The organism is Microvirga yunnanensis (assembly GCF_025460875.1).
Window position 1 is genome coordinate 1 of sequence record NZ_JAMXFI010000039.1, and the last position, 56,365, is coordinate 56,365.

A 56,365-nucleotide genomic window follows, 5' to 3' on the forward strand; every position below is an offset into this window, starting at 1 on the left:
TTCTGCGGGTCGCGCAGGAACTCCACCACCTCCTGCAGGTCTTCCTTGGCCTCGTCGATGCCCGCCACGTCGTCGAAGGTGACGCGGCCATGCGCCTCGGTCAGGAGCTTCGCCTTGGACTTGCCGAAGCCCATGGCCCGGCCGGCGCCGCTCTGCATCTGGCGCGACAGGAACACCCAGGCGCCGATGAAGAGCGCGATCGGCAGGATGTTCATGAGGACCGCGATGAACCAGGGGGTCGAATCCGATTGCGGGCGGGCCGTGATCTGCACGCCCTTCTGCTGCAGCTTCGTGACCAGCATCGGGTCGCTCGGCGCATAGGTCGTGAAGGTGCGCCCGTCCGTGTAGGTGCCGCTGATCTCCGGCCCGGAGATGACGACGCTGGTGATGCGTCCGGCATCGGCCTCGCTGAGGAGCTGGCTATAGGCGATGTCGCTGCCGCCGCCTCTTTGGCCTGGGCTCTGGAAAAGGGTCACGAGCGCCAGCACCAGGAGGAAGATGACGACCCACAAGGCGAAGTTGCGGAAATTTGAATTCATCGGATCAGGTTCTGCCCCAGAGGGAGATGAAGCACAGGGAGGTCCCCCGTACGGTTAAACTCAATGTAGGCACACCGTCTCGCCTTGCCAAGGGAATGCGGCACCCATGGGGCGCGATCCGATAACGTTGGCTAAGAGTTTTGGCTAACGGCCCCGGCGCCGCGGCGGTTCCGGGCCGATCGATGCTCGCCCTGTCCGGTCCAGCCGCACGAGGGCGCCCGCGATGGTGAGACTCAGGCTCTCCCCTGCCCTGACGGCGTCCCGCAGGCGTTCCGTACAGGCCTCGAGCCGGTCGAGACGGCTGCTTTCGAGACCCGCCCCGACCAGGGCCTGCTCCAGCACCCGGACAGCAATGGCGAAAGGCTCCCTTGCAAGAATGCCGGCCTCGAACGAGAGGGAGCCGTCTTCGAGAACGGGGCCGGCCCGGTCCAGAGCCTCGCGCGCCTTGAGGCCGAGCGCCTCCTCGGCCTGGGCGGCCCGTCCGGCGAAGCGGGCCAGGCGCTCGGCGTCGAGCCCCTCGGCGGCCAGGCGCGGCATGAGCCTGCGCCAGCGCACGCGTGCGTAAATCTCGTCGGCATTGGACGGATCCTCGACGAAGCGCCAGCCATGCGCCCGGCAGAGATCGACGAGGCTCGTCTTCGGCCAGTCGAGCAGGGGCCGCACGTGCCGGATGCCGGGTCGATCCGTCTCGCGGCGCATGCCGGCAAGACCCGCAAGGCCGGACCCGCGCGCCAGGCGCATCAGCACCGTCTCGGCTTGATCGTCCCTGGTGTGGGCGGTGACCAGATGCGAGGCGCCGACCTGCCGGGCATGGTCGACGAGGAGCCGGTAGCGCGCCTCGCGCGCGGCCTCCTGGATGCCCGCTCGCGGCTTGTCTCCGGTCCAGGCGAGAATCCGGTGCGGCAGGCCCAGGGCGGCGGCCTCCCGCCCGACGGAAGCGGCCTCCGCGGCGGCTTCGGGCCGCAAGCCGTGATCGATCGTGGCGACGTGGACAGGAGGCCGGGCACCGGCGGCGGTCCAGCGGGCGAGCAGGTGCATCAGGGCGGTGGAATCCGGCCCGCCGGACACGGCGGCGACGATGGCCGAAGCTTGGTTCAGAGAGGCAAAGAGCCGCTCGAGCCCATCATCCGAGAGCGCATCGTCGGGGGGCGGAGGAGAGGCCATCGCTCGGCCTTCTGCGAAACCTGTCAGCGGCTCAGCTGCACTTGATGCGCTTCTGCTCGCGGTCGGAGGCCTGGCGCACGGGGGCCGAGGCCTGGGGGTACTTGCGGTCGAGCTCGGCGAAGACCGCACAGGCGCGATCCTTGGCCCCGAGCCCGTTCAGGGAGATGCCGAGCCGCAGCAGGGCATCGGGCGCCTTGGCGGCGTCGGGGTGCTCGGCCGTGACGTTCAGGAACTGCTCCGCGGCCTCGCGATAGCGGTTGCGCTGGAGGTAGGTCTCGCCCAGCCAGAAGGTCGCCTCGGGCACGAGCTTGTCCCGGGGGTTTGACTGCAGGAAGCGGCGGAAGCCCATCTCGGCTTGGTCGTACTGCTTCTGCGCGAAGGAGGCATAGGCGGCGTCGAAGTCGGAGCGCGGATTGCCGACGCTCGTCGCCGCGACGCTCGGGCCCGGTCGCTCGCTGATGGCCCCCTGCGGGAGACCGGCGACGCGCTCGTGTGCGCCGCCGCCATCCATCGGAACTCCGTCGGGGCCGCCCTCCTCGTCCTGCTCGATCAGGTCGCCGATCCCGGCGAGCCGCCCGCCCGGCAGCGGCACCGGACGGCCCGAATCCGCCGTCAGAGGGGTGGACGGAGCCGTGGTGCCAAGGGGCCGGGGTGCTCCGGGGGCATCCGGCGCCTCGGAGGGGTCGAACACGTCGCTGCGGCGCTGCGGCTGGGCCGGGGCCGGCTGGGCCTGAGGCTGCGCCGGACGCGCCGGGGTCGTGGCGGGTGCCGAAGGCCGGGAGCCGCCGCGGCTTTCCTGGAAGCGGAACTCCATGTCCTCCTGGAACTTGCGGAGCTGCTCCTTGAGCTGGCGGTTCTCGTACTGGAGCTGTTCCATCTGGCCGGAGAGCTGGCGGAACTGGCTCTCGAGCCGGTTCAGGCGCACGATCGCATCGGCGGCGTCCTGCGCGGCGGCAGGGGAAACCGAAGTGGCGGCCAGAGCCAGGGCAAAGGCGAAAAAGACAAACAGACGTCGAAACATGCTGGGATACCGTGAGGGTCCTCGGACGAGGAGGCCGATAACACAAAAGCGCCGCCACGGCGAGACTGTGGCGGCGCTTCGCGATGTCACGAGGGCTTGAACGCGAGCATGGGACCGGGCCTGCTTTCGGGACCGGATCCGGCGCTCGGCCCCTTGAGCGGCGCACCGCTCGGGTGGAAAACCGGGTCCATGTTGCCGCGCGCTGCCGCGCGATGCGCCGGGTGAGGCTTTATGCCCCGGCGCCGGCGCCGAGCACGGTCACCGCGCGGCGGTTCTGCGACCAGCAGGAGATGTCGTTGCAGACCGCGACCGGACGCTCCTTGCCGTACGACACGGTGCGGAAACGGTTGCCCGGGATGCCGCGGGAGATCAGGTAGTCGCGCACGACCTGGGCGCGGCGGGCGGAGAGCGAGTAGTTGTACTCGCGGGTTCCGCGCTCGTCCGCATGGCCTTCGAGGATGAAGGTGTAGGTCGGATAGCGCTGCAGCCACTGCGCCTGCTTGTCGAGGGTGGCGACGGCCGTGGGGGTCAGGTCGGTGGAATCGGTCTCGAAGAACACGCGGTCGCCCACGTTGACGACGAAATCCTGGGCGCTGCCCGGGGTGGCGGCGCCGCCGGCCCCGAAGCCCCCGGCTCCAGCCCCATCGGCCATGCCATCTTTGTTGGACGAACACGCCGCCGCCCCGAGGGCGAGGACGATAGCGGCGGCGAACTTGACGGCGCGCAGCGTCATCATTGGCAATACTCCTTACACATACGTTTGCCGAACGTTGTGTCTTTCATATCGGGAGGATGGTTAAAGGAGGGTTCCGTCAACCGTGAGGAGGCATGCGGGATTAAGGTGAATTATGGCCAAGTTGTGGAAGTTCGGGTTAGGGTTAATTGACCGTAAAAGCCTTCACGTGGCGTTCTTCATTCCTATCGTAAGGTCATCCTGCATGGCGGCTCACGCGAAGCTCGGCTGCTGCCGATTGCGCGTTTCGAGCGTTGAGAGGTGATGAATATCGTGACGACCCAGTCCGGAAGCCTCGGACATCCCTATCGCCAAGCCCTGGACGATCTCCGCCTGGAGAGGGCGTTCTCACGCATCGCCGACAGCGACCTGCGTCACGGCAACGCCGTCGCGCTGCTGCGGGACTCGCGGGAGAACTACCCGGCTTGGCTGGAGGCGATCCGGTCGGCGCAGTCCGTCATCCATTTCGAGAACTTCATCATCGCGGACGACGAGACCGGCCGGGCCTTCGCGGAAGCCCTCATGGAGCGGGCCCGCGCCGGCGTGCGGGTGCGGGTGCTCTACGACTGGCTCGGATCTTCCTTCCGCGCCCTGCCCGGTTACTGGCGACGCCTGCGCGAGGCCGGGGTCGAGGCCCGGGTCTTCAACCCTCCCCGGCTCACCGATCCGTTCTGGGTCCGCCGCGACCATCGCAAGCTGATCACCGTCGACGGGCGCATCGCCTTCGTGTCCGGTCTGTGCATCTCGGACAATTGGGTGGGCAAGAACGGCCACGAGCCCTGGCGCGACACCGGATTGTCCCTGGAAGGGCCCGTGGTGGCCGACCTCGATGCGACCTTCGCCGAGAGCTGGGTTCTCGCCGGCATGAAGCCGATCCCGCGATCCGACCTGCCCCACGCCGACCTGATCCCTCATGCGGGCTCCGTGGCGGCGCGGGTCATCAGCGGCGAGCCCGGCATGTTCCGCACCTACCGGGTCGACCAGTTCATCGCGGCGACCGCCCAGCGCAACCTCTGGCTCACCGACGCCTATTTCGTCGCCACCACGTCCTATGTGCAGGCCCTCGGCGAAGCGGCCCGCGACGGCGTGGACGTGCGTCTCCTCGTCCCCGGCTCGAGCGACGTGCCGGCCCTGCAGCCCGTGGTGCGGGCCGGCTACCGGTCGCTCATCGAGGCCGGCATCCGGGTCTATGAATGGAACGGCTCGATGCTGCACGCCAAGACGGCGGTGGCGGACGGGCGCTGGGCTCGGGTCGGGTCCACGAACCTCAACATCGCCAGCTGGGCGACGAACTGGGAACTCGACGTGGTGGTCGAGGATCCGGGTTTCGCCGAGGCCATGGAGGCGATGTACCTGGAGGATCTCGCCAACGCGACGGAGATCGTCCCCGGCTGGCAGTCCCGGCGGCGCCAGGCGAAGAACATGCGCTCGCGGCGCGGCCACCGCTTCAAGAGAGGCGGCGTGCGCAGGCTGGCGGCCGGCGCCCTGGCGCTGTCGAGCACGGTCGGCAAGGCGGTGGGCTCCCGCTCCCTGACGGCCACGGAGGCGAGCAGCGTCGCGATCATCGGCTTCGCGCTTCTGGCCCTGGCCGCCCTGGTCACGTTCTTCCCGGTCGTGATCGTCTCGCCGATCGTCATCGCTCTGGCCTGGCTCGGGATCGCGCTCCTGATCCGCGCCTTCCGGCTCAAGCGGCGGGTGCGCCTGAGGCATCGGAAGCTTGCCCTGCGGCGCAAACTGAGCAAGATCAAGGAGAACGAGGCGTCGCCGGGAGAGCAGGCCTAGAAGAACAAAAGGAAACCAACGGTCAAGCTTGGCGTTGATCTCGGGCAAGGCAGTACATTCCTTTTCGAGGAGGACTCCTATGGCTACAGGCACCGCCGGCTCTTTCGACACCCCTGATCGCACCCACGCCATGAGCCAGCTGCTGGCGCAGAACTGGTGGGCTCTGGCGCTCCGCGGCGTCTTCGCGATCATCTTCGCCCTCATCGCGTTCTTCTCGCCGGGAGCCACGCTCCTGTCCCTGGTCTGGGTCTTCGCCGCCTACATGCTGGTCGACGGCGTGTTCGGCATCGTGGCGGCGGTCAGGGCGGCGTCCAACAACCAGCGCTGGGGCCTTCTGATCCTCGAGGGCATCCTCAACATCCTGGTCGGAATCGTCGCGTTCATCATGCCCGGGCTCACGGTCCTGTTCTTCGTCACCCTGATGGCCGTGTGGTCGCTCATCACCGGCGTCCTGATGATCGTGGCCGCGTTCAAGCTCAATCCGACCTACGGCCGCGGCTGGCTGATCTTCAGCGGCATCGTATCGGTGCTGTTCGGCGTCGCGCTGCTGCTCGCCCCGCTCGTCGGCGCCGTGGTGCTGACCTGGTGGCTGGGCGCCTATGCGCTCGTCTTCGGCATCTCCCTCCTGGTCCTCGCCTTCAAGCTCAAGGGTCACAAGGACGAGACCGGCAGCGCGGCCTCGTTGGCCGCCTAAACAAGAAAAGGGCGCCTGAGGCGCCCTTTCGATGTCGATCTAGTTGCTCTGCCGGCTCTCGCTCAGAAGCGGCGACCAGGTCGGGTCGGACGCGAAGGACGGGGTCGGCACCGGCTGTTCCACGCGCCCGGTGATGTCCACCATGTAGAGCTTGCCGCCGGCCTGTCCGCCCGGATCGCGGAAGAACAGGATGTACTGGCCGTTGGGCGCCCAGGTCGGGCTCTCGTTGTGGAAACCTTCCGTCAGGATGCGCTCGCCCGAGCCATCCGGCTTCATGATACCGATGGCGAAGCCGCCCGCGCGCTGCTTCGTGAAGGCGATGTAGTCGCCCCTCGGCGACCAGGCCGGCTGCGAATAGGCGCCGTCGCCGAAGGAGATGCGGCGCTGGTTCGAGCCGTCCGCGTTCATGGCGTAGATCTGCTGCTTGCCGCCGCGGTCGCTCTCGAACACGATCTGGCTGCCGTCGGGAGAAAAGGACGGCGAGGTGTCGATCGCGGCCGTCGAGGTCAGGCGCGTGGTGTTGCGCGAGCCCAGGTCCATCATGAAGATGTTGGCGTTGCCGCCCTGCTGCAGGCTCATGACGATGCGCTGCCCGTCCGGCGCGAAGCGCGGCGAGGAGGCCATGTCGGGGAAGTTGCCGAGCACCTGGCGGGTGCCGGTCTCCAGGTTGATCACCTGGACGCGCGGCTGCTGGCCTTCGACCTGGGCCGAATAGGTGATGTCCTGGGTGGCCGGCGAGTAGCGCGGGGTCACCACCGAGGTGTCTCCTTGCGTCAGGTAGCGCACGTTGGCCCCGTCCTGATCCATGATCGCGAGACGCTTGCGGCGGTTCTCCTTCGGGCCCGATTCATCGACGAACACGATGCGCGTGTCGAAGAAGCCGCCGAAGCCCGTCACCTTGGAATAGACCGCGTCGGAGATGATGTGGCCGACGCGGCGCCAGAAATTGGCGTCCGTCACGTATTGCTGGCCGGTGAGCTGCTGGCCCGACTCGATGTCCCACAGGCGGAACTCGGCGCGCAGACGACCCGAGGGATCGCGCGAGACCCGGCCCGTCACCAGCGCCTGGGCGCCCGCCATCTTCCAGGCGTCGAAGCGCGGCGCGGCGTCGAAGGAGGGACGCTCGGGGAAGCGAGACTTGTCGAGCGGCGCGAAATAGCCCGAGCGCTGCAGGTTGCTGGTGATGATGCCGGAGACCCGCTGGCCGAGATCGCCCTCGCCGGAGAAATCGGCGACGGCGATCGGCATGGGCTGGAACTGCCCGCCCGGTCCGACGCGGAAGGAGAGCTGCGCCTGGGCGGCGGGCGCGAGCGCCGCCATCGGCACGACGACGGCCAGCGCGACGAGAAGACGGGAAAGGAAGCGAGTGATCATGGGGTGCTGTCTCAAGCGTGATGGGCTTTAAGAGAGAGGAGGATCGAACTGGACGTTCAGGACCTTCCAGTCCGCGTAATACGGAACGAACTTCGCCGGGATCTCGAACTGGCGGCACTTGCGAATGGCGCGGACGGCCGCGTCGGCGACCGCGCGATCGGTCGAGCTGCTCCCGGCCTGGAGAATGCGGGGCTCGGTGCTGAGCGATCCGTCCTGGTTCAGGCGGATGTCGAGAATGGGAGCCGTGACCTGGCCGCCCGAGGCGGCGATCGGCGCGCTGTAGCAGCGCTCGATCTGCGAGACCAGCAGCCCGATCAGCGCGTCGCGCAGGCTCGGCGACAGCTTGGCGGAGGATCCCGTCGCGGTGCCGAGGGAAGCCGTCTTCTGGACCTCCGCGCCGGTCGCGCCGGTGGACTGGTTCTTTTCCTTGCTGTCGAGGAACTGCTTCAGGTCGCCCATGTCGAGCTTCTTGGCGAGCTGGGCTTCCTTGCGCGCCTTGGCCTCGGCCTCTTCCTTGGCCTTGGCCTCCGCGAGCTTCTTCTCGGCTTCTGCCTTCGCCTTGGCGTCCGCCTCGGCCTTTGCCTTGGCTTTCGCCTCCGCGACGCGCTTCGCCTCGGCCTCGGCGTCCGCCTTGGCCTTGGCTTCGGCCTTCGCCTTGGCTTCCGCCTCGACCTTGGCCTGCTCGGCCGCCTTGGCCTTCTCGATGGCTTCGGCCTCCGCCTTTTCCTGCAGCTTCTTCTCTTCCGCGGCCTTGGCCTCGGCGGCCTTCTCTTCCTGCGACCTCGTCGGAGGCGCGGGCGGCGGAGGCGGAGCCGCGACAGGCTCCTCCTTGTCGGCGACCTTCATCTCGGCCGGTCGCTTGGGCGGTGCCGGGGCGTCGCGCTTGTCCTCGCCGGGATCCTTCAACTCGGTCTTGTCGGCCACGCGCTCGGCGCGCGGCTTCGGCTGCGGGGCCTTGGCGTTCGTCTCGCCCTTGGTGATCTGGGAGAGCTGGTTGTCGGTGATGATCTCGACCGGGATGCCCTCCTCGGCCTGGGGAAACTCGGTGCCGACCGACAGGCCGATCAGGGCGGCAGCCAACAGCGACGCATGCGCGACGCCCGAGACCCACAGGCCCGGCTCGGAGGTGTTGAATTTTGGCTTCAACGCCACGTGTGTCTGCCCCCTGCTCTCATTCCGCTCAGCGCTGGTCGACCTCGGTCACGAGGGCGACACGCTTGTAGCCCGCCGTGGTGACGATCGACATCACCTGGGCGACGCGTCCGTAATCCACCTTCTTGTCCCCGCGCACGAAGATACGCTCGTCGAAGCCGGACTTCGACACCTCCGCGAGCTTGCCCACGATGGCCTCGTCGACGAGTTCGGCCTCGCCCAGGTACACTTGGCCGGTCGCCTTGATCGAGAGCGTCACCGGGGTCGCGTCCGAATTCAGCGGCGCGGCCTTGGTCTGCGGCAGATCGAGCGGCACGCCGGCGGTCATCATGGGGGCCGCCACCATGAAGATGATGAGCAGCACCAGCATGACGTCGATGAACGGCGTCATGTTGATCTCGTTGATCGCGCCCGGCGTGCGGCCTCGCCTGCGCCGCCGTCCGCCGCCCCCCGCCGCTCCTGCCGTCATGGCCATGCCGGATCCCCCCTTAGGCCGCGTTGGCGGGGTGGTGACCCGCATGGCCGATGCGCTCGTCGATCTGGCGCGACAGGATGGCCGAGAACTCGTCGGCAAAACCTTCGAGCCGGGTCTGGAGCTTGCCGACCTCCGATTGCAGCTTGTTGTAGGCGAGCACCGCCGGGATGGCCGCGAAGAGGCCGATGGCGGTGGCGAACAGGGCCTCCGCGATGCCCGGCGCCACGACCGCCAGGCTGGTGTTCTTGGAGGCGGCGATCGACGTGAAGGAATTCATGATGCCCACCACCGTGCCGAAGAGGCCGATATACGGGCCGGCCGAGCCGATGGAGGCGAGCACGGTCAGGCGGGAATTGAGCCGCTCCACCTCGCGCTGGATGGTCACGTCGAGCACCTTGTCGATGCGCTGGGGCAGGCTCTGGAACGAGCGGCCCGAGCCCTCGAAGGAACGCTTCCACTCGCGCATGGCGGCGACGAACACGGCCGCGAGACCCGTGGCCGGGCGGCTCTGGAGGGAGCGGTAGAGCTCCTCGAGCGACTGGCCGGACCAGAACACGTCCTCGAAACGGTCCATGGCGCGCTTGGAGCGGGCGTAGAGGAGGGTCTTGTCGATGATGATGGCCCAGCACCAGACGGAGGCTGCCAGCAGGCCCAGCATGACGAGCTTGACGATGAAGTGGGCCTGCCAGAACAGGCCGAAGAAGGACAGTTCGTGGGCCACAGGGACGGCCTGGGCCACATCAGCCGGGTTCATGATCTCTCGTCCTCGCTCTTGGAGCAGTCCTGGAAGACGACCCAGGGCTTCCCGCAACAGGTTCTAGGAAAATCTGTTCTTGTATTACCGTTCGTTCGCCCCTGAATCTGTCGAAAATAAGGGCACAGGGTAACAAGGCCCGAGATCCTCCGAGACCGTTACCTGTTAGGCACAGGGTAAGGTTAAGGTCTGGTTTAAGAGCCCCCGGATCGGGGCGGAAAATGCTGAAATTGATGCAAAATCCAGCCCGACATGCGCAGAAGGCAGGGCTCCTGCGCGCCCTGACCATGGGGCATGGCCACGGCCTAGACGCCCGCCGTCAGAGCGGCCCGCAATTCGTCCGGGATCCGCACGGCCCGCCCTCCCCTCACGGCCGCCACCATGACGTCGGCCCTGACCAGCACCTCGTCGCCGCGCCGGACCTCCTGGGCGAGCGTCATCGACGCCCCGCGCATCTCCTTCGGGCGGGTCACCACGGTGAGCACGTCATCCATGACGGCGCCGCCGAGGAAGTCGATCGTCATCTTGCGGACCACGAAGGCGAGCCCGCCCATCTCGGCGTGCAGGTCCGACTGCGCCACCTCGACGGCCCGCAGCAGCTCCGTGCGCCCGCGCTCCATGAAGCGCAGGTAGCTCGCGTGATAGACGCGGGCCGAGAAATCCGTGTCTTCGTAATAGACGCGCAGAGGGAGGACGTGAGCGCCGTCCCTCATGGAGCCGGAGAGGCCGGCGCCGGGGCTTGCCTCACTCATCCCCGTCCCCGTTGAACAGCCCGAACTGCGCGGCGGTCTCGCGGGTCGGCTCCGGGATGCCGAGATGCTTGAAGGCGTGGGGCGTGAGGATGCGCCCGCGCGGGGTGCGCTGCACGAAACCCTTCTGGATCAGATACGGCTCGATGATGTCCTCGATGGCGTCGCGGGGCTCGGACAGGGCCGCCGCGATGGTCTCGATGCCGACCGGGCCGCCGCCGAAGGAACCGGCGATCATGGTCAGGTACTTGCGGTCCATCAGGTCGAGTCCGATCGGGTCCACGTCGAGGAGGCGCAACGACCGGTCGGCGAGGTCGCGGGACACGGTCTGGACGCCCTCCACGATGGCGAAGTCACGCACGCGGCGCAGGAGACGACCGGCGATGCGGGGCGTCCCGCGGGAGCGGCGGGCGATCTCGTTCGCCCCCTCCTCGCTCATGCCGAGGCCGAGCACCCGGGCGCCGCGACGCACGATCAGCTCCAGCTCGTCGACGGTGTAGAATTCGAGCCGGATCGGGATGCCGAAGCGGTCGCGCAGGGGCGTGGTGAGCAGGCCCGCCCGGGTGGTGGCGCCGACAAGCGTGAATTTCGGCAGCTCGATCTTCACCGAGCGGGCGGCCGGTCCCTCGCCGATGATGAGGTCGAGCTGGTAGTCCTCCATGGCCGGATAGAGGATTTCCTCGACGGCCGGATTCAGGCGGTGGATCTCGTCGATGAAGAGCACGTCGCGCTCTTCCAGGTTGGTGAGCTGGGCCGCCAGGTCGCCCGCCTTCGCGATCACCGGACCGGAGGTCGAGCGGAAATTGACCCCGAGCTCGCGGGCGACGATCTGCGCCAGCGTGGTCTTGCCGAGGCCCGGCGGGCCGACGAAGAGCACGTGGTCGAGGGCATCGCCCCGCGCCTTCGCGGCATCGATGAAGACCTGGAGATTGGCGCGCGCGGCCTTCTGGCCCGTGAAATCGTCGAGCGAGAGCGGCCGGATCGACGCATCCACATCGTCCTCGCGCTTTTCGGGGCTGATCAGGCGGCGGGAATCGGTCAAAGAGGCTTACCTTCCAGAGGCTTCATATAGGCGCTGAGGGTCTCATACGCCATTCTTGAAAAGATCAAAACAAGAACATGTCCTTATGATGAACCGGCTACCGCGCCAGCTCGCGAAGGCCCAGCCGGATCAGGGTCTTGGCCTCGGCCTCGTCGCCGGCCTGCTTCATGGCGGCGGCCACGGCCGCCGAGGCCTGGACCTGGGGGTAGCCGAGATTGACGAGGGCGGAAATCGCGTCCGCCACGGGGGCCGGCGCGCTCTTGTCCTCGACGGCCCCGGTCAGGCGGATGAGGGCCGGGTCGACGGCGGCAAAGGCCGGCGCCTTGTCCTTGAGCTCGGACACGATGCGCTGGGCGAGCTTGGGCCCCACGCCGGGGCCGCGGGCCACGGACGCCTTGTCGCCGGTCGCGATGGCGGTCGCGAGAGCCCCGGGGTCGAGCACCGACAGGATGCCGAGCGCCACCTTGGAGCCCACGCCCTGGACCGACTGGAGCAGCCGGAACCATTCCCGCTCCGAATCCGACCGGAAGCCGAACAGGCGGATCATGTCCTCGCGGACATGAGTCTCGATGGACAGGACCGCCGCCTCCCCGGTGGTCGGCAGGTTCTGGAGGGTGCGGGAGGAGCAATGGACCACGTAGCCGACCCCGTGCACGTCGAGGATCACGAAATCCTCTCCGTAGGAATCCACCACGCCCTTGAGTTTGCCGATCACGTTCGTCTCTGCTCCACGGTGTCACCCCGAGACCGCGAAGCGGAGCCGGTGACGGTTGTCAGGTGAAAGTCCATTCCTCTCCCGAGGAAGGTTTGGTCGCGCTTTGTTCTTACCGCGATCCCGGTCGCCAACTCAAGCTTCGTCCGAAACAGGGTTGAGCGTTCGGGATGCCTCAGTAGCTCGCCGCCAAAGCGCGGGCCTTGCGGTGATGGGCGTGGGCGATGGCGATCGCGAGCGCGTCCGCCGCATCGGCCTTCTTGAAGTCCGCCTTGGGCAGCAGGATCCTCACCATGGCCTGGACCTGATCCTTGTCCGCGTGTCCCACGCCGACCACGGTCTTCTTGACCTGGTTGGCGCCGTACTCCGCCACCGGCAGGCCATGGAGGGCCGGGACGAGCAGGGACATGGCGCGGGCCTGGCCGAGCTTGAGGGTCGCCTGGGCGTCCTTGTTGACGAAGGTCTCCTCGACGGAGACCTCGTCGGGGGTCCAGGTCCGGATCACCTCCGTCAGCCGATCGTGAAGCTGCTTGAGGCGCAGGGCGAGGTCGAGGTCGCCGTCGGAGGTCACGACCCCGCAGGCCACGAAGGCGAGCTTCGTCCCCTCGACGGTGATGACGCCCCAGCCGGTATTGCGCAGGCCGGGATCGAGACCGAGGATGCGGACGCGTTCGCTCACTTTTCGTTCTCCACCGTCGGGGTCGGATTTGCTCAGGCCATCCACGCCATCAACGGTTAAGAAGGCGTGGATGCCCAGGACGATCCGGGGTCCCACGCACAGCCAAAATCACTCGGCCATCTTCTGCATCAGGGCTTCGGAGAGCTCGAAGTTGCCATAGACGTTCTGGACGTCGTCGTGCTCCTCGAGGGATTCCATGAGCTTCATGAGCTTCTCGCCGGTCTCGTCGTCGACGGCCACCGGGGTCTGCGGCTTCCACACCAGCTTCGATGCCTTGGGCTCCCCGAACTTGTCCTCGAGCGCCTTGGTGACCTCGTTGAGGGAGCCCTGGTCGCAATAGATCTCGTGGCCGTTCTCGGACGAGACCACGTCGTCAGCGCCGGCCTCGATGGCCGCCTCCAGCATGGCGTCGGCATCCGCCACGTCGGGGCCGAACTCGATGTAGCCGACCCGGTCGAACATGAAGGAGACCGCGCCGGTCTCGGCCAGGTTGCCGCCGCTCTTGGTGAAGTAGGAGCGGATGTCGGAAGCCGTGCGGTTGCGGTTGTCCGTCATCGCCTCGACGATGATGGCGGCGCCGCCGGGACCGTAGCCCTCGTAGCGGATCTCGTCGTAGTTCTCCGCATCGCCGCCGGACGCCTTGTTGATGGCCCGCTGGATGTTGTCCTTGGGCATGTTCTCGGCGCGGGCGGCCAGGATCGCGGCCCGCAGGCGCGGGTTCATGTTGGGATCGGGCAGGCCCATCTTGGCCGCCACGGTGATTTCGCGGGCAAGCTTGGAAAACACCTTGGACCGCACCGCGTCGACCTTGCCCTTGCGGTGCATGATATTCTTGAACTGTGAATGCCCGGCCATGGGGGCCTCCGAAAAGTGCGGCCGAGGGCGGCCTGTCCCGCAGGCGCCCGTCAGGCCGTGAAAGTTGACGATGGACGGCTTATAAGGCGGCGAAGGGCTTCAGGCAAAGCCCCCTTCTGCCACTTGCGTCGAAAGAGGCCGGCCCGGTCAGGCCGGGCTGGTCCCGAGCCGCTCGAGGCCCCGGCGGAGAGCCTCCAGACAGTCCGGATCGAAGGCCGTTCCGACATCCGCCGTCATGATCCCCATGGCCTTCGAGACCGGCATGGCGGGCCGGTACGGCCGGTCGGCCGTCAAGGCGTCGAACACGTCCGCCACGGAGATGATCCGGGTCTCGCGGCCGATCGCGTCACCCTTCAGTCCTCTCGGATAGCCCTTGCCGTCGAGCCGCTCGTGGTGGGCCCCGCCGATGCGGGCCACGTCCTGGAAAGCGCCGATCCGGGACAGGATGGTCTCGCTGTAGAGGGCATGGCGACGCACCGCGGCGAATTCCGCGTCATCCAGCTTGCCCGCCTTGTCGAGGATCTCGTTGCTGACCCCGAGCTTCCCGATGTCGTGGAGCAGGGCCGCTCTGCGGAGGCGACGCCTGTCCGCCTCGGCGAGGCCCATCTCCTCCGCGATCAGGTCAGCGAAGAAGGCCACCCGGTCGCTGTGTCCGCTCGTATAGGGGCTCTTGGAATCGACAACCCGCGCGAAGGCGGCCGCGATGTCGTCGAGATAATCCTCGTCCGCGAGTTCGATCCGCTGAGCGGGTTCGAGGGCGAAGACCGCGCTTTCGACCGCGTCCGATCCCAGGGTCTCCCAGAACGTCCGGCGTTCGGCCACGCGCTCGAATGCCTCGACGATCCAGGGGTCGAACCACGTGCCGGACCGCTCCCGCGCCTCCCGCCGGGCCGCCGCCTCCCCGGCCCCGGTATGGAACACGTCCACCACCTGGGCCAGAAGGGCGATACGTGAATAGACCGGGATTTCGGCTCCCGCCGTGCCCATCGGCTTGCCGCCCCCGTTCCAATGTTCGTCGAGCGCCTGGATGCCCAGCGCGACGCCTTCGGGGAAGCGCAGCTGCCGGGCGATCTCGGCGCCGCGCTGGCAACGGGTTTCGATCAGTTCCCGAGCGATCTCGCCCCCGTTCCGGACGATGTTGATCACCGTGCGGAATCTCTGCGCCAGCCCGGCCTTCAGGCCGGTATGGGACAGGACGAAGCCCAGAATCTGCGGGAGCCGGTCGCCCGCGGTCTTGAAGTCTCTTTTGAAGGCGAGGTCATCCGTCAGGTAGAGCTGGCAGATCCGGGCAGCATTGCTGCTGCATCCAAGATCCTTCAGGAGGAGCGTGTAATAGAGCTCCCAGAGAGCCGTGTCGTCCAGCCCGAGTTCGCGCCCCACATGCACGCCGATCCAGCAGACCCTTACGCAATGGCCCACCGGCTGGCCTTCGGTCATATCGAGAGCATGGCTGAGCGCTCCCAGGACCTCCGACAGCCGGACCGCCTGCGGAGCGTCGGACAGATCGCTCCGCCATTCGCTTGATTGTACGCCCACCTGCTGCCCCCGGGATCGAACCGGGATAGGTTTACCGGCCGCCGCTTAAGAGATCGTGCCCAACCCCTTGTCGGCCCGCCCTAGAAGCCGAGCCAGGACGGCAGGGTGTGGATGGTCGCGAGAATGAGGTGGTAGGAGGCGCCCAGCACCGTCGCCGTATAGGCGAGCCCCGCCAGGCCGATGAGATAGCCGAGGATCAGCAGGTAGCCGTCCTCCTCCATGATGGCGATGGAGGCGATCACGAGCGCGATCGAGGGCGGAAAATTGGTGCCTGGGAACGGGATCAGCACCGAAACGGCGACCAGGAAGGCGAAGAACCCGACCACCCGGTCCCCGAAGGGCCCGAAGAGCGCAAGCAGCCGCGGCCTGCAATAGCTCTCGAGCTTCTTGAGCCTGGGCTCGGCGATGTCGATGAGGCGCTTGAACTTCGAAACCGAGACGGTGCGCCGCAGGATGAAGCCGGGCAGCCAGGGCCGGGTATGGCCCAGCATCATCTGGATGCCGAAGATCAGGACAGGCGTGCCGACGATGCCGGCGATTCCCGGGGGGGCCGGCACGCAGTTCGGAAGAGAGAACAGGATCAGCACGAACCCGAAGGCGCGCTCGCCGAAGGCCTCGATGATCTCGCCGATCGAGATCGTCTCGCCCTTGGCCTCGTCGATGACGGCCCGCAGAACCGCGGAGGCGCTCTGGTGCTCATGGGCGCGATGGAACTCGCTTTCCTCGTGGTAGAGGCCCTTTTTCGGCCGTGCCGTCTCCGTATCCGCGTCCAAGGGTGTCCTCCGTGACGGAAGAGATGGGAATGGCGACGCTCCCCGCCAAGAGACCCGCCAAGAGAGCGGCGCTGTCGAGCGCTTCCCTTGCGGGCGTATCCACGGCGTCACCCGGCTCCTGACGCCGGACGCCGCCGCTCAATCCCAGAACCGGGGCCAGGTCTCCTCCAGGTTCGGCCCGAGGCGCACCGCCGCCACCCGCCGGGCGAGGCCCGTTCGGTCGTCGGTCTCGACCGCGACGCCCGAGAGCGTGCCCTCGCCCAGGCCCGGCTCGAGGCGCGTGCCAGGCGTCTTCTGAAGGAACCGGCGGATCGCCTCCTCCTTCTGCATGCCGAGAACGGAATCGTAATCGCCGCACATGCCCGCATCCGACATGTAGGCGGTGCCGCCCGGCAGAACCCGATGGTCGGCGGTGGGCACATGAGTGTGGGTCCCGACGACCAGGCTCGCCCGGCCGTCGAGATGGTGGCCCATGGCCTCCTTCTCGCTCGTCGCCTCCGCGTGCACGTCGACGATGACCGCATCGGCCACCTGTCCCAGCGGACAGGTTTCGAGCTCCCGGTCCACGGCCGCGAACGGGTCGTCGAGCGCGTCCATGTACAGGCGGCCCATCACGTTGACGACGAGGACCCGGGCGCCCGAGCGGGTGTCGATGAGATTGGCACCGCGCCCGGGCGTGCCCGGCGGGTAGTTCACCGGCCGCAGCAGCCGGGGCTGGCGCTCGATGAACACCAGCGTCTCGCGCTGGTCCCAGGAATGGTTGCCGAGGGTGATCGCATCGGCGCCGGCGGCCAGGATCTCGTCGCAGATCGCCTCGGTGATGCCGAAGCCGCCGGCGGAGTTCTCGCCGTTGATCACCACGCAGTCGAGCTGCCATCGGTCCCTGAGCCCGGGCAGGCGCTCGATCACCGCGTTGCGGCCGGGCCGCCCGACGATGTCGCCGAGGAAGAGAAGACGCATGATGGGTCCTTGACTAGGATGCCGTCCGGATGAGTTCGACTTCGGTGACGATAACGTCGAGGAGCCGGTCATGGGGCTCGACCGGAACCTCGTCGATCTCCTGAACCGCATAGGCCAGCCCGATCGTCAAGACCGGATGCTGCGCTTCCAGCGCCGCGATGGCCCGGTCGAAATGGCCCTTGCCGTAGCCGATGCGCCCTCCTCGGCGGTCGAACGCCACGAGGGGCACGAGGAGAGCCTTGGGGAATACCTCCGGGGCATCCGGGCCGGGCTCGCGCACGCCGAAGCCGCCTTTGACCAGCACGTCGCCGGGCTGCCACAGGCGCCAGCTCAGATGGGGGTGGAGGATCTGGGACAGGGCGACGTCGTGGCCCCGCGCGAGCAGCGCTTCCATGAGCGGACGCGGATCGACCTCGCTGCGGATCGGCCAATAGCCTCCGACCGGGGTGACGTCCTTCAGCGCCGGGAAGGCGAGAGCGCGGTCGGCGATGCCCTGCGCAGCCGCGTGGCGGAAGTGTTTGTCGAGGCCATCGCGCCGCGCGAAGACCTCGCTGCGGACGCGTTCTTTCAGTTCGGAGGGGGGAAGGGATTGCATAAGGTGCGGAGCCACGAAAAGCCGTCGGAGAAGCGATCCCGGGAACCTACAAAGTAGGTGGGCGCCGTATGTCCCGGTCCAGGGACCGGGTCAGGGACAGCTCCCTTCAGGATCGATAAGGCCCCGGGGAATATGAACTCCTAACGCGCCCCGCAGCCCCGCCTTCCCTATGTAGGGATCGGGGCGGTCCGGGGGAAGGGGAAAAGTGGGGCGGCCCGCAATCTTTCTCGTCGGGCCGCGAGACAAAAGGATTTCTCTCAGCCCTGCCCCGCCCCGTTGAGGCTGCGCGCCAGCTCCTCGATCCGCTCGGCCGCCATCTGCACGCCCTCGGCGAGCCTCGCCTCGATCCGCTCGAGGCGCTCGTCCCGCGAGGCATTGATGCTGTTGAGCGTCGCCACCTCGGCCTCCAGGGCGTCGACCCGCCGCTTGGTCTCGTGCAGCTCGTCCGCCTGGGCGATGGCCGCCATCACATGGAGGCGCAGGTCGCCGATCTCGCCGAAGGCAAGGCGCATGTCCTCGATCCGGGCATCGTAGGCGGCCGCCAGGCCCTCGAGATGCCCCTCCTCGCCCTCGCCGCAGGCCATGCGGTAGGTCTGTCCGGCAATCGTCACCGTCACCTGGGGCATGGCCTACCCCTCCTCCGGCTCGAGTTGGCCGGCCTGGTCCAGAACGGTCTGGACGGCCCCGATGGCTCGGCGGACCCGCCGGCCGACATCGTCCGTCGCCGCCTCGAAACGGTGGAGCCGGGTGAGCGCGCCATCGAGCTCCACGGCCAGGCGGGCCCGGTCGTCCTGCATGATCTGGAGCTCGGTTTCCAGGCCGCCGCGGCGCCTGTCGGCCTCCAGACGACGGGACACGGATGCCTCAAGAAGTCCCAAGGCCATGTCCAGCCGCTTCATCGCTTCCTCGAGTGTCGGCGCCATCATGCCTCCTGAATCGGGCACGACACTAGCGCATCGTGCGGAAAAGTGGACTCGGTTTTCCGCGCCGAACGATGCGCCGCTCAAGGAATTGAGCATCGGATCGATCCCAAAAGTGGGTCCACTTTTGGGTCCGATGCTCGAGCGCATCGTGCGTCAAAAGTGGACCCGGTTTTCGGCCCGATGCGCGTCGTGAGGAGGCAGGGCACCCGATTTCGCAGGCGGCGGGGCCGGGGGGACTCGAGGGGATTACGCCGTTCCAGCCTTTGACTCGCCCTGGCCGCGTGTTAAGGAGCCCGGACCTTTTCCGGACAGACCGCCCCGTTGCGGGGCCCTCAAGACTTGTGGATCTCGCCGTGCAAGATACCGTCTCCGTCGATCGCGTCACCCATTCCGATCTGGCGAACGCCGTGCGCGTCCTCGCCATGGACGCCGTCGAACAAGCCAAATCCGGCCATCCGGGCCTGCCCATGGGCGCCGCCGACATGGCCACGGTGCTGTTCACCAAGTTCCTGAAATACGACGCCGCCGACCCGACCTGGCCCGACCGCGACCGGTTCATCCTCTCCGCGGGCCACGGCTCGATGCTGCTCTATTCGCTCCTGCACCTGACGGGCGTGAAGGGCATGACGATCGAGGAGCTGAGGAACTTCCGCAAGCTCGACTCGAAGACCCCCGGGCACCCCGAGAACTTCATGACCCCGGGCGTCGAGACGACCACGGGTCCCCTCGGCCAGGGCATCGCCACGGCCGTGGGCTTCGCGCTCGCCGAGCGCATGCTGAACGCCGAATACGGCGACGATCTGGTCGACCACCACACCTACGTGCTCGCCTCGGACGGCGATCTCATGGAGGGCATCAGCCAAGAGGCGATCGCGCTCGCCGGCCACCTGAAGCTGAACCGCATGATCGTCCTGTGGGACGACAACCAGATCTCCATCGACGGACCGCTGTCGCTCTCGGATTCCGTCGACCAGGTGAAGCGCTTCCAGGCCTGCAACTGGAACGCGGTGCGCGTCGACGGCCACGACCCGAAGGCTCTCCAGCGCGCCATCGCCCGGGCCCAGAAGTCGGACAAGCCCACCCTGATCGCCTGCCGGACCACCATCGGCTACGGCGCCCCGAAGAAGGCCGGCACCTCCAAGGCCCACGGCGAGCCCCTCGGCGCCGAGGAGCTGGCCGGCGCCAAGGCCGCCTACGGCTGGAGCCACGCGCCCTTCGAGATCCCGGACAACATCCGCGACGCCTGGGCCAAGGCCGGCAGGAAGGGCCGCCGGCAGCGCAAGGCCTGGACCGACCGCCTGAAGGCCCTGCCCGCCGAGAAGTGGGCGGAGTTCGAGCGCCGCGTGAAGGGCGTGCGCCCCGAAGGCCTGGCCGACGCCGTCGCCCGGCTGAAGGAACGGCTCGTCGCCGAGCCGCAGGCCGTGGCCACCCGCAAGGCGAGCGAGCTTGCCCTCGAGGTGATCACCGAGGCGGTGCCGGAGCTGGTCCTGGGCTCGGCCGACCTGACGCCCTCGAACAACACCAAGACCAAGAACCTCACGGCCATCTCGCCCGGCCATTACGCGGGCCGCTACATCCACTACGGCATCCGCGAGCACGGGATGGCGGCGGCCATGAACGGTCTTGCGCTCCATGGCGGCTACGTGCCGGCCGGCGCGACCTTCCTGGTCTTCACCGATTATGCCCGTCCCGCCATGCGCATCGCGGCGCTCGCCGGCATCCCGGTGGTCTACGTGATGACCCACGACTCGATCGGGCTGGGCGAGGACGGCCCGACCCACCAGCCCGTGGAGCATCTGGCGGCTTTGCGCTCCATGCCGAAGATGCGCGTGTTCCGCCCGGCGGACGCCATCGAGACGGCGGAAGCCTGGCAGCTCGCCCTCGAGCGCACGGACGGGCCGAGCACCCTGGCCCTCACCCGCCAGAACCTGCCGCAGGTCCGGAAGGAGGGCGGCGCCGCCAATCTCTCGGCCACCGGCGCCTACGAGCTATCGCCGGCGAACGGCAAGGCCCGCGCGACCATCTTCGCGTCCGGCTCCGAGGTCGAGATCGCCCTGGCGGCCCAGAAGCTTCTCGACGAGCAGAGCTTCGCCGTCCGCGTGGTGTCGGTGCCCTCGCTCGACCTCTTCCTGGCCCAGCCCGAGAAGGTCCGCGCCCGCATCATCGGCGATGCGCCGATCAAGGTCGCGGTGGAGGCGGCCGTGCGCTTCGGCTGGGATTCGGTCATCGGCCCGGACGGAATTTTCGTCGGCATGCATGGGTTTGGCGCCAGCGCGCCCTACAAGGACCTTTACAAGCACTTCGGCATCACGGCCGAAGCCGTGGCCGAGAAGGTCCTCCGGACACACAATCTCTGAGGCTCGAGAAGACCTGAGGCCTCGCTACACAAGGGAGCTAAGACTATGACGGTGAAGGTCGCGATCAACGGATTCGGTCGCATCGGACGCAACATCCTCCGCGGCATCGTGGAGAGCGGCCGCAAGGACATCGAGGTGGTTGCCATCAACGATCTCGGGCCGGTCGAGACGAACGCTCACCTGCTCCGCTTCGACTCCGTCCATGGCCGCTTCCCGGCCGACGTGCAGGTCGACGGCGAGTTCCTCGTCATCAACGGCCAGAAGATCCGCGTGACCGCCATCAAAGATCCGGCGACCCTGCCGCACCGGGAGCTCGGCGTCGACATCGCCATGGAATGCACCGGCATCTTCACCTCGAAGGAGAAGGCCTCGGCGCACCTGACCGCCGGCGCCAAGCGGGTCATCGTGTCGGCTCCGGCCGACGGGGCCGACCTCACGGTCGTCTACGGGGTCAACCACGACAAGCTGACGAAGGACCACATGGTCATCTCGAACGCCTCCTGCACCACGAACTGCCTCGCCCCGGTGGCGAAGGTGCTTCATGAGGCGGTGGGCATCGAGAAGGGCTTCATGACCACGATCCACTCCTACACCAACGACCAGCCGACGCTGGATCAGATGCACAAGGACCTCTACCGCGCCCGCGCGGCGGCCCTGAACATGATCCCGACCTCGACGGGCGCCGCCAAGGCGGTGGGCCTCGTGCTGCCCGACCTGAACGGCAAGCTCGACGGCTCGTCGATCCGCGTGCCGACCCCGAACGTGTCCGTGGTCGACTTCAAGTTCGTGGCCAAGAAGAACACCACGAAGGAAGAGATCAACGCGGCGATCAAGGCCGCCGCCGCCGGGCCGCTGAAGGGCATCCTCGGCACCACGGACCAGCCGAACGTCTCGTCGGACTTCAACCACGATCCGCACTCCTCCGTGTTCCACCTCGACCAGACCAAGGTGATGGAGGGCAACTTCGTGCGCGTGCTGTCCTGGTACGACAACGAGTGGGGCTTCTCGAACCGCATGGCGGACACCGCCGTCGCCATGGCGAAGCTCATCTAAGGGAGGCCGCTTCATGACCGCCTTCCGCACGCTCGACCAGGCCGAGGTCAAGGGAAAACGCGTTCTCGTCCGGGTCGATCTCAACGTCCCGATGGAGAACGGCCGGGTGACGGACGCGACGCGCATCGAGCGCGTCCTGCCCACCATCCGGGAAATCGCCGAAAAGGGAGGAAAGGTGATCCTTCTCGCCCATTTCGGCCGCCCGAAGGGACGCGATCCCAAGGAATCCCTGAAGCCGGTCGCGGAAGCGGTCTCGACGCATCTCAAGAAGCCCGTGGCCTTCGCCGACGACTGCATCGGCGAGGCCGCGGCCAAGGCCGTCGCCGCCCTCAAGGACGGCGACGTGCTGCTCCTCGAAAACACCCGCTTCCACGCGGGCGAGGAGAAGAACGATCCGGCCTTCGTGCAGGATCTGGCGAAGCTCGGCGACCTCTACGTGAACGACGCGTTCTCGGCCGCGCATCGCGCCCATGCCTCCACCGAGGGCCTCGCCCGCGTCCTGCCGGCCTATGCGGGCCGCACCATGCAGGCGGAGCTCGACGCCCTGACCAAGGGCCTGGAGGCGCCTAAGCGCCCGGTCGTGGCCATCGTGGGCGGCGCCAAGGTGTCGACCAAGATCGACCTGCTCGAGAATCTCGTCACCAAGGTCGACGCCCTGGTCATCGGCGGCGGCATGGCCAACACCTTCGTGCACGCCACGGGCCTCGGCGTCGGCAAGTCGCTCGCCGAGAAGGATCTGGCGGCCACCGCCCTGCGCATCATCGACAAGGCCCGCACGTCCAACTGCGCCATCATCCTGCCCGTCGACGGCGTCTGCGCCTACGAGTTCAAGGCGGGCGCGCCCAACCACACCTACGGCATCGATGCGATCCCCGAGGACCAGATGATCCTCGACGTGGGCTCGCAATCGGTTGAGCGCGTCTCGGCGGCGATCAACGACGCGGCCACGCTGGTGTGGAACGGTCCCTTCGACCAGGGCACGGTGGCGGCCGCCCGCCACGCGGCCCAGCGCACCAAGGAAGGCAAGCTCGTCTCCGTGGCGGGCGGCGGCGACACGGTGGCGGCCCTCAACCATGCTGGCGTTGCGGACGACTTCACCTATGTATCGACGGCAGGCGGCGCCTTTCTCGAATGGCTCGAGGGCAAGTCGCTGCCCGGCGTGGAAGCGCTGAGAGCCTGAAGGACCGTTCTCCGGCGGGGACATCCCTTCCCGCGCGGGGAACGTGCTTCACAATTCGCTTAAGCTAAGGTTCAGTTTCGGCGCGCTTAGAAGAACGCGCCCCATAAGGAGGACGAGATGGCACGCATCACCATGAGGCAGCTTCTGGATCACGCCGCCGAGCAAGGCTATGGCGTGCCTGCCTTCAACATCAACAACATGGAGCAGGCGCTCGCGATCATGGCGGCAGCCGGCGAAGTCGATGCGCCGGTGATCATCCAGGCGAGCCGCGGTGCGCGCTCCTACGCCAACGACGTCATGCTCAAGCACATGATGGATGCGGTCACCGAGATCTATCCGCACATTCCGGTCTGCGTGCATCTCGACCACGGCAACGAGCCCGCCACCTGCATGACCGCCATCCAGGCCGGCTTCACCTCGGTGATGATGGACGGCTCCCTCAAGGCCGACGGCAAGACCCCGGCCGATTGGGACTACAATGTGGGCGTGACCCGGAAGGTGGTCGAGATGGCCCATCTCGGCGGCATCTCGGTGGAAGGCGAGCTCGGCGTGCTCGGCTCGCTCGAGAGCGGCGAAGGCGAGGCCGAGGACGGCCACGGCGCCGAGGGCAAGCTCTCGCACGACCAGCTTCTGACGAATCCCGACGAGGCCGTGAAGTTCGTGGCCGAGACCAAGGTCGACGCGCTTGCCATCGCCATGGGCACCTCGCACGGCGCCTACAAGTTCACCCGCAAGCCGGACGGCGCGATCCTCGCCATGCACGTGATCGAGGAGATCCACAAGAAGCTCCCCAACACCCACCTGGTGATGCACGGCTCGTCCTCGGTGCCGCAGGATCTCCAGGACATCATCAACCAGTACGGCGGCCAGATGAAGCCGACCTGGGGCGTGCCCGTGGAGGAGATCCAGCGCGGCATCAAGCACGGCGTGCGCAAGATCAACATCGACACGGACAACCGCATGGCGATGACCGGCCAGATCCGCAAGGTCCTGAGCGAGAACCCGGGCGAGTTCGACCCGCGCAAGTATCTGAAGCCCGCCATGGAGGCCATGACGAAGCTCTGCAAGCAGCGCCTGCAGGAGTTCAACACCGCCGGCCAGGCCTCCAAGATCAAGCGCGTGTTCACCCTGGCCGAGATGGCCAAGCGCTACGCCTCCGGCGAGCTCGACCCGACCTTCGGCACGAGCCGGCAGGCGGCCGAGTAAGCGGGATCGGAAGCCTCGATCGACCCTCCCGGTCGTCACCGGCCTTGTGCCGATGATCCCGACCGGTCGAGGCGCAGCGCCTTTGCGTATCGGGATGGCCGGGGCAAGCCCGGCCATGACGCAGGTGGAGACGCCATTCATCGATCAGGCTTTCGCCGCAATCATGATCGACAAGCGGGGCCTCGCAAGACGGCCCCGTTTTCGTTATGGAATCCCGTCTGTCCTCTTTCGTGACCTCGAACATCCATGGCCGATACCGCCGCCCGCCTCTACCTCATCACCCCTGTCCTGACGGACGCCTCCTTCGCGCCGCGCCTCGCCGAGGCCTGCGCCACCGGAGCCGTGGCGGCCGTCCTGCTGCGGCTGGCTTCAGCCGACGAGCGGAGCCTGATCAATCAGGTCAAGGCCCTTGCCCCGGCCGCGCAGGAGCATGGCGCGGCCGTGCTCGTCTCGGCCGAGGGCGAGGCGGATCTCGCGACCGTCGCGGCTCGGGGCGGCGCCGACGGTGTGCATGTTCCGGGCGATCCGGCCCGCCTTCGCGAGCTGCGGGACCGCCTGAAATCCGACCGCGCCGTCGGGGCCGGGGCGATCCGCACCAAGGATGACGCCATGACCCTGGGCGAGGCCGGGGCCGATTACCTTCTCTTCGGCGAGCCGCGTCCGGACGGGTCCCTGCCCTCCCTGGAGAGCGTGATCGACAGGGCGTCCTGGTGGGCCGAGATCTTCGAGACGCCCTGCGTGGCCTATGCGCCGAGCCTCGACGCGGTCGGGCCCCTGGCGGCCACGCAGGCGGAATTCATCGCCTTGGGCGAGGCCGTCTGGTCGCATCCCGACGGTCCGGCGGCGGCCGTGATGGCAGCCCTGGAGATCCTGGACCGGCAGGAGGCCTCGCGCTGATGCGGCTGTCCTGGATCATCGGCGGCGTCCTGCTGGCGGCTTCCGCAACCGCAAGCCCGGCCAAGGAGCTCGATCTCGCCTACGGGGCCTATCAGCGCGGCCTCTACGAGACGGCCTTCCGCGAGGCGACCCTGCGGCTGGAGAAGAACAACAACGATGCCGCGGCCATGACCCTTCTGGGCGAGCTCTACAATCAGGGCCTCGGGATCGCCATGGATCCCAAGAAGGCATCCGAATGGTACCGCCTGGCGGCGCAGCGAGGCGACGCCAATGCGCTCGCGTCCCTGGGGCTGATGGCCCTCGACGGCCGCGGCATGGCCAAGAATGCCGCGCAGGGCCGCGCCTGGCTCGAAGAGGCCGCCGCCAAGGGCAATCCGCTGGCCTCCCACAATCTCGCCCTGCTCCTGCTCACCAGCGGCAACGACGCGGACCTGCAGAAGGCCGTCGAACTCTTGAAGAAGGCCGCGGCCGCGGAGATCCCGGACGCGCAGCATGCCCTCGGCGTGCTCTACCTCAAGGGCCGGGGCGTCGCGCGGGATCCCTCGGAAGCGGCCCGGCTGTTCGAGCGTGCCGCCCGCAACGGCAGCTCGGTCGGCGAAGTGGAATATGCGATCCTGCTCTTCAACGGCGACGGAGTTCCGGCCAGCGAATCCCAGGCCGCGCGCTATTTCCGCCGCGCCGCCGCCAAGGGCAACGCCATCGCGCAGAACCGTCTGGCCCGCCTCCTGGTCGCCGGTCGCGGCGTGCCCGCCAACAAGGTCGATGCGGCGGCCTGGCATATCCTGGCGGCCGCCCAGGGCCTCGCCGACCCCTGGCTCGACGACGCGCTCAAGGACATGGGCGCCGAGGACCGCAAGCGCGCCGAGAAGCTGGCCGCGGAGCGCCTCGGCATGCGCTGAGCGCATGAAATGCCGCAGACGCGGGATCATTTGCGTCCCGGCCCGGTTGACCACCGCTTGACGCCACTCGCCCCGTGGTCCATCGACCACATCTTCTTTTGATGTTCGCTCTTTGCCAGGACCTGCCCGATGATCCGTTCGCCCCTCATGACCGTCATGACCGATGCCGTGATGAAGGCTTCGCGCTCGCTCAAGCGCGATTTCGGCGAGGTCGAGAACCTGCAGGTCTCCCGCAAGGGCCCGGGCGACTTCGTCTCGGCGGCCGACCGCAAGGCGGAGAAGATTTTGCGCGAGGCGCTCGAGAAGGCGCGCCCCGGCTACGGTTTCGTCATGGAGGAGGAAGGCGTGGTCGAGGGCACCGACCCGAGCCATCGCTGGCACATCGACCCGCTCGACGGCACCACGAACTTCCTGCACGGCCTGCCGCAATTCGCCATCTCGGTCGGACTGGAGCGGGACGGCCAGATCGTCGCCGGCGTGATCTACGACCCGGCCAAGGACGAACTCTTCATCGCGGAGCGCGGCAAGGGCGCCTATCTCAACAACCGCCGCATCTCGCCGATGCCGTCGTGGCCTGCGGCCTGCCCCATATCGGCCGGGGCGATCACGGCCTCTTCCTGCGCGAGACCGCCGCCGTGATGGGCTATGTGGGCGGCATGCGCCGCTGGGGCGCCGCCGCCCTCGACCTGGCCTACGTGGCCTGCGGGCGCTTTGACGCCTATTGGGAACGCGGCCTGAACACCTGGGACATGGCGGCCGGCATCCTGATGGTCCGCGAGGCGGGCGGCTTCGTGTCGGACGCGGACGGGGGCAGCGACCCGATGGCCAAGGGCTCGATCGCCTGCGGCAACGAGGTCATGCACCGCGACCTGCTCAAGCTCCTGAAAAAAGCCAAAGGCTAGAGCATCGCACCCAAAAGTGGGCCCACTTTTGGGATCGGATCCGATGCTCCACTCTTTGAAGAGCGCATCGTTCGGGGCGGACCCAGCGGGCCGCGCAAGCGACCCGAAGGGCCACGCCAGTGACCCGAAGGGCCGCGCCAGCGAATACCCAGTCTCCTTTTCACGAGCGTGGCCCTCTGGGTCCGCACGATGCGCTAGAGCCTTTTTCGGCGAAGTGGATCCGGTTCGCCGTCAAGAATGCGGCACGGCTAGGAAGAGAGGTGATTCCACACCAGTGGAAACAGCTCTCGTCTTTCCGCCGGCGATATTTCTGTTCGTGCCGGCCGAGGGGGACCATGGTCGCGCTTGATCCTTCGGACGGTCACGGTCACATTGGGGCATCGTGCGGAAAAGTGGCCCCGGTTTTCCGCAGGGAACGATGCGCCGCTTCAGGGAAGGAGCATCGGATCGATCCCAAAAGTGGATTCCACTTTTCACGTCCGAGGCTCGAGAGCAGGCCCGAAGCACGAACGCACAGGATAGCGATGGCGGACCAACCCCTTACCCCACCGCGGATTTATCTGATCCGCATGGCGGTCTTCCTGGTTCTGGCAGGGTTCGTCGCCTTCATTCTGTACCGGCAGATCTGGGAGGCGTTCCAGGCCAATCCCGGCCTCAACGCGCTGATCCTGGGCGTCATGTTCATCGGCATCGTGCTGGCGATCCGGCAGGTCTGGCGGCTCTTTCCCGAAGTGCGGTGGGTCAACACCCTGCGGCAATCCGAGGATGGGCTCGTCGCCCCCTCCCCGCCGGTCCTGCTCGCGCCGCTGGCGGCTCTCCTCGGCAACCGGCCCGGTCAGGCGGGCTTTTCCGTCGCCGCGACCCGCTCGGTGCTCGATTCCATCGGGGCCCGCCTCGACGAGAGCCGCGAGATCGTGCGCTATCTCGCCGGCCTGCTGGTGTTTCTCGGCCTGCTCGGCACCTTCTGGGGCCTGATCGATACGGTGGGCTCCGTCGGGCGCATCATCTCGTCGCTGCGCACCGGCCAGGACACGGCGGTCCTGTTCGACGAGCTGAAGAATTCGCTCGCCGGCCCCCTGCAGGGCATGGGCCTGTCCTTCCGGCGTCGCTCTTCGGCCTCGCCGGCTCCCTGGTCCTCGGCTTCCTCGATCTTCAGGCCGGCCAGGCCCAGAGCCGCTTCTACACGGAGCTGGAGGACTGGCTCGCCACCTCCACCATGGACACGCCCGCCGATACGTCCCTGCGCGCCGGCGCCACTTCGCACGACCTGACGGTGGCGCTGAACCGGCTCACCGCCGCCGTGAACGACGGCGCCGGCGGCCGGGCCGCGACCCAGGCCATGGCCAACCTGGCCGAGGGCGTGCAGGGCCTCGTGCAGCACATGCGCGCCGAGCAGCAGATGATCCGCGACTGGGTCGAGGCTCAGGCGGCCCGCGAGAAGGAGCTCAAGCAGGTGCTCGACCGTCTGTCCCGTGAGAGGCTGCCCTGATGCCGGCCTCGAGCGCAGGAGGCCGCCGGCGCGGGCGCTCAGGCCAGATCAATTACTGGCCGGGCTTCGTCGACGCCCTGTCGACGCTGCTGCTCGCCATCATCTTCCTGATTTCGGTCTTCACCGTGGGCCAGTTCTTCCTGTCCCGCGAATTGTCGGGCCGCGACACGGTGCTCGACCGCCTGAACCGCCAGATCTCGGAACTGACCGACCTTCTCTCCCTCGAGCGCTCGAACCGGCGCACCATCGAGGACACGGTCACGTCCCTGCAGACCACCCTGCGGGCCAACGAGGCCGAGCGGGCGCGCCTGCAGAGCCTTCTGGACAGCGGCGGCGCCGCGCAGGCCCAGGCGCAGGAGCTGGGCACCCAGCTCGAGACCGAGCGCCAGGCCACCGGCCGGGCGCTGAGCCAGGTCGAGATCCTCAACCAGCAGATCGCCGCCATGCGCCGCCAGCTGGCCGCCCTGGAGGACGCCCTGTCCGCGTCCGAAAACCGCGACAAGGAAAGCCAGGCCCGGATCGCCGACCTCGGCAGCCGCCTCAACGTGGCCCTGGCCCAGAGGGTCCAGGAGCTCGCCCGCTACCGGTCCGACTTCTTCGGCCGCCTGCGGCAGATCCTCGGCAGCCGGCCCGACGTGCGCATCGTCGGCGACCGGTTCGTGTTCCAGTCCGAGGTGCTTTTCCCGGCCGGCCAAGCCTTCCTGCGGCCCGAGGCCTCCGGCGAGATCGACCGCATCGCCAGCGCCCTCATCGAGCTGGAGCGCCAGGTTCCGCCCGATATCCCCTGGGTGATCCGCGTCGACGGCCACACGGATCAGCGGCCCATCGCCACCTCGCAGTTCCCGTCGAACTGGGCCCTGTCCTCGGCCCGCGCCATCGCGGTGGTGCAGGCGCTGGTCGCGCGCGGCGTCCAGCCCCAGCATCTCGTGGCGGCCGGCTTCGGCGAGTTCCAGCCCCTCGACAACGGCACCACGGAAGAGGCCTATGCCCGCAACCGCCGCATCGAGCTGAAGCTCACGGAGCGGTGAGCCGCGCAAACCGATCCGTCGCGGCCACGATGGTCTCGGTCATGCCCGGATCGCGCGCGTCGTGCCCGGCCTGGGCGACGACGATCAGTTCGCTGCCAGGCCAGTGCCGTTGAAGGCTCCAGGGCGTCACGAGGGGCCCGCCGATATCGAGCCGGCCATGGATCAGGACGCCGGGGATGCCCGCGAGGCAGCCGGCATCGCGCAGCAGAGCCCCCTCCTCGAGCCAGGCGCGATGGCGCCAGAAATGGGTGACGAGTCGCGCGAATCCTAGACGGAAGGCCGAATCCTCATACCGGGGATGGGGCTTGTGGCCCGGATGCACCGCCACGACGGCGATTTCCCAGTCGCACCAGTCCCGTGCGGCCTTTTCGTGGACGACAGGATCCGGATCCATGAGCAGGCGGTGATAGGCCTCGACGAGGCTTCCCTCCCGATCCGCCTCCGGGACGCCTGCCCTGAACCGGCTCCACGCATCGGGAAAGAAGGCCCCAACGCCCCGGGTGATCCAGTCGATCTCGGCCTCCGTGGTGGTGGCGATGCTGAACAGCACCATGGCCGAGACCCGCTCCGGATGCCGCTCGGCATAGGCGAGAGCCAGGGTCGAACCCCAGGACCCGCCCAGCAGCAGCCAGCGCCCGATCCCGAGATGCTCCCGCAGCCGCTCGATATCGTCGACCAGATGGGCGGTGGTGTTGGTGGACAGGTCGATGCCGGGTTCGCTCGCATGGGGTGTGCTCCGCCCGCTGCCACGCTGATCGAACAGCACGATCCGGTAGACGCCCGGGTCGAAGCTGCGTCGCGCATTCGCGGTGCAGCCTGAGCCGGGACCTCCATGGAGAACGAGAGCCGGCCGTCCGGCCGGGTTGCCGCAGGTTTCCCAATAGACGAGATGCCCGTCGCCAACCTCGAGCTTGCCGGCATCATAAGGATCTATGGGTGGGTAAAGATCGGGCATGAGCCATGTAGTAGCATGCCCGGGCGGTCACACCAGACCGGCAGACCTTTGCGCTTACCTCTTCCCCAAGGCCAGCGCGACGTCGTGGACCTGATCGCCGACCCGGCGGATGGTCTCGACGACCTGCTGGCGCGGGACGTTCCAGCGGTCGGACCAGTACTGGAGATCCCACGGCTCGAGGACGTTGATGCGGGGGGAATCCTGAGGGTGCCTCCTGCTGACCACCATGCCGTCCTCCCGGCCGGACGAATCGCCTGTGTGGGTCCTGTCTCCCATGAAAGCATGGCAAACATGGGTCGGATGGAGATTTTATTCGGCCGCCTCGTGATGCTCGTCGGCGCTCGTGAACTGGAGCCGGGCCAGACGCGCATAGAGACCGCCCAGAGCGAGGAGCGTCTCGTGAGTGCCCTCTTCCACGATCACGCCCTTGTCCATGACCAGGATGCGGTCGGCGGAGCGCACGGTGGCCAGGCGGTGGGCGATGACCAGGGTGGTGCGGCCTTCCATCAGCCGGTCGAGGGCGGTCTGGACCTTGCGTTCGCTCTCCGCGTCGAGCGCGGAGGTCGCCTCGTCGAGGAGCAGGATCGGGGCGTCCTTGAGGATCGCGCGGGCGATGGCCAGACGCTGGCGCTGGCCGCCCGACAGGGTGACGCCGCGCTCCCCGATCATGGATCGGTAGCCCTCCGGCAGGGCCTGGATGAATCCGTCCGCGGAGGCGAGCTCGGCGGCGCGGCGCACCTCCTCCTCCGTGGCGTCCGGGCGGCCGTAGCGGATGTTGTCGAGGACGGAGGCAGCGAAGATCGTCGGCTCCTGGGGCACGAGGGCCATGCGGGCGCGCAGGGCGAAGGGATCCGTCTCGTGGACCGCCACCCCGTCGACCCGGATCGTGCCGCTCTGCGGATCGTAAAAGCGCAGCAGCAGCTGCAGGACCGTGCTCTTGCCGGCCCCCGAGGGCCCGACGATGGCGACCCGCTCGCCGGATCCCACGGCGAAGCTCAGCCCGTGGATGGCGCGCTGGTCGGCCCGGGTCGGGTAGGCGAAGTGAACATGGTCGAAGGCCACGGTGCCGAGTGGCGGCTCCGGCAGAGGCTTCGGGTGAAGCGGACGCTCCACGGCGGGCTTGGCGGCGAGGATCTCGCCGAGGCGCTCCGCGGCGCCGGCCGCCTGGGCGAGTTCGCCATAGACCTCCGAAAGCTGGCCGAGCGAGCTTGCGGCAAAGACCGCATAGAGCACGAACTGCGACAGGCGCCCGCCGGTCATCTGCCCCGCCAGCACGTCCTGGGCGCCGTACCAGAGCACGCCGACCACGCTCGCAGAAACCAGGAAGATGCCGGCCCCGGTCAGGAAGGCCCGCATGGTGGTCGACAGCCTGGCCGCGTCGAAGGCGTCCTCGGCGGCCGCGGCGAAGCGGGCGGCGGTGAGGTTCTCCATGCCGAAGGCCTGCATGGTCCTGACCGCGCCGATCGCCTCCGCGGCATAAGCGGAAGCATCCGCGAGGCGGTCCTGGGCGGCCCGGGAGCGTCGCCGCACGGCCCGGCCCGAGAAGACCAGAGGCAGGACGATGACCGGGATGGCCAAAAGCACGAGCGCCGAGAGCTTCGGGCTCGTGATGATCATGAGGACGGTCGCCCCGAGAAAGAGGAAGAGATTGCGCAGGGCGATCGAGATGCTGACCCCGAAGGCCGCCTTGAAGCCGGGAGACGATCTCGCCGCTCTTGGTCTGGTCGAAGAAGGCCGGGTCGAGGGAGGTCAGGTGCCGGAACACGGCGGAGCGCAGGTCCGCCACGACCCGTTCGCCGAGGGTGATGACGCAGTAGTACCGAAGGGCGCTCGCCACGGCGAGCACGCCCACCACCACGACCAGCAGGGCGAAATAGGCGTTGATGTAGGCCCGGCCCTGCTCGGAGAAGCCGAAATCGATGACCCGCCTGACCGCGATCGGCACCACCAGGGTCGCCGCCGACGCCATGGCGAGGGCAACCAGCGCCGCCGCGATCCGCCCCTTGTAAGCCAAGCCGTAGGGAATGAGCGGCTTCAGGGCGCTCAGCGCAGCCTTGGGGCGGTTCTGCCCTTGGGAATGGTCGGCCATGACACCTTACGTCTTCGGGAATTGTGACACCGGGCGGTTTAGCACCTTTAGCGCACCGTGCGAAAAAGTAGACCCGGTTTTTCGCGGTCAACGGTGCGCCAGCCAAGAGGGGAGCATCGGACAATCGGGATCACCGGGACGAGCCCGGTGATGACGTGGAGAAGATGGTCAGGGCCGGTGCGAACAGTGCCGGCCATCCCGATTGTCTTGAGCACGGCGCCTCTCGGAATCGGGATCACCGGGACAGGCCCGGTGATGACGTGGAGAAGGTGGTCAGGTCCCGGACGATGCGCCCCTTGAGGCGGGGAGCATCGGATCCGATCCCAAAAGTGGGTCCACTTTTGGGTCCGATGCTCTAGCCCGGCTTGTTTCAAGGTCTTAAGTGAGGTATAGGCGCGCATTCATCAATTCAGGCTCGATCTCAACATTGCGGGCTGACCAGATCTGGCTGGCCGCAACAAGGACTATGGCAATGGCGCGCAAAGAAACCGATCATCCCGACTACCACTTCATCAAAGTGGTCATGACCAACGGCACCGAGTACACGACCCGCTCGACCTACGGCAAAGAGGGCGACACCCTCAACCTCGACATCGACCCGAACACCCACCCGGCCTGGACCGGCGGCCAGCAGCAGCTGCTCGACCGCGGCGGCCGCGTGTCGCGCTTCAACTCGAAGTTCGGCGGCCTGGGCCTCGGCGCCAAGAAGTAAGCCGGCGCCCTGCGCTGGTGACGTCACCGGAACGCGAAAGCCCCGCTTCGGCGGGGCTTTTTCTTTGCTCGTCCGCTTGCTCTCGCAGCGAGGGCCGCATGGCCGGGTTCGTCATGGCCGGCCTTGTCCCGGCGATGACGGATCCGGGCCGAAGCCGCTACTCCGTCAGGCCGAAAGCCCGCTGGAGCATGCCGAGCTGGGTCGCGACCGGGTTGGGAACCGGAGCTTGCGAGGGGGCTCCCGCCTCGGCGATGAGGCGCTCGAGATGGAGGATCCGGGCGTGGAGCCGGGTTGCCAGGCCCATCAGCTCCCGCAGGCGCGCGGGAAGCGCCTCGTATTCGGAGACCGTGGTGGCGGTGTCCTGGGAGCTCAGGCGGACCCGGTTCTTCTCCAGCTGCGCCTGATCGGGAGAGATCTCCCCTTCCGCCACCGCGCGCTGCAGCAGCAGCCATGAGGCGATCTGCATCAGGCGGGTGGTGAGGCGCATGCTCTCGCTGGCATAGACGAGGCTTTCCTGGCGCGGCAGGTTCCGGGACTCCTCGCGGCCGGGGCCGTCGAGATAAGCGGCGGTTTCCTCGATGAGCTCCATGCCCTCCTGGAAGAGGGCCTTGAAGGCCTCGGACCCCACGAAACTCTGCCCGAACCGGACAGGATCGACATCGAGCTGGATCACGTCGGGCTCGTTCACGCACATCTCCCAAAAACCTGCCCTCCGCGCCGAGGGACGGAGGTTGCGACCTGTTGAGATGAGTATAGGACGGTCCCGCGGGTCTTGCCTCGGTAACCCGCCGACCACAAAAATCGAGCCGCTCGGGGCGGCTCTTCAAGTCTCACAGGGAAGCGTCGAACAGAGTGGGCTTCAAAGCCACTCGGCATCCAGGACGAGGCCCGGATGCCTGATTCCTAAACCGGCAATGGTTAACGCGCCGTTAAGGACGTTCCTTCGTTGCATGGACCTCGATTCCGGCCCTACCCCTGGCCGAGCTTGAAGAAGGCGCTCGCAGCCGCACGGGAATTCTCCTTCCGGTCCCTCGCCTCCTTGAGGCGGGCGATCTCCTGCTCCAGCATCTCGACGCGTTCGTCGAGCTCGTCGATGGACAGCATCGAGAGATCCTGGCCGATCTCGTGCCCGCTCATGATCTGGCGAGGCTCATCGGCGAAGGGGTCGAGGGCCATGGCATTCTCCTTCTGTTCGTCGTCAACGTTAATCCGGCATGTATTCCTTGCCAACGGGGCCTATATCCCGGGAGCTTGTTGACCAAAGGAGGGAAAAATGCGGCAGATCCCGCAGATGATGCGCGCCGTCGTCGCCGAAGGGAGCGGCGGGCCGGAGGTTCTCAGGATCGTCCAGCGTCCGGTTCCCGTGCCGAAGGAAGGCGAGATCCTGGTCCAGGTGAAGGCCGCCGGCGTGAACCGCCCCGACGTGATCCAGCGCCAGGGCGGCTACCCGCCGCCCCCCGGCGCTCCGGACATCCTCGGGCTCGAGATTGCCGGCGAGGTCGCGGCCGCGGGCCCCGACGCCGCACGATTTGCCGTCGGCGCCCCGGTCATGGCCCTGGTCCCCGGCGGGGGCTATGCGGACTATGCGGTGGTCCATGAGAGCAATGCCCTGCCGATTCCCCCAGGTCTCTCCTTCGAGGAGGCCGGCGCTATCCCGGAGACCTATTTCACCGTCTGGACCAATGTGTTCGACCGGGGGCGACTGCGATCGGGCGAGACGCTGCTCGTCCATGGCGGAACCTCCGGAATCGGCACCACGGCGATCCAGCTCGCCAAGGCCTTCGGCGCCACGGTGATCGCGACCGCCGGATCGGCGGACAAATGCGACGCCTGTCTGCGCCTCGGAGCCGATGTGGCGGTCAACTACCGGAACCAGGATTTCGTGGCGGCCGCCAAGGACGCCACAGGGGGCCGGGGCGTGGACGTGATCCTCGACATGGTCGGCGGCGACTACATCCCCCGCAACTACGAGGCTGCCGCCCAGGACGGCCGGATCGTGCAGATCGCCTTCCTCCGGAGCCCGAAAGCCGAAGTCGACTTCCGCCGCCTGATGGTCAAGCGGCTCACCCATACGGGTTCGACCCTGCGCCCGCGGTCCCCGGCGGAAAAGGCCGAGATCGCCGAGGCGCTCGAGGAGAGGGTCTGGCCGCTCCTGGCACAGGGCCGGTGCCGGCCGGTCATGGACTCGCGCTTCGCCTTCGAGGACGTGGCCGAGGCCCATGCCCGGATGGACGGGGGCGAGCACATCGGCAAGATCGTGCTGACCCTTTAAAATTTGCAACATCCCGGCACGATCCCTATAATCATCTCGTTTCCCTCACATCGTGAGACGAGATGCTCCGGCCGGGCCGGTTCGGAGCGCGAGAGAGTTTTGCCGTGCGGCGCCGACATCCGGCGCCCGGCCTGAAGGAGGTTCACATTCATGTCCCAGGGACCGTTGATGCCGAAGGCGACAGCCGTCTGGCTCGTCGAGAATACATCGCTGTCGTTCGACCAGATCGCCGATTTCTGCAAGCTTCACCCGCTCGAGGTGAAGGGCATCGCCGACGGCGAGGTCGCGGCAGGCATCAAGGGCCTCGACCCGGTGACCACGGGCCAGTTGACCCGTGAGGAGATCGAGAAGGCTCAGGACAACCCGAACCACCGCCTGCGCCTCGCCGAGACGCGGGTGAAGCTGCCTGAGCAGAAGCGGGTCAAGAAGGGGCCGCGCTACACCCCGGTGTCCCGCCGCCACGATCGCCCGAACGCGATCCTCTGGCTCGTGCGCAACCATCCCGAGCTGAAGGACGCGCAGATCATGCGCCTCGTGGGCACCACCAAGACCACGATCCAGCAGGTCCGCGACCGCACGCACTGGAACTCGGCGAGCCTCTCGCCCATGGACCCGGTGACGCTCGGCCTCTGCTCGCAGATCGACCTCGACTTCGAGGTCCAGCGCGCCGCCAAGGACCGGCCGCAGGTCGAGACCCAGGAGCATGGCGGCACCCTGATGCCGGCGGAGATCTCCACGGCACCCGAGCGGGTCGACCCGTTCGCCGACATGAGCCGCCCGAAGCCCGCGCAGGAAGAGAACATCGACGTCAACTCGGTCTTCGCCAAGCTGAAGCAGCTCAGGCGCGACGACGAGGACGAGGAGTAGGAGTAGGATTTCGAGACGGAAGGCCCGGAGCGATCCGGGCCTTTTCCTTGAGGGGGCGTCTACTCACTCCTGACCGCCTCCCGGCGGCGCGGCCTCCCGGCGGCGCAGCCGCCGGCGCGGCTTCGCGGGCCTGTCGCGCTGACGCTCGAAGCTCGCTTTCGCCCCGACGGCATCGTGCCGCGCCTCGCCGCGCAGATCCTTGGCCGCACGGTGGGCCAGGGCCTTGTCGTCCTCTCCCAGGGCCTGCGCCAGCAGGGCTTCGAAACGCGCCTGCTCGTCCTCGGCTGAATTCGGCATCCTCGGGTTCCTTTCAGACGGAAAGCCCCCTCGCCCGCAGCGCGTCCCCGATCTCGGCCAGGATCATCGGGTCGTCGATGGTCGCGGGCGTCGACCACGAATCGCCGTCGGCGATCTTCTTCATGGTGCCGCGCAGGATCTTGCCCGAACGGGTCTTGGGCAGGCGAGCCACGGTGATCGCGAGCTTGAAGGCGGCCACGGGCCCGATCCTGTCGCGCACCAGCGCCACCAGCTCGGCCTCGATCTCCTCCGGCGGCCGGTCGATGCCGGATTTGAGCACCACGAAGCCGCACGGCACCTCGCCCTTGAGGGCGTCCTTCATGCCGATCACCGCGCATTCCGCCACCGCCGGATGGGAGGCCAGCACCTCCTCCATGCCGCCCGTCGACAGGCGGTGGCCCGCCACGTTGATGATGTCGTCGGTGCGGCCCATGACCCAGATGTAGCCGTCCTCGTCGAGATAGCCCGCATCCGAGGTGTTGTAGTAGCCGGGATAGACCGACAGGTACGAGTCCCGGAAGCGCCCGTCCGCCTGCCACAGGGTCGGCAGGGCGCCTGGGGGCAGCGGCAGCTTGATCACGATGGCCCCCATGGTGTTGGGCCCCACCGGCTTGCCGCCCTCGTCCAGCACCTCGAGGGTGTAGCCCGGCATCGGCACCGTGGGCGATCCATGCTTGACGGGAAGCGCGCCGAGCCCGAGGGGATTGCCGGCCACGGGCCAGCCGGTCTCCGTCTGCCACCAATGGTCGATCACCGGAACCTGCAGGATGTCCTCGGCCCATTTGACCGTATCCGGATCCGCCCGTTCGCCGGCCAGGAACAGGGCCCGGAAGGACGAGAGATCATAGTTTCTCAGGAGCTCCGCCTTCGGATCCTCCTTCTTGATCGCCCGGAAGGCGGTCGGCGCGGTGAAGAGGGTCACGACCTCATGATCCGAGATCACCCGCCAATAGGCGCCCGCGTCGGGCGTGCCCACCGGCTTGCCCTCGTAGAGGATGGCCGTGCAGCCGTGAAGCAGCGGCCCGTACACGATGTAGGAATGGCCGACCACCCAGCCCACGTCGGAAGCCGCCCAGAACACCTCGCCCGGCTGCACGCCGAAGAAATGGCCCATGGACCATTTCAGCGCGACCATATGGCCGCCGTTGTCGCGCACCACCCCCTTCGGAATGCCGGTGGTGCCCGACGTATAGAGCACGTAGAGCGGGTCGGTCGCGGCCAGGGGAACACAGTCGGCCTTCCGGCCCTGGGCCCTGGTTGCCGCGACGGCGCCGGCCCAGTCCCGGTCGCGGCCCTCGGCGAGGGCGCAGGCGAGCTGCGGCCGCTGGAAGACGAGGCAGGCCTCCGGCTTGGACGAGGACAGGGCGATCGCCTCGTCCAGGAGCGGCTTGTAGGGAATGATGCGCCCGCCCTCGATGCCGCAGGACGCGGACAGGATGATCTTCGGCCGGGCGTCGTCGATGCGGGTCGCGAGCTCCTTGGCGGCGAAACCGCCGAAGACCACGGAGTGAATGGCCCCGATGCGCGCGCAGGCCAGCATGGCGAAGCTCGTTTCCGGGATCATCGGCATATAGATGACGACCCGATCGCCCTTCGTGACGCCCATGTCCTGCAGGACGGCCGCGAGAGTCGCGACCTCGTCCTGCAGCTCGGCATAGGTGCTGCTGCGCTTGGTGCCGGTGACGGGGCTGTCGTAGATGATCGCCGCCTGGTCGCCGCGCGTGGCTACGTGCCGGTCGACGGCGTTGTAGCAGGTGTTGCACTCGGCGCCGACGAACCATCGGCCGTAAACGCCCGCCTGCGGGTCGAACACCGCCTCGGCGGGCTTGATCCAGTCGATCTCCCGGGACGCCTCTTCCCAAAAACCCACCGGATCGGCCTTCCAGCCGGCATAGACCTCATGATAGCGGCTCTGGGCGGATGGCATGGCGTTCCCCGTTGCGTTCAGTGCATGAGACTTCAAGCGCCTGCTGTGGTAGCAGGCCCCCAAGCCGTGGTCAGGGGCGACTTTCGGTGAGTCGACTTTCGGCGAGTGCTGTCGTGATTACCGATCCTCTCTTCTATGCCGCCGCCATTCCCGCGGTGATCCTGCTCGGCCTCGCCAAGGGCGGCTTCTCGGGGCTCGGCGCCCTCTCGCTCCCCCTGATGGCCCTCGTGGTCTCGCCCGTCCAGGCGGCCGCCATCACCCTGCCGATCCTGATCGTCCAGGACGTGGTGTCCGTCTGGGCCTACCGGCACGCCTGGGACCGGCGCAACGTGGTGATCCTGCTCCTGGGGGCCATTTCGGGCATCGTCACGGGCTATCTCCTGGCCGCCCAGGTCTCGGATGCGGCGGTCAAGCTGGCGGTCGGGGTGATCTCGGTGGCCTTCGCTGTCCGCCGCATGGTGGTGGAACGCCGGGCCACCCCGCCGAAGCCCGCGCCGGCCGACGTGCCGCGCGGCATCTTCTGGGGCTGGGTGACCGGCTTCACCAGCATGGTCGCCCATGCGGGCGGCCCGCCCTTCCAGATCTATGTCATGCCCCAGCGCCTGCCGCGAGACATCTTCGTCGGAACGGGGGCCGTGCTCTTCGCGCTCGTCAACTGGATCAAGGTGCCGCCCTATCTGGCGCTCGGACAGTTCACCACGGAGAACATGGCGACGGCGGGCGCCCTGTTTCCGGTCGCCATCGCGTCGACCTGGGCCGGCGTCCTCCTGGTGCGCCGCGTCTCCGGCCAGGCGTTCTATACGGCCGTCTATGTCCTGCTGATCCTGGTGGGCGCCAAGCTGATCTATGACGGCGTCGCCGCGTATCTGTGAGGCGCCCATGAAAAAGCCGCCGCTCGTTGGGTGAAGCGACGGCTTCTTCAGGTGGGAAATTGCAGGGAATTCTACGGCTAGTGCAACGCCGATTCGGAGCTTCTCAGTCGCATGATCTCGTCCTTGAGCTGAAGCTTCCTGCGCTTGAGTTCTGCCAGCCTCATGTCATCCGCCGACGGTCTGTTGAGGGTGTCCTGGATCTCGCGCTCGAGGGCGCGGTGCTTCCGTTCCAGTTCCGTCAGGTGATTCTGCAGCGGCATGTCAGTTCCTCCTATTCGATCTACTGACAGGCCGATTGTGGCAGACAGAGTGTGGCGAGTCGAAGGCGAAATTCGAAGAATCGAGAGTAGAAGATGCTTGGGCGATCTTGCTCTCCACAGGGCCCGAGAGCATACTTCCGCCCCTCTTGGCCCAAAGGCAAGTCGGCCGGGCATCTAGCGCATCGGACGGAAAAGTGGACCCGGTTTTCGCTTGCGCGGCCCGCTGGGTCCGCGCCCAACGATGCGCCGCTGGAGGGATTGAGCATCGGATCGATCCCGCCGGTGGAATCCATTTTGGGTCCGTGGCTCTAGGTAATTTCAATGACCGAATTGGCTGAACTTGAAGCGGAATTGGCCCGTCTGAAGCAGGAACACCGCGACCTCGACATGGCCATCGACGCCCTGGAGAGCATGGTCGCCGGCGATCAGCTTCAGGTCCAGCGCCTCAAGAAGCGCAAGCTTTCCCTCAAGGATCAGATCATCCGGCTCGAGGATCAGCTCACCCCCGACATTATCGCGTGAGAATCCAGCGCCTTCGCGGGAACGGCCTTGCCTGCCCGGGGCGGCTTCGCTATTCCGGCTGAAGACTTGAAGGCCTCGAAGCCGGAGCCACGCCATGGCGCATCCTCCCATTGCCATCATCATGGGCAGCCAGTCCGACTGGGCCACCATGCGCCACGCGGCCGAGACGCTCGATGCGCTCGGAATCGCCTACGATGCCCGCATCGTGTCCGCCCACCGCACGCCGGACCGGCTCTTCTCCTTCGCCAAGGGCGCCAGGGCGGAAGGCTTCCAGGTCATCATAGCGGGCGCCGGAGGGGCCGCCCACCTGCCCGGCATGGCGGCCGCCATGACCCCCCTGCCCGTCTTCGGCGTCCCGGTCGAATCCAAGGCCCTGTCCGGCCAGGACAGCCTGCTCTCCATCGTCCAGATGCCGGCCGGCATTCCGGTGGGCACGCTCGCCATCGGCCGCGCCGGCGCGGTGAACGCGGCGCTGCTGGCCGCGGCCGTGCTGGTTCCGCTCTCGCCGAGCGCCTCGACGCCTGGCGGGCACGCCAGAGCGAAAGCGTGGCCGAGCGCCCCTCCAACGAAGGCTGATGAACCGATGATTCGTCCCGGTTGCACCCTCGGCATCCTCGGCGGCGGCCAGCTTGGCCGCATGATCGCCATGGCGGCGGCGCAGCTGGGCCTGCGGACGCATGTCTACGCGCCGGAGGAGAACAGCCCGGCCTTCGAGGTCGCGGCCGAGTACACCATCGCGGCCTATGAGGACGAGGCGAACCTGGTGCGCTTCGCCAAGGCGGTCGACGTGGTGACCTATGAATTCGAGAACGTGCCGAGCGAAACGGCCGCCACCTTGAGCGCCCATGCCCTGCTGGCCCCCAACGCCCAGGCCCTGGCCGTGTCGCAGGACCGCTTCCTCGAGAAAAGCTTCATCGCCGGCCTCGGCATCGCGGTCGCGCCCTTCGCGCCGGTGTCCAGCGAGGCGGAATTGGCCGAAGCCGTCGAGCGCATCGGCCGGCCCGCCGTGCTCAAGACCCGCCGCTTCGGCTATGACGGGAAGGGCCAGGTGAAGATCGGCCCCGAGACCGACCCGGTCGCGGCCTGGGACGAGATCGGGCGCGCCGCCTCGATCCTGGAAGGTTTCGTGCCCTTCGAGCGGGAGGTTTCGGTGGTCGCCGCGCGAACGGCGTCCGGCGCGTTCGCGGCCTATGATCTCTGCGCCAACGAGCACCGCAACCATATCCTCGACACCACGGCGGTTCCGGCCGGCGTTTCGCCCGACACGGAGGAGCAGGCGGTCCGGATCGCCCGGTCGATCGCCGAGGCCCTGGATTACGTGGGCGTTCTCGCCGTCGAACTGTTCCTCGTCACCGGGGACGGATCCGAGCGCCTGGTGGTGAACGAGATCGCCCCCCGGGTGCACAATTCCGGCCACTGGACCCTGGGGGGCGTCGAACAGCATGTGCGGGCGGTCTGCGGCTGGCCTCTGGGGGAAACCGCCCGCCTCGGACGGGTCGAGATGAGGAACCTGATCGGGCACGACGCCGATGCCTGGGAGGAGATCCTGGCCGAGCCCGGGGCTCATCTGCACCTCTACGGCAAGACGGAGGCCCGCGCGGGCCGCAAGATGGGACATGTCACCCGGGTTTTCCCGGACAGGGGCTGAACCATTCGGGACCGGGGCCGTTGTCCCCCTGGACCGGCGCTTTTCTTGAGAAGCAACCCTGGACAGGCAAGGCTTCTTCTGGTATCGACGCCGACCAGATAGAGGTGCGCATGACGCGCCTCATTGTTTTTTTGTCACAATCGAAACGGTTCAAACACGAGGAATTCGCGTGCAGGTTCTTGTCCGGGATAACAACGTCGATCAGGCGCTCCGCGCTCTCAAGAAGAAGATGCAGCGTGAGGGCATCTTCCGCGAGATGAAGCTTCGCGGTCACTACGAGAAGCCGTCCGAGAAGAAGGCCCGCGAGAAGGCTGAGGCCGTTCGCCGCGCCCGCAAGCTGATCCGTAAGCGCATGCAGCGCGAAGGCCTGCTGCCTTCCAAGCCCCGTCCGACCCGCTAAGCTCTTCGAGCAGGCCTTGAAAAAGGCCTCGCCGACCGGTTGTGAATCAGCGCCCGTCGCGCAAGCGGGGCGCTGTTTGCATGTCTGGGGCTCGTTTTGCCCGGAGCGAACTCAGTTGCATTATCTCTTGCGTCGGCGCCTTTTTGATGCCTTGTTTCACGGCTGTTAAGGATTTCCCGCCAGAGTGCCGCTCCCTGGTACCGTGAGTAAACAAGCTGGAGACGAAGGTGTTCGCCCCATCGATTCGCCGTTTAGCCCCCCTGAGCCTGACCCTCGTTGCCCTTAGCCTCGCGGCCTGCACCACCACGGGCGGCGGACCCAGCCAGCGCATTGCCGTCGTGGAAGAGGACACGCAGGGGACGAGCACGGTCAACATCTCGTCCCTGTCGGACGTGATCCAGCGCAACCCGAACGATCCGAGCGCCTACAACACCCGCGGCGCCGCATATGCGCGCGTGGGGAACTACAGCAGCGCCATGGCCGACTTCTCCAAGGCGGTGCAGCTCGATCCGAATTATGCACCGGCTTACACCAACCGCGCCCTCGCCCTGCGGCAGACGAACCGCAACGACCAGGCGCTCGCCGACTTCAGCCGGGCCATTCAGGCCGATCCGAACTATGGCCCGGCCTATATCGGACGCGCCAACCTGTACCGCGCCCAGAACCAGTACCAGGAAGCCCTCAGCGACCTGAACATGGCGACCCGCCTGCTGCCCGAATCCGCCGAGGCGCTCCACTCGCGCGGCCTGCTCTACCAGCGCCAGGGCATGCACCCCCAGGCCATCCTCGACTTCGACGCCACCATCGACCGCAATCCCTTCGTCGGCGCGCCCTATGCGGCCCGCGGCCAGAGCTTCGTGGCGACGAACCAGTACGACAAGGCCATCGAGGACTTCAACGCGGCCCTCAACGTGAACAACAAGGACGCCGATTCCTGGGCCTGGCGCGGCGTGGCCCTCGAGCGCAAGGGCGACCGGAGCCAGGCTCTCGAGAGCTATCAGCGGGCTCTCGCGCTCGACAACAGCAACAGCGTCGCCCGCCAGGGCAGCTCCCGGCTGCAGGGCGGCGTGGCAGGCCTGTTCCGCTCGTAAGGGCTGTCGCGGGAGGCGGCGTGAACCCGGCCCCTCCCCTGCGCATCATCGCCGACATCCAAAATCGTCTCGAAGCGCATGCGGGCCTGCATGCGCTTCTTTCGCATGTGGAGGGTCTCGGGCTTCCCGATGCCCGGATCGGCGCCGGCAGGATCGTCTGGATCCGATCGTGCGGCCGATGCCGGCCTTCGCATTCAAGATGGACGTTGACCGGGAACGCATCGGGGCCAAGGCGTGGGCGGCCCACTGGCCGAAGCTGACGATGCTCAAGACCTGGGAGGAGGCCTATCCCGATCCTCACACCTCCTTCGACAGGATCGAGACATAAGGCTCGAAGCCGAAGGCCCGGTAGGTGCGGTCCGCCCTCTCATTGGCCACCAGGACGCCGATGAAGAGCCGCTTGAGCCCCGCTTCCTTGGTCAGGCGCTCGGCCTCCTTGAGCAGCATCTGGCCGATGCCGCGGCCACGCCAGTCGTTGTGCACGATCAGGTCCGTGACCGTTCCGTGATTGCGGAAGCCGTCGGCCACATAGGCGGCGTCCTGGTCGAGGGAGAAGCCCATGGCGCCGACCGTCGCCCCTTCCGCCCGCGCCAGCACGATGCGGCCGTTGCGCCGGGACAGACGCTGCATCAGCTCGTCGTAATATTCCGCCGCAGCCTTGTAGTCGCGCCGCCGGTCGCCGACGAGGTCGGCCTCGAACACGTTGAGCTGGTGGATGAGCTCGATGACGGCCTCCCGGTCGGCTGGAAGGGCGGTGCGGAGGGTAATCGGGGACATGTCAGGGTCCGGGAAAGCGCATCGGGGTTCGCGTTAAAGCAGATTTCATCCCCTGCGTCATGACCTCGCTTTCCCTGTCACGGCCGGGCTCGTCCCGGCTAGGCCGATGCGGTGGGGCGCTGCGCTGGAGCGCGGGGTCGGACACTTCCGGTTCTGCCGCCTCTCCCGTCATGGCCGGCTAAAGCATCGGACGTGAAAAGTGGACATGCACTTTTGGGATCCATCCGATGCTTTCTTCTTGAATGAGAGCATCGGTCAGAACGGACCCAGCGGGCCGCGCCAGCGAAAACCGGATCCACTTTTCCGTCCGATGCTCTAGTCATCACCCTCCTCTCGCCGGCCATCCCGATAAGGTGAAGCGCGGCGCCTCTCGGAAGCGGGATCACCGGGACGAGCCCGGTGATGACGTGGAGAGGTGGGATGGGCGGGTGATGACGCGGAGAAGGTGGCAAGGGCCGTGACAACACCCTCCCCACGTCATGGCCGGCCTTGTGCCGGCCATCCCGATGCGGTGAGGCGCTGCGCTCCCAACAATGGAGATCCGAGGCCGGTGATCTCGATGATGGACACGAAAATGCCCGGCGCCGGGCCGGGCATGAAGCATTCGCGGTCAGGATGCGTCAGAGGTTCTTCAGGATCTCGTCCACCACCTTCTTGGCGTCGCCGAAGAGCATCATGGTGTTGTCGCGGAAGAACAGCTCGTTCTCGACGCCCGCATAGCCCGAGCCCATGCCGCGCTTGATGAACAGCACGGTCTTGGCCCGCTCCACGTCGAGGATCGGCATGCCGAAGATCGGAGAGGACGGATCGGTCTTCGCGGCCGGGTTGGTCACGTCGTTGGCTCCGATGACGAAGGCCACGTCGGCCTGCGGGAATTCGCCGTTGATGTCCTCGAGTTCGAACACCTCGTCGTAGGGCACGTTGGCTTCGGCCAGGAGCACGTTCATGTGGCCGGGCATGCGGCCCGCCACCGGGTGGATGGCGTACTTCACCTCGACGCCCTCGGCCTTCAACTCGTCGGCCATCTCGCGCAGCGCATGCTGCGCCTGGGCGACCGCCATGCCGTAGCCGGGCACGATGATGACCTTGGCGGCGTTCTTCATGATGAAGGCGGCGTCGTCCGCCGAGCCCTGCTTGACGGGCCGGGTCTCGACAGCCCCGCCGCCGGCGGCGGCCGTCTCGCCGCCGAAGCCGCCGAGGATCACGGAGATGAAGGAGCGGTTCATGCCCTTGCACATGATGTAGGACAGGATCGCGCCCGAAGAGCCGACCAGGGCGCCCGTGATGATGAGCGCGAGATTGCCGAGGGTGAAGCCGATGCCGGCGGCCGCCCAGCCGGAATAGGAATTGAGCATCGACACCACCACCGGCATGTCGGCGCCGCCGATGGGGATGATGAGCGTGACGCCGAGCACGAAGGAGACGAGCACGATCAGCCAGAAGGCCGCATGGCTCTCCGTGCGGATGAAGGCGACGAGCAGGACCAGCAGCAGGAGGCCGAGGCCGATATTGATGAGGTGGCGGCTCGGCAGCAGGATCGGCTTGCCGGACATGCGCCCGTCGAGCTTCAGAAACGCGATCACCGAACCGGTGAAGGTGATGGCGCCGATCGCGACGCCGAGCGCCATCTCGAACAGCGAGCCGCCGTGGATGGTGCCCACGGAGCCGATCCCGAAGGCCTGGGGCGCATAGAGCGCGCCCGCCGCCACCAGGACCGCCGCGAGACCGACCAGGGAGTGGAACGCGGCGACCAGCTGGGGCATCGCGGTCATGGGCACGCGCCGGGCGACCACCGCTCCGACGCCGCCGCCGATGGCCAACCCCAGGATCACCAGGGCCCAGCCGCCGAAGCCGCTCGGCGGGGATACGAACAGGGTGGTGAGGATGGCGATCCCCATGCCAACCATGCCGTAGAGGTTGCCCTGCCGGGACGTGGTCGGGTGAGACAGGCCCCGCAGCGCCAGGATGAACAGGACGCCCGAGATGAGGTAGAGGATCGAGGCTAGATTGGCCGACATCGCCTCACCCCTTCTTGCGGTACATGGCGAGCATGCGCTGGGTCACCAGGAAGCCGCCGAAAATGTTGATGGACGCCAGGACGAGGCCGATGAAGCCGAGCACCCGGGCCCAGATCGGCCCTTCGCCGAGGGCGGGCGCCACGTCCACGCCGACGGCCAGAAGGGCGCCGACCACGATCACGGACGAGATGGCGTTGGTGACCGACATGAGCGGCGTGTGCAGCGCCGGGGTCACCGACCAGACCACGTAGTAGCCGACGAAGATCGCCAGGACGAAGATGGCGAGACGGAACACCGTCGGGTCGACGGCCCCGTGGGTGACGGCCGCGGCGGCGGCCCCGGCCGCATCCGCCACCTGATCGGCGATGGTCTGAGCGGCTTCGGCCGAGCGGCGGGCAGCCTCTGCCGCCGCTCGGGCCTGTTCGACGGCCTGTTCGGGCGTAAGCGTTGCCATGGTGTCCTCCCCTGGACGGTTCAAGCGGTCGGCTGGAAGGCGGTGTGAACGATGGCGCCGTCACGGGTCAGGCAGGTGGCCTTGACCAGCTCGTCGTCCCACTTCACGGCCAGAGCCTTGGTTTCCTTGTCCACCAGCGTCTCGACGAAGGCGTAGAGGTTCTTCGCGTAGAGGCTGGAGGCCGTGGCGGCGAGGCGCCCGGGCACGTTGAGATGGCCCACGATCTTCACGCCGTTGTGCTCCACCACCTGCCCCGGCTGGGCCAGCTCGCAATTGCCCCCGCGCTCCACCGCAAGATCGACGATCACGGAGCCGGGCTTCATGGATTCCACCATGGCGCGGGACACGAGCTTCGGCGCCGGCCGGCCGGGGATCAGGGCCGTGGTGATGACGATGTCCTGCTTGGCGATATGGGAGGCGACCAGCTCGGCCTGCTTGGCCCGGTACTCGGCCGACATCTCCTTGGCGTAGCCGCCGGCGGTCTCGGCCTGCTTGAACTCCTCGTCCTCCACGGCGACGAACTTGGCGCCCAGGCTCTCGACCTGCTCCTTGGCGGCTGGGCGTACGTCCGTGGCGGTCACCACGGCGCCGAGGCGGCGGGCGGTCGCGATGGCCTGGAGGCCGGCGACGCCGGCGCCCATGACGAAGATGCGCGCGGCCGGTACCGTGCCGGCCGCGGTCATCATCATCGGGAACGCCTTGCCATACTCGGCCGAGGCATCGATCACCGCCCGGTAGCCGGCGAGATTGGCCTGGGATGACAGCACGTCCATGACCTGCGCGCGGGTGATGCGGGGCATCAGCTCCATGGAAAACGCGGAGACCTGCGCGTCGGCCAGGGCCTTGAGGGCCGCGTCCTGGCCGTAGGGATCCATGATGGCGATGACGAGCGCGCCCGGCTTGGCGCCCTTCAGCTCGCCCTCGGCGGGGCGGCGGACCTTGAGGACGATATCGGCATCCTTCAGGGCCTCCCCGGCGGTTCCGGCGATCGAAGCGCCGGCGGCCTCGAATTCCGCATCGGGGATGCCGGCCTTCGCTCCCGCCCCGGCCTGCACGACCACGTCGGCGCCGAGGCCTGTGTATTTCTTGACCGTCTCGGGGGTGGCGGAAACGCGAGTCTCCGCTCCATCGGTTTCGGAGAGAACGGCGATCCGCATGCAGGCCCCCTAAGATGTGGTCAACGGCTTGGGTACAAGCTCTTGTCTCGTTTCTGTCAGGCGATCGTCAGCCGCTCAGTAGAAGATGAGCGCCAGCAGGAGGAGGACGCCGACCGCCGCCGGAGCCCGGACCCCGACGGACGGAGCCATCGCGCCGATGCCACCCGCCACGAGGGAGAGGATCACGCCGAAGATCGCCGTCAGCCAGGCATGCTTGATGCCGCCGACCGCGAGGGCCAGCACGTGGCAGATGATGACCGCCGTGGCGATTTCGGCAAACTGGACAAATCCCTGATAGGTCGCCTCATGAGCGCGGCTGTCCATATCCGGACTGTAGCCCCCGTGCGGCGCATGTTTTGTATCGGCCATGTTTCAAAGCCCTGTTCAGCGTCACTTGTTAACTGCTGCGTTTAGCGCATGCGGTGAGGAGCCGCAATCTTTCGAATGGCTCCAAACGAAAACTTTATGAATGCTTCGCGCCGCATGCGGCGATGCGCAGACTCGGATCATTAACATCGGACGGGTCCGAAAGGTGCCCGCCTCTGGTCCCGAGGGCGTCTCGCTCATGCGATCCCGAGAAACGCGCGCCACTGGGGCAGGCACACGGTCTCATAATCATATTTCGCGACCGCGATCCGGCGGGCCTCGGCCGCCATGGCGGCGGATCTCTCCTTCTCCGCGAGCGTTTCACGCACCCGCTCGGCCAGGGCCTTCTCGTCGAAGAAGGGGAAGAGGCGCCCGTTCACCCCGTCCTGAATGACCTCCCGCACCGGCTCGGTGTCCGAGGCCACGATCCGGCATTCGAGCGCCATGGCCTCGATGGACGACCAGGACAGCACGAAGGGATAGGTCATGTAGACATGGGCCGAGGAGACCTGCAGGACCTTCACGAACTGGTCATAGGGCAGGTTTCCGACGAAATGGACCCGGGACCAGTCGACCGGACGCTCGATGCGGGCCTTGAATACGTCGAACCACGACTGCCCGTCGGGCGCGGAGCCGGAATAGCTCGTGCCCCGGCCGCCGACGATGACGACCCTGAGCTCGGGATCGATGTCGAGGAGATGAGGCAGGCTCTTGAAGACCACATGCGCGCCGCGCATCGGCTCGATGTTGCGGGTCACATAGGTGACCACGGGCTTCTCGCGGGTGAGCTGCGGCCCGCCCTCGCCGAGCTGGATCCTGACCTGCGGGTCCGGCAGGAGCTTGTGGGTATCGATGCCGTCATGGATGATGGCGAGCCGGTCGCGCAGGTAAGTGGGAAACGTGTCCCGCTGGTAGCGGGTCGGAGCCACGGCCACGTCGGCGGCGTCGAGAGCGCCGAGCTGCATGGAATTCTTCAGGCGCAGGCGCCAGATCACCTCCTCGTTGGTGACCGGGAACTCGGGATCGAAATCCAGGTCCTGGCCCTTGGCGTGGTAATAATATTCGAAATAGGCCACATGGCGGGCCCTGGGCCAGATGTCCTTCAGGAACAGGTTCTCGCCCCAGCCGGTATTGACCACGACCACGTCGGGCTCGAAGCCCTGGCTCGCCAGCGCCTTGGCCCTGTAGGCGACCCCATAGGCCCGCCGCAGGCGGGGAATGACCGGGGAGTAACGGTTCTGGTAGGGCGCATCGTCCGGCCCCGGCACCGCGTCGTAGGAGAAATACTTCACGCCCGGGATGGCGCATTGCTTGACCATCCCGAGGCCCACGACCTCATGCCCCTCGGCCACGAAGGTCCGGGCGAGTCGCAGGAACTGGCCAGGAAAGTTCTGGTGAACGAAAGCGATCTTCATCGGTTGCCCCTACCCTACCGTTAGGCTGTAAGGCCAACCGGCGAAGAATGCAACCTCATTACACCGGGTTTGGTAAACCGGACGCGGCCAGCGCCTCCTTCTGCTTCTGCTCCAGGCCGTCCAGGGAGAAACGGTCGATTTCGTTCTCGAACAACCGGTGATAGTTCAGCTCGGCCTTCAGGTGCAGGAAGACCGCGCCCAGGCCCACGGCCGCCCGGTCCATGAACACGAACTCGCGCGGGACGGTGACCGGCCCCTTCTCTTTCAGGGCCTTGTGGACCTCGAAGGCCTGGCGGCGGCCGTACTCGCTGGGCTTGACCCCGTCGGCCACGGTGCGGACGCGATCGTCGAGGAGCGGCGCGTAGATGAACCGCGCCCAGATGTTGAGGATGTCGATCAGCTCGTTCGACAGGCTCTTGAAGCCCCAGGTCTCGTAGGCGTGGACGACCCGGGACCGGTCGTCCGTCTGGAGGCCGCGATAGAGATCGACCACGCCGCCCACGAAGCGAGGATGGAAGATGCGGATGCAGCCGTAATCGAGCAGGTTGATGCCCTGCGCCTCCCCGTCCTCGGAGAACACCGTGTAGTTGCCGAGATGCGGATCGCCGTGGATCACGGCCGCATGGCTGAAGGGGTGCCACCAGGCCTTGAACATGGCCACCGCCAGCCGGTTGCGGATCTCGACCGGAGCCTCGGTGAAGCCGAGGATCTTCTCGCCCTCGAGCCATTCGAGGGACAGAAGCCGCCGGGTGGACAGGTCCGGATGGACCCGGGGCACCCGGACCTGCGCCACATCGGCCAGGGTCTGGGCGTAGAGGGCCGCGTGCTTGGCCTCGCGCTCGTAGTCGAGCTCCTCGCGCACCCGTTCGCCGATCTCCTTGGCGATCTCGCGGGTGTCGATGGCGGGATCCATGCGCCGGTGGAGGGCGAAGACGAGCTCCAGCTGCTTGAGGTCCGCCTCCACGGCCGACTGCATGTCGGGATATTGCAGCTTGCAGGCGAGCTGCTCGCCCTCCTTCGTGGTCGCGCGGTGAACCTGGCCGAGGGACGCGGCGGCGGCCGGGTTGAGATCGAAGGAGCCGAACCGGCCCTGCCATTGCGGTCCCAGCTCCGCCTGCATGCGCCGCTTCACGAAGGCAGCCCCCATGGGCGGCGCCTCGCTCTGGAGCTTCTGCAGCTCGGCGGCGTATTCCGGCGGGATCAGGTCCGGGATGGTGGCCAGAAGCTGCGCCACCTTCATGATCGGCCCTTTCAGCCCGCCGAGCGCCTGCGCCAGCACGGCCGCGTTGGAGGCGTCGCGCGCATCGCCGCCGAACAGCCGGGCGCCGGCCATGCGGGCCGCGACTCCGCCCATATTGGCGCCCACGCGGGCGTAGCGGGCGGCGCGCGCGGAGAAGCGGTTCGCTTCGCGGTCGGAATCGGCCATGACGTGGAATCTCTTGCTCGGAACTGGAGAGCTTTAGATATGGCGTGGTCTGCGGAGCGCCAGGGCGGCCCTCCGCGGCCATTTACCGGGGTGGGTCGTGCCTGCTACAGGAAGAAATCTCCGGCCTTCAGACTGCGGATCGCCATGAGGCGGATGACGCCCTCGGCATCATGATCCGCGTCCGTGTTCAGCAGGACCCGCGCTTCCGATCCTGCGACCTCGTACCGAACCTGCCCGGGCGCCGTGAAGTCGGCCCGGCCGATAAACACGAAGGCTTGATCGCCGCCGCGGAGGGTGTTGGCATCGATCGCGGCCAGATCCAGGCGATCCCGAGCGCTCCGGCTGAAGTCGGCGACCACATCGGCATGGACCAGATCCGGCCCGGCCGACCCGGCCGATGACCACCGGAACACATCACCCCCCGCCCCTCCGGACAGCCAATCCTTTCCGGGGCCGCCGACGAGGGTATCCCGTCCGGCATCGCCGGATAGTCTGTCGTCGCCCGCATGGCCGGAGATGCTGTCGTCGCCGCCGCCGCCGCGGAGCGTGTCGTGGCTCCCGGAGCCCTTGAGCACGTCGCCGAACGGACTGCCGAGGGCGCCCTGGATGCCGACCAAGCGGTCGCCTGCGGCATCGCTTCCCGCCTGGGTCTTCCGCGCGAGGTCGATGCGCACGGGGCCGGAGGCATCGCGGTAATCGGCATAATCGATGCCGCTGCCGCCCGACAGGAGATCGGCACCCGGTCCGCCACGCAGGGTGTCGTTGCCGGCGCCGCCGTACAGCGAGTCGTCGCCGCCGCCGCCCAGGATGCGGTCGTTGCCGCCGCCGCCGCTGAGCACGTCCGCTGCGTCGGCCCGCACGTCGGGGCCGGCGCCGGACCTGAGATCCAGACGGAAGATCCTGCCCCCGTAATCGACGAGGTAGAGGTTGCCGGATCCGTCCTCCCCGAGTGACGAGACGGAACCGATCGGGCCGCCGCCGACGGCGACCTGCCCGGTCAGATCCTTGAACGACCATGACCCGGAGGCGCGCTGCAGGGTCCAGATCCCGCCCGTGCCGAAATCCGAGAAGAAATAGACCCCCTGGAAATCCGGCTCCGGCCCGCGATAGACATAGCCGCCCGTGACCGCGATCCCGAGATCGCGCCCGTAAGCGTAGATCGGGTTCGTGAAGTTCGGAAACGCCCGGGGATCGAACGGGCCCTCGGTGGCGCTCCAGCCGTAATTGGCGCCGGCCCGCCCGAGATCGATCTCCTCGGTGGTGTTCTGACCGACATCGCCGATCAGCATCTCGCCGGTCAGCCGGTCGAAGCCGACGCGCCAGGGATTGCGCAGGCCGGCCGCGTAGATGCCGGTGCCCGCCGCGCTGCCGGCAATACCCTCGATCGACGACGGGTTGTCCGGCGGCAGGGCATAGTTCCGGATCGGGTCGGACGGGAAGGCGTCGCCTTTGACGTCGAGCCTGAGGATCTTGCCGAGCTGGTTGCCGAGGCTTTGCGCATTGCCTCCGTTCGCGCCGTCGCCGGTCGCCGCGTAGAGATACCCGTCCGGTCCGAAGCCGATCCACCCGCCGCGGTGATTGGTGGACGTGGGATAGTCGATCCGGTCGATGAGCCGCATGCTGCCGGGGTCCGCAACGAGCGGGTTCGCTGCCTGGGTCCTGTATTCCCGGATCTCCACGTCGCCGGCCGTCGTGCTGAGATAGACGTAGAACGTCCGGCTCGTGGCGAAGTCGGGCGCGAAGGCGAGCCCGAGGAGGCCCTGCTCCCCGGCGGTCGCGACCTGCGACGAGACGTCGAGAAAGGATCCGCCGAGGGACTGGCCGGTGGAGGTGTCGTACACCTTCACAAGCCCGCGCTTCTCGAGGATGAACAGGTGCCGGGAATCGCCCGGGGCCGCGGTCAGGTAGAGAGGATTGTCCAGGCCGGACACGATCATGGTGGCGGCCACCGTGGGCGGTGTCCGGGCATTGGGATCGTATCCGTAGATCGTGTCCGCGGCGCCGGTCCCGCTCAGCCGGTCCTCAGCCTGACTCCCGATACGAACCGCCATGGTCGACCCTCCCGGTCCAGCCCCATCCGTGTTCGTTCCATTCTTATCGTGTGCAGGCCCGGCGGCCGGGAGGCCGGCCGCCGGGTAGAATGCTTACGCGGCCGTGGTCTCCATCGCCTCCAGCTCGCCGATCAGCCGTTCGATCATCGACAGGCCGATCTGCCAGAAGGCCGGATCGCCCGCATCGAGGCCGAAGGGCGCGAGCAGCTCCGAGTAGTGCTTGGTGCCGCCCGCCGAGAGGAGCGCGAAATAGCGCTCCACGAAGCCTTCGTTGGACCGTTCGTAGACGCCGTAGAGCGAGTTCACGAGGCAGTCGCCGAAGGCATAGGCATAGACGTAGAACGGCGAATGGATGAAGTGGGGGATATAGGTCCAGAAGCTCTCGTAGCCCGGGCCGAGCCGGATCGCCGGCCCGAGGCTCTCGTCCTGGACGGACATCCAGAGTTCGCACAGCTTGTCGGCCGTGAGCTCGCCGTTCCGACGCTCCAGATGCACCTTGCGCTCGAAGGAGTAGAACGCGATCTGGCGCACCACCGTGTTGATCATGTCCTCGACCTTCGCGGCCAGCATTGCCTTGCGCTGGACCGGATCGACGGTCTGGTCGAGGAGGCGGCGGAAGGTGAGCATCTCGCCGAAGACGGACGCCGTCTCGGCGAGCGTCAGGGGCGTGGGCGCCATGAGAGCGCCGTTGGGACCGGCCATCACTTGGTGCACCCCGTGCCCGAGCTCGTGCGCCAGGGTCATCACGTCCCGCGGCTTGCCCTGGTAGTTCAGGAGCACGTAGGGGTGGGCCGAGGGCACCGTCGGGTGGGCGAAGGCGCCGGGCGCCTTGCCGGGCCGGGTCGGCGCATCGATCCAGCCCTCGTCGAAGAAGCGCTGCGCGATGTCGGCCATGCGCGGCGAGAAGGCGGAATAGGCCGACAGGACCGTATCCTTCGCCTCGTTCCAGGAAATGGTGCGCTGCTCGACCTTCGGCAGGGGCGCGTTGCGGTCCCAATGGTCGAGCTTGTCCTTTTTGAACCACCGGGCCTTCAGGGCGTAGTAGCGGTGCGACAGGCGCGGATAGGCCTCCCGGACGGCCGACACCATGGCCTCCACGACCTCGCGCTCGACCCGGTTCGCCAGATGGCGGGAATCGGCCACGTCCTCGAAGCCGCGCCAGCGGTCGGAGATCTCCTTGTCCTTGGCAAGCGTGTTGGTGATGAGCGTGAAGGTGCGGAGATTGGCCTTGAAGGTCTTGGCCAGGGCGTCGGAGGCGTCCTTGCGCACGCCCTCGTCCGGATCCTGCAGCTTGTTCAGGGTCGGCTCGATGGGCAGGTCCTCGCCGCGCACGGTGAAGCGCAACGACGCGATGGTCTCGTCGAACAGGCGGTTCCAGGCCGAGCGGCCGGTCACCGACTTCTCGTGGAAGAGCTGCTCGATCTTGTCCTCGAGCTGGAAGGGCTTGTCCTTGCGCAGATCCTCGATCCAGGGCTTGTAATGCCTGAGCGGCTCCTCGCTCACGGCCTTGTCGAGCACCTGGTCGTCGATGCGGTTGAGTTCGAGCCCGAAGAAGAGCAGCTCCGTCGAGGCGGCGGTCAGGCGCTCCTGGGTGTCGCCGTAGAACTTCGCCCGGATCGGGTCGGTGGTGTCGCCGGAATAGACGAGGCCGGCATAGGACATGAGGCGGCCGAGCAGATCTTCGAGCGCCTCGTAGCGCTTCACCACCTCGTCCAGCCGCACGGACGCCCTCTCGCCTCTGGCCATCGCGTCGAGCGTGCCGCGATAGGCGTCGGCGAAGGCCTTGCACTCCGATTCGGCCTTCGCGAGATCCTGCTTGAAGGCCTCGCTGTCCATGCCGGGATAGAGGTGAGAGAGGTTCCATTCGGGCAGCAGCCCGAGTTCGGCCTGCGCGGCGCCGGCGGCGGATGGATGATGCATGGGAGAGGATGTCAGGGAGGTCACGGGCGATGGCCTGCTTGGGATCGGTCTAACGGAATGGTCCTGCACACATATTGGCCGCGGCGCTCGGCGGATCAACCCACCTCGGCCAGGGGCGACGCCCGCCTCCCGTTAACGGCCGGTTGACCCTTCTCTCCCGGCAGCGCCCGGGCGATCCCGCACGCGGGTTCGACCCCTCATCCCTCTTCATGTCTCTCCCGACGGCCTTCCAGGCGATGGGCGCATCGTTCGCAAGGAGGCGCGAGGCTCGCCCTGCTGCGGGCTTTTTACAGAAAATTGAAGGAACTTGACCTAGACGATGAAGCCGCACGGCGTTTTGTGCGTTAAGCGTAACAGAACGTGTGCGGGAACACTGACGAAATCCTTTCGATGGAGGACCTTCGAGCCTCCACATTCATTGCGACGAGGAGCAGGATCATGCGTGGCTTGCGCAAGACGGCACTTTGGCTCGGCCTCATCGGGTCTGTTTCACTCCTCCCCCTTGCCGCCCTCGCCGAAGACGCCGGCACTCGGCCGGACCTCGTCCAGACCGCTCCCGCGGAACCCTCCTTCCACGATGCCGCCGTTCCGGACGCCCCGGCCGAACAGGACACGGCATCCCAGGCCATTCCGCTCCTCGAGCCCGCGCCCGTCACCGTCGAGGCGGCCGATCTCAAAGCCCCGCCCGCCATCGACATCCCGTTGCCCGATGCGGCCCCCGTCACTGCCCTGATGCAAGCGGACGTCTTCCGCATGGCCGTGGAAGGCCTGTTCGCCGACGAGGCCGCCCTGCGCGACCTGCGGGTGAGCGGCAAGGACCGGGACGCCCTGTCGGCCTATTACGCACAGGCCGAGCGTCCTCTCGTCTGGGCCCAGGACGGAGCCTGGTCGCCCGCCGCCCGCGGCGTGATGGAACGCCTGAAGGCCGCCGACGAGGACGGGCTCGATCCGGCCGACTACGCCCTGCCCGACCGGGGCCTGCGCAAGGATGCGACGCCGGCGCAATGGGCCAGGGCCGACGTGAAGCTCTCCCTGTCCGTGATCCGTTATGCCCGTGACGCCCGTGGGGGGCGCATCGATCTCGCCCGCCTGTCGCCGCTGGTGACCCCGAAGCTCGACCTGCCGTCGGCACCCGACGTGCTGAGCCGGGTTTCCTCCGCGGGAGACGCGGGTGGAGCGCTCGAGGCCTACAACCCGCCGCATCCCGGCTACAAAGCCCTGAAGGAGCGACTGGCGAAGCTGCGCGAAAGCCATCCGTCGCAGCCGAGCGTCCGGCTTCCGCGAGGACCGACCCTGCGCGTGGGCATGAAGGATCCGCGCGTGCCTCTGATCCGCGCACGGTTCAA

54 protein-coding genes, 1 other RNA gene and 4 pseudogenes (1 of these 59 cut by a window edge) are annotated in these 56,365 nt (G+C 67.4%); 22 read left to right on the forward strand and 37 right to left on the reverse strand.

The window, feature by feature from the left end; genetic code table 11:
- The 4 genes from NF876_RS19440 to pal all read right to left on the reverse strand — a co-directional run.
- Positions 1-539, reverse strand: a 539-nt coding sequence (locus NF876_RS19440; protein ID WP_262265654.1) for an ATP-dependent metallopeptidase FtsH/Yme1/Tma family protein, incomplete at its 3' end; no start/stop codon positions are given.
- A 144-nt stretch (positions 540-683) separates the two neighbouring features.
- Positions 684-1,703 (reverse strand): tRNA lysidine(34) synthetase TilS, encoded by a 1,020-nt coding sequence (gene tilS, locus NF876_RS19445; RefSeq protein ID WP_262270313.1) that lies wholly within the window; start codon positions 1,701-1,703, stop codon positions 684-686.
- Positions 1,704-1,734: 31 nt separating this feature from the next.
- On the reverse strand, positions 1,735-2,724 hold the full coding sequence (gene ybgF, locus NF876_RS19450; RefSeq protein ID WP_262270314.1) for a tol-pal system protein YbgF: 990 nt from the start codon (positions 2,722-2,724) through the stop codon (positions 1,735-1,737).
- 229 nt (positions 2,725-2,953) lie between these two features.
- Positions 2,954-3,460, reverse strand: coding sequence for a peptidoglycan-associated lipoprotein Pal (pal, locus tag NF876_RS19455; RefSeq protein ID WP_262270315.1), 507 nt, complete (start codon positions 3,458-3,460; stop codon positions 2,954-2,956).
- A gap of 261 nt (positions 3,461-3,721) precedes the next feature.
- Between pal and NF876_RS19460 the strand changes: the two genes are divergently transcribed.
- Positions 3,722-5,239: a phospholipase D-like domain-containing protein gene (locus NF876_RS19460; protein WP_262270316.1), complete on the forward strand. Its 1,518-nt coding sequence runs from the start codon at positions 3,722-3,724 to the stop codon at positions 5,237-5,239.
- 79 nt (positions 5,240-5,318) lie between these two features.
- Complete coding sequence (locus tag NF876_RS19465) at positions 5,319-5,933, forward strand: HdeD family acid-resistance protein (protein WP_262270317.1); 615 nt, start codon at positions 5,319-5,321, stop codon at positions 5,931-5,933.
- A gap of 39 nt (positions 5,934-5,972) precedes the next feature.
- Here the strand turns inward: NF876_RS19465 and tolB are convergent, their stop codons facing one another.
- The 16 genes from tolB to NF876_RS19545 all read right to left on the reverse strand — a co-directional run bounded on the left by tolB (position 5,973) and on the right by NF876_RS19545 (position 18,512).
- Entirely contained in the window at positions 5,973-7,307 is a 1,335-nt protein-coding gene (gene tolB, locus NF876_RS19470) for a Tol-Pal system beta propeller repeat protein TolB (protein ID WP_173948014.1), read from the reverse strand.
- Positions 7,308-7,334: 27 nt separating this feature from the next.
- Complete coding sequence (gene tolA / locus NF876_RS19475) at positions 7,335-8,453, reverse strand: cell envelope integrity protein TolA (protein WP_262270358.1); 1,119 nt, start codon at positions 8,451-8,453, stop codon at positions 7,335-7,337.
- A gap of 34 nt (positions 8,454-8,487) precedes the next feature.
- Positions 8,488-8,934 (reverse strand): ExbD/TolR family protein, encoded by a 447-nt coding sequence (locus NF876_RS19480; RefSeq protein ID WP_262270318.1) that lies wholly within the window; start codon positions 8,932-8,934, stop codon positions 8,488-8,490.
- A gap of 13 nt (positions 8,935-8,947) precedes the next feature.
- Entirely contained in the window at positions 8,948-9,688 is a 741-nt protein-coding gene (gene tolQ / locus NF876_RS19485; protein WP_173948016.1) for a protein TolQ, read from the reverse strand.
- A 305-nt stretch (positions 9,689-9,993) separates the two neighbouring features.
- Positions 9,994-10,440, reverse strand: coding sequence for a tol-pal system-associated acyl-CoA thioesterase (ybgC, locus tag NF876_RS19490; protein ID WP_262270319.1), 447 nt, complete (start codon positions 10,438-10,440; stop codon positions 9,994-9,996).
- Positions 10,433-11,479 (reverse strand): Holliday junction branch migration DNA helicase RuvB, encoded by a 1,047-nt coding sequence (ruvB, locus tag NF876_RS19495; protein ID WP_315974468.1) that lies wholly within the window; start codon positions 11,477-11,479, stop codon positions 10,433-10,435. Before ruvB ends, ybgC begins: the two co-directional genes overlap by 8 nt.
- A gap of 97 nt (positions 11,480-11,576) precedes the next feature.
- Positions 11,577-12,194, reverse strand: coding sequence for a Holliday junction branch migration protein RuvA (ruvA, locus tag NF876_RS19500; protein WP_262270320.1), 618 nt, complete (start codon positions 12,192-12,194; stop codon positions 11,577-11,579).
- 172 nt (positions 12,195-12,366) lie between these two features.
- Positions 12,367-12,870 carry a crossover junction endodeoxyribonuclease RuvC gene (gene ruvC / locus NF876_RS19505; protein ID WP_173948020.1) on the reverse strand — a complete coding sequence of 168 codons (504 nt, stop codon included), beginning with the start codon at positions 12,868-12,870 and terminating at the stop codon, positions 12,367-12,369.
- Positions 12,871-12,978: 108 nt separating this feature from the next.
- Positions 12,979-13,725 carry a YebC/PmpR family DNA-binding transcriptional regulator gene (locus tag NF876_RS19510; protein ID WP_262270321.1) on the reverse strand — a complete coding sequence of 249 codons (747 nt, stop codon included), beginning with the start codon at positions 13,723-13,725 and terminating at the stop codon, positions 12,979-12,981.
- Between the two features lie 147 nt (positions 13,726-13,872).
- The gene (locus tag NF876_RS19515; RefSeq protein ID WP_262270360.1) at positions 13,873-15,162 is read right to left on the reverse strand and encodes an HD-GYP domain-containing protein; all 1,290 of its coding nucleotides are present in this window, start codon (positions 15,160-15,162) and stop codon (positions 13,873-13,875) included.
- A gap of 179 nt (positions 15,163-15,341) precedes the next feature.
- The gene (locus NF876_RS19520) at positions 15,342-16,034 is read right to left on the reverse strand and encodes an exopolysaccharide biosynthesis protein (protein ID WP_262270322.1); all 693 of its coding nucleotides are present in this window, start codon (positions 16,032-16,034) and stop codon (positions 15,342-15,344) included.
- Positions 16,035-16,172: 138 nt separating this feature from the next.
- Positions 16,173-16,994 carry a TIGR00282 family metallophosphoesterase gene (locus NF876_RS19525; RefSeq protein ID WP_262270323.1) on the reverse strand — a complete coding sequence of 274 codons (822 nt, stop codon included), beginning with the start codon at positions 16,992-16,994 and terminating at the stop codon, positions 16,173-16,175.
- Between the two features lie 13 nt (positions 16,995-17,007).
- Positions 17,008-17,589 (reverse strand): 5-formyltetrahydrofolate cyclo-ligase, encoded by a 582-nt coding sequence (locus tag NF876_RS19530; protein WP_262270324.1) that lies wholly within the window; start codon positions 17,587-17,589, stop codon positions 17,008-17,010.
- Between the two features lie 4 nt (positions 17,590-17,593).
- Positions 17,594-17,751: non-coding RNA, 6S RNA (gene ssrS / locus NF876_RS19535), on the reverse strand.
- A 95-nt stretch (positions 17,752-17,846) separates the two neighbouring features.
- A complete protein-coding gene (locus NF876_RS19540) occupies positions 17,847-18,215 on the reverse strand; it encodes a cell division protein ZapA (RefSeq protein ID WP_262270325.1) in 369 nt (122 codons plus the stop codon).
- A 3-nt stretch (positions 18,216-18,218) separates the two neighbouring features.
- Complete coding sequence (locus tag NF876_RS19545) at positions 18,219-18,512, reverse strand: DUF4164 domain-containing protein (protein ID WP_262270326.1); 294 nt, start codon at positions 18,510-18,512, stop codon at positions 18,219-18,221.
- A gap of 422 nt (positions 18,513-18,934) precedes the next feature.
- Between NF876_RS19545 and tkt the strand changes: the two genes are divergently transcribed.
- From tkt to NF876_RS19590, 9 genes and pseudogenes are all read left to right on the forward strand, one after another.
- Positions 18,935-20,869 (forward strand): transketolase, encoded by a 1,935-nt coding sequence (gene tkt, locus NF876_RS19550; protein WP_373696688.1) that lies wholly within the window; start codon positions 18,935-18,937, stop codon positions 20,867-20,869.
- Between the two features lie 45 nt (positions 20,870-20,914).
- Entirely contained in the window at positions 20,915-21,922 is a 1,008-nt protein-coding gene (gap, locus tag NF876_RS19555) for a type I glyceraldehyde-3-phosphate dehydrogenase (protein WP_262270328.1), read from the forward strand.
- 13 nt (positions 21,923-21,935) lie between these two features.
- Positions 21,936-23,102 (forward strand): phosphoglycerate kinase, encoded by a 1,167-nt coding sequence (locus NF876_RS19560; RefSeq protein WP_262270329.1) that lies wholly within the window; start codon positions 21,936-21,938, stop codon positions 23,100-23,102.
- A 117-nt stretch (positions 23,103-23,219) separates the two neighbouring features.
- Positions 23,220-24,308 (forward strand): class II fructose-bisphosphate aldolase, encoded by a 1,089-nt coding sequence (gene fba / locus NF876_RS19565; RefSeq protein ID WP_262270330.1) that lies wholly within the window; start codon positions 23,220-23,222, stop codon positions 24,306-24,308.
- Between the two features lie 246 nt (positions 24,309-24,554).
- Entirely contained in the window at positions 24,555-25,205 is a 651-nt protein-coding gene (locus NF876_RS19570) for a thiamine phosphate synthase (protein ID WP_262270331.1), read from the forward strand.
- Positions 25,205-26,104 (forward strand): tetratricopeptide repeat protein, encoded by a 900-nt coding sequence (locus NF876_RS19575; protein WP_262270332.1) that lies wholly within the window; start codon positions 25,205-25,207, stop codon positions 26,102-26,104. Before NF876_RS19570 ends, NF876_RS19575 begins: the two co-directional genes overlap by 1 nt.
- Before the next feature lie 129 nt (positions 26,105-26,233).
- Positions 26,234-27,006: pseudogene (locus NF876_RS19580) on the forward strand (inositol monophosphatase family protein).
- 524 nt (positions 27,007-27,530) lie between these two features.
- Positions 27,531-28,495, forward strand: a pseudogene (locus tag NF876_RS19585) (flagellar motor protein MotA).
- On the forward strand, positions 28,495-29,523 hold the full coding sequence (locus NF876_RS19590) for a peptidoglycan -binding protein (protein WP_262270333.1): 1,029 nt from the start codon (positions 28,495-28,497) through the stop codon (positions 29,521-29,523). Before NF876_RS19585 ends, NF876_RS19590 begins: the two are co-directional and overlap by 1 nt.
- Here the strand turns inward: NF876_RS19590 and pip are convergent.
- The 3 genes and pseudogenes from pip to NF876_RS19605 form a co-directional block, all read right to left on the reverse strand.
- Positions 29,510-30,478, reverse strand: coding sequence for a prolyl aminopeptidase (pip, locus tag NF876_RS19595; RefSeq protein ID WP_262270334.1), 969 nt, complete (start codon positions 30,476-30,478; stop codon positions 29,510-29,512). The genes NF876_RS19590 and pip overlap by 14 nt on opposite strands.
- A 54-nt stretch (positions 30,479-30,532) precedes the next feature.
- Positions 30,533-30,706 (reverse strand): DUF3606 domain-containing protein, encoded by a 174-nt coding sequence (locus NF876_RS19600; RefSeq protein WP_262270335.1) that lies wholly within the window; start codon positions 30,704-30,706, stop codon positions 30,533-30,535.
- 81 nt (positions 30,707-30,787) lie between these two features.
- A pseudogene (locus NF876_RS19605) lies at positions 30,788-32,567 on the reverse strand (ABC transporter transmembrane domain-containing protein).
- 472 nt (positions 32,568-33,039) lie between these two features.
- Here NF876_RS19605 and rpmE point away from each other — a divergent pair.
- Positions 33,040-33,279, forward strand: a complete 240-nt coding sequence (gene rpmE / locus NF876_RS19610; protein ID WP_262270336.1) for a 50S ribosomal protein L31 — start codon at positions 33,040-33,042, stop codon at positions 33,277-33,279.
- A gap of 157 nt (positions 33,280-33,436) precedes the next feature.
- Here the strand turns inward: rpmE and rcdA are convergent, their stop codons facing one another.
- Positions 33,437-33,967 carry a protease adaptor protein RcdA gene (gene rcdA, locus NF876_RS19615; protein WP_262270337.1) on the reverse strand — a complete coding sequence of 177 codons (531 nt, stop codon included), beginning with the start codon at positions 33,965-33,967 and terminating at the stop codon, positions 33,437-33,439.
- A 281-nt stretch (positions 33,968-34,248) separates the two neighbouring features.
- Positions 34,249-34,455 (reverse strand): DUF1192 domain-containing protein, encoded by a 207-nt coding sequence (locus NF876_RS19620; protein WP_173948042.1) that lies wholly within the window; start codon positions 34,453-34,455, stop codon positions 34,249-34,251.
- A 97-nt stretch (positions 34,456-34,552) separates the two neighbouring features.
- On the opposite strand from NF876_RS19620, the gene NF876_RS19625 reads away from it, so the two are divergent.
- Positions 34,553-35,551, forward strand: a complete 999-nt coding sequence (locus NF876_RS19625) for an NAD(P)H-quinone oxidoreductase (protein WP_262270338.1) — start codon at positions 34,553-34,555, stop codon at positions 35,549-35,551.
- A 150-nt stretch (positions 35,552-35,701) separates the two neighbouring features.
- Complete coding sequence (locus NF876_RS19630; RefSeq protein ID WP_262270339.1) at positions 35,702-36,418, forward strand: DUF1013 domain-containing protein; 717 nt, start codon at positions 35,702-35,704, stop codon at positions 36,416-36,418.
- 63 nt (positions 36,419-36,481) lie between these two features.
- On the opposite strand, the gene NF876_RS19635 is transcribed toward NF876_RS19630, so the two are convergent.
- On the reverse strand, positions 36,482-36,715 hold the full coding sequence (locus tag NF876_RS19635; protein WP_262270340.1) for a hypothetical protein: 234 nt from the start codon (positions 36,713-36,715) through the stop codon (positions 36,482-36,484).
- A gap of 13 nt (positions 36,716-36,728) precedes the next feature.
- A complete protein-coding gene (locus NF876_RS19640) occupies positions 36,729-38,642 on the reverse strand; it encodes a propionyl-CoA synthetase (protein ID WP_262270341.1) in 1,914 nt (637 codons plus the stop codon).
- A gap of 113 nt (positions 38,643-38,755) precedes the next feature.
- On the opposite strand from NF876_RS19640, the gene NF876_RS19645 reads away from it, so the two are divergent.
- Positions 38,756-39,514: a sulfite exporter TauE/SafE family protein gene (locus NF876_RS19645; RefSeq protein WP_262270342.1), complete on the forward strand. Its 759-nt coding sequence runs from the start codon at positions 38,756-38,758 to the stop codon at positions 39,512-39,514.
- Between the two features lie 77 nt (positions 39,515-39,591).
- Here the strand turns inward: NF876_RS19645 and NF876_RS19650 are convergent, their stop codons facing one another.
- Positions 39,592-39,774 (reverse strand): YdcH family protein, encoded by a 183-nt coding sequence (locus NF876_RS19650; protein ID WP_262270343.1) that lies wholly within the window; start codon positions 39,772-39,774, stop codon positions 39,592-39,594.
- A gap of 321 nt (positions 39,775-40,095) precedes the next feature.
- On the opposite strand from NF876_RS19650, the gene NF876_RS19655 reads away from it, so the two are divergent.
- From NF876_RS19655 to NF876_RS19680, 6 genes and pseudogenes are all read left to right on the forward strand, one after another.
- The gene (locus NF876_RS19655) at positions 40,096-40,296 is read left to right on the forward strand and encodes a YdcH family protein (protein ID WP_036355000.1); all 201 of its coding nucleotides are present in this window, start codon (positions 40,096-40,098) and stop codon (positions 40,294-40,296) included.
- 94 nt (positions 40,297-40,390) lie between these two features.
- Positions 40,391-40,872, forward strand: a pseudogene (purE, locus tag NF876_RS19660) (5-(carboxyamino)imidazole ribonucleotide mutase).
- A gap of 7 nt (positions 40,873-40,879) precedes the next feature.
- Positions 40,880-41,944, forward strand: coding sequence for a 5-(carboxyamino)imidazole ribonucleotide synthase (locus NF876_RS19665; RefSeq protein WP_262270344.1), 1,065 nt, complete (start codon positions 40,880-40,882; stop codon positions 41,942-41,944).
- A gap of 169 nt (positions 41,945-42,113) precedes the next feature.
- A complete protein-coding gene (rpsU, locus tag NF876_RS19670; protein ID WP_009763401.1) occupies positions 42,114-42,344 on the forward strand; it encodes a 30S ribosomal protein S21 in 231 nt (76 codons plus the stop codon).
- Positions 42,345-42,571: 227 nt separating this feature from the next.
- Positions 42,572-43,435, forward strand: coding sequence for a tetratricopeptide repeat protein (locus tag NF876_RS19675; protein ID WP_262270345.1), 864 nt, complete (start codon positions 42,572-42,574; stop codon positions 43,433-43,435).
- 169 nt (positions 43,436-43,604) lie between these two features.
- Positions 43,605-43,763: a hypothetical protein gene (locus NF876_RS19680; RefSeq protein ID WP_262270346.1), complete on the forward strand. Its 159-nt coding sequence runs from the start codon at positions 43,605-43,607 to the stop codon at positions 43,761-43,763.
- Here the strand turns inward: NF876_RS19680 and NF876_RS19685 are convergent.
- From NF876_RS19685 to NF876_RS19730, 9 genes are all read right to left on the reverse strand, one after another.
- A complete protein-coding gene (locus tag NF876_RS19685; RefSeq protein WP_262270347.1) occupies positions 43,733-44,212 on the reverse strand; it encodes a GNAT family N-acetyltransferase in 480 nt (159 codons plus the stop codon). The genes NF876_RS19680 and NF876_RS19685 overlap by 31 nt on opposite strands.
- Before the next feature lie 620 nt (positions 44,213-44,832).
- On the reverse strand, positions 44,833-46,230 hold the full coding sequence (locus NF876_RS19690) for an NAD(P)(+) transhydrogenase (Re/Si-specific) subunit beta (protein ID WP_262270348.1): 1,398 nt from the start codon (positions 46,228-46,230) through the stop codon (positions 44,833-44,835).
- 4 nt (positions 46,231-46,234) lie between these two features.
- On the reverse strand, positions 46,235-46,684 hold the full coding sequence (locus NF876_RS19695; RefSeq protein WP_262270349.1) for a proton-translocating transhydrogenase family protein: 450 nt from the start codon (positions 46,682-46,684) through the stop codon (positions 46,235-46,237).
- 20 nt (positions 46,685-46,704) lie between these two features.
- The gene (locus NF876_RS19700; RefSeq protein WP_262270350.1) at positions 46,705-47,841 is read right to left on the reverse strand and encodes a Re/Si-specific NAD(P)(+) transhydrogenase subunit alpha; all 1,137 of its coding nucleotides are present in this window, start codon (positions 47,839-47,841) and stop codon (positions 46,705-46,707) included.
- Between the two features lie 75 nt (positions 47,842-47,916).
- Entirely contained in the window at positions 47,917-48,210 is a 294-nt protein-coding gene (locus tag NF876_RS19705; protein ID WP_173948057.1) for an aa3-type cytochrome c oxidase subunit IV, read from the reverse strand.
- 194 nt (positions 48,211-48,404) lie between these two features.
- Complete coding sequence (locus tag NF876_RS19710) at positions 48,405-49,622, reverse strand: glycosyltransferase (RefSeq protein WP_262270351.1); 1,218 nt, start codon at positions 49,620-49,622, stop codon at positions 48,405-48,407.
- Positions 49,623-49,680: 58 nt separating this feature from the next.
- Complete coding sequence (locus NF876_RS19715; protein ID WP_262270352.1) at positions 49,681-51,048, reverse strand: ABC1 kinase family protein; 1,368 nt, start codon at positions 51,046-51,048, stop codon at positions 49,681-49,683.
- A 104-nt stretch (positions 51,049-51,152) separates the two neighbouring features.
- Positions 51,153-53,099 (reverse strand): PQQ-dependent sugar dehydrogenase, encoded by a 1,947-nt coding sequence (locus tag NF876_RS43175; RefSeq protein ID WP_315975054.1) that lies wholly within the window; start codon positions 53,097-53,099, stop codon positions 51,153-51,155.
- A gap of 93 nt (positions 53,100-53,192) precedes the next feature.
- Entirely contained in the window at positions 53,193-55,019 is a 1,827-nt protein-coding gene (locus NF876_RS19730; RefSeq protein WP_262270353.1) for a M3 family oligoendopeptidase, read from the reverse strand.
- A 438-nt stretch (positions 55,020-55,457) separates the two neighbouring features.
- Here NF876_RS19730 and NF876_RS19735 point away from each other — a divergent pair, with 438 nt between their 5' ends.
- Positions 55,458-56,365, forward strand: the 5' portion of a protein-coding gene (locus tag NF876_RS19735; protein WP_262270354.1) for a L,D-transpeptidase family protein. The gene runs 856 nt beyond the window's last position; only the first 908 of its 1,764 coding nucleotides appear in the window; the start codon lies at positions 55,458-55,460; its stop codon lies off the right edge, out of view.

Coding starts and splice junctions, on each gene's coding strand:
- tilS (WP_262270313.1), bottom strand. CDS start 1,703: ATGGCCTCTCCTCCGCCCCCCGACGATGCGCTCTCGGATGATGGGCTC.
- ybgF (WP_262270314.1), bottom strand. CDS start 2,724: ATGTTTCGACGTCTGTTTGTCTTTTTCGCCTTTGCCCTGGCTCTGGCC.
- pal (WP_262270315.1), bottom strand. CDS start 3,460: ATGATGACGCTGCGCGCCGTCAAGTTCGCCGCCGCTATCGTCCTCGCC.
- NF876_RS19460 (WP_262270316.1), top strand. CDS start 3,722: ATGAATATCGTGACGACCCAGTCCGGAAGCCTCGGACATCCCTATCGC.
- NF876_RS19465 (WP_262270317.1), top strand. CDS start 5,319: ATGGCTACAGGCACCGCCGGCTCTTTCGACACCCCTGATCGCACCCAC.
- tolB (WP_173948014.1), bottom strand. CDS start 7,307: ATGATCACTCGCTTCCTTTCCCGTCTTCTCGTCGCGCTGGCCGTCGTC.
- NF876_RS19480 (WP_262270318.1), bottom strand. CDS start 8,934: ATGGCCATGACGGCAGGAGCGGCGGGGGGCGGCGGACGGCGGCGCAGG.
- tolQ (WP_173948016.1), bottom strand. CDS start 9,688: ATGAACCCGGCTGATGTGGCCCAGGCCGTCCCTGTGGCCCACGAACTG.
- ybgC (WP_262270319.1), bottom strand. CDS start 10,440: ATGAGTGAGGCAAGCCCCGGCGCCGGCCTCTCCGGCTCCATGAGGGAC.
- NF876_RS19510 (WP_262270321.1), bottom strand. CDS start 13,725: ATGGCCGGGCATTCACAGTTCAAGAATATCATGCACCGCAAGGGCAAG.
- NF876_RS19515 (WP_262270360.1), bottom strand. CDS start 15,162: ATGACCGAAGGCCAGCCGGTGGGCCATTGCGTAAGGGTCTGCTGGATC.
- NF876_RS19525 (WP_262270323.1), bottom strand. CDS start 16,994: ATGCGTCTTCTCTTCCTCGGCGACATCGTCGGGCGGCCCGGCCGCAAC.
- NF876_RS19530 (WP_262270324.1), bottom strand. CDS start 17,589: ATGCAATCCCTTCCCCCCTCCGAACTGAAAGAACGCGTCCGCAGCGAG.
- NF876_RS19540 (WP_262270325.1), bottom strand. CDS start 18,215: ATGCCCCAGGTGACGGTGACGATTGCCGGACAGACCTACCGCATGGCC.
- NF876_RS19545 (WP_262270326.1), bottom strand. CDS start 18,512: ATGGCGCCGACACTCGAGGAAGCGATGAAGCGGCTGGACATGGCCTTG.
- tkt (WP_373696688.1), top strand. CDS start 18,935: ATGGACGCCGTCGAACAAGCCAAATCCGGCCATCCGGGCCTGCCCATG.
- gap (WP_262270328.1), top strand. CDS start 20,915: ATGACGGTGAAGGTCGCGATCAACGGATTCGGTCGCATCGGACGCAAC.
- NF876_RS19560 (WP_262270329.1), top strand. CDS start 21,936: ATGACCGCCTTCCGCACGCTCGACCAGGCCGAGGTCAAGGGAAAACGC.
- fba (WP_262270330.1), top strand. CDS start 23,220: ATGGCACGCATCACCATGAGGCAGCTTCTGGATCACGCCGCCGAGCAA.
- NF876_RS19570 (WP_262270331.1), top strand. CDS start 24,555: ATGGCCGATACCGCCGCCCGCCTCTACCTCATCACCCCTGTCCTGACG.
- NF876_RS19575 (WP_262270332.1), top strand. CDS start 25,205: ATGCGGCTGTCCTGGATCATCGGCGGCGTCCTGCTGGCGGCTTCCGCA.
- NF876_RS19590 (WP_262270333.1), top strand. CDS start 28,495: ATGCCGGCCTCGAGCGCAGGAGGCCGCCGGCGCGGGCGCTCAGGCCAG.
- pip (WP_262270334.1), bottom strand. CDS start 30,478: ATGCCCGATCTTTACCCACCCATAGATCCTTATGATGCCGGCAAGCTC.
- NF876_RS19600 (WP_262270335.1), bottom strand. CDS start 30,706: ATGGTGGTCAGCAGGAGGCACCCTCAGGATTCCCCCCGCATCAACGTC.
- rpmE (WP_262270336.1), top strand. CDS start 33,040: ATGGCGCGCAAAGAAACCGATCATCCCGACTACCACTTCATCAAAGTG.
- NF876_RS19620 (WP_173948042.1), bottom strand. CDS start 34,455: ATGGCCCTCGACCCCTTCGCCGATGAGCCTCGCCAGATCATGAGCGGG.
- NF876_RS19625 (WP_262270338.1), top strand. CDS start 34,553: ATGCGGCAGATCCCGCAGATGATGCGCGCCGTCGTCGCCGAAGGGAGC.
- NF876_RS19630 (WP_262270339.1), top strand. CDS start 35,702: ATGTCCCAGGGACCGTTGATGCCGAAGGCGACAGCCGTCTGGCTCGTC.
- NF876_RS19635 (WP_262270340.1), bottom strand. CDS start 36,715: ATGCCGAATTCAGCCGAGGACGAGCAGGCGCGTTTCGAAGCCCTGCTG.
- NF876_RS19640 (WP_262270341.1), bottom strand. CDS start 38,642: ATGCCATCCGCCCAGAGCCGCTATCATGAGGTCTATGCCGGCTGGAAG.
- NF876_RS19650 (WP_262270343.1), bottom strand. CDS start 39,774: ATGCCGCTGCAGAATCACCTGACGGAACTGGAACGGAAGCACCGCGCC.
- NF876_RS19655 (WP_036355000.1), top strand. CDS start 40,096: ATGACCGAATTGGCTGAACTTGAAGCGGAATTGGCCCGTCTGAAGCAG.
- NF876_RS19665 (WP_262270344.1), top strand. CDS start 40,880: ATGATTCGTCCCGGTTGCACCCTCGGCATCCTCGGCGGCGGCCAGCTT.
- NF876_RS19685 (WP_262270347.1), bottom strand. CDS start 44,212: ATGTCCCCGATTACCCTCCGCACCGCCCTTCCAGCCGACCGGGAGGCC.
- NF876_RS19690 (WP_262270348.1), bottom strand. CDS start 46,230: ATGTCGGCCAATCTAGCCTCGATCCTCTACCTCATCTCGGGCGTCCTG.
- NF876_RS19695 (WP_262270349.1), bottom strand. CDS start 46,684: ATGGCAACGCTTACGCCCGAACAGGCCGTCGAACAGGCCCGAGCGGCG.
- NF876_RS19700 (WP_262270350.1), bottom strand. CDS start 47,841: ATGCGGATCGCCGTTCTCTCCGAAACCGATGGAGCGGAGACTCGCGTT.
- NF876_RS19705 (WP_173948057.1), bottom strand. CDS start 48,210: ATGGCCGATACAAAACATGCGCCGCACGGGGGCTACAGTCCGGATATG.
- NF876_RS19710 (WP_262270351.1), bottom strand. CDS start 49,622: ATGAAGATCGCTTTCGTTCACCAGAACTTTCCTGGCCAGTTCCTGCGA.
- NF876_RS19715 (WP_262270352.1), bottom strand. CDS start 51,048: ATGGCCGATTCCGACCGCGAAGCGAACCGCTTCTCCGCGCGCGCCGCC.
- NF876_RS43175 (WP_315975054.1), bottom strand. CDS start 53,099: ATGGCGGTTCGTATCGGGAGTCAGGCTGAGGACCGGCTGAGCGGGACC.
- NF876_RS19730 (WP_262270353.1), bottom strand. CDS start 55,019: ATGCATCATCCATCCGCCGCCGGCGCCGCGCAGGCCGAACTCGGGCTG.